The 57,244-nt window shown below is 68.5% G+C and carries 52 protein-coding genes (1 of these 52 running past the window's edge); 30 read left to right on the forward strand and 22 right to left on the reverse strand.

Going from position 1 to position 57,244, the window contains the following annotated elements; translation table 11 throughout:
- The 3 genes from GIY23_RS07865 to GIY23_RS07875 form a co-directional block, all read right to left on the reverse strand.
- Positions 1–353 carry the 5' portion of an amino acid ABC transporter permease gene (locus GIY23_RS07865; RefSeq protein ID WP_222850263.1) on the reverse strand. It extends 298 nt beyond the left edge of the window, so 353 of the gene's 651 nt are visible here — the first part of the coding sequence; its start codon is at positions 351–353; the stop codon falls past the left edge of the window.
- Positions 354–415: 62 nt separating this feature from the next.
- Complete coding sequence (locus GIY23_RS07870; RefSeq protein ID WP_154076045.1) at positions 416–1,309, reverse strand: glutamate ABC transporter substrate-binding protein; 894 nt, start codon at positions 1,307–1,309, stop codon at positions 416–418.
- 27 nt (positions 1,310–1,336) lie between these two features.
- Entirely contained in the window at positions 1,337–2,065 is a 729-nt protein-coding gene (locus tag GIY23_RS07875; RefSeq protein ID WP_187352142.1) for an amino acid ABC transporter ATP-binding protein, read from the reverse strand.
- A gap of 268 nt (positions 2,066–2,333) precedes the next feature.
- Here GIY23_RS07875 and miaB point away from each other — a divergent pair, with 268 nt between their 5' ends.
- Together miaB and GIY23_RS07885 are read left to right on the forward strand one after the other, a co-directional pair.
- Complete coding sequence (gene miaB, locus GIY23_RS07880) at positions 2,334–3,854, forward strand: tRNA (N6-isopentenyl adenosine(37)-C2)-methylthiotransferase MiaB (RefSeq protein WP_154076047.1); 1,521 nt, start codon at positions 2,334–2,336, stop codon at positions 3,852–3,854.
- On the forward strand, positions 3,848–4,360 hold the full coding sequence (locus tag GIY23_RS07885) for an Rv2732c family membrane protein (protein ID WP_187352064.1): 513 nt from the start codon (positions 3,848–3,850) through the stop codon (positions 4,358–4,360). The genes miaB and GIY23_RS07885 overlap by 7 nt, the downstream gene beginning before the upstream one ends.
- 277 nt (positions 4,361–4,637) lie before the next feature.
- On the opposite strand, the gene GIY23_RS07890 is transcribed toward GIY23_RS07885, so the two are convergent.
- Positions 4,638–5,975 carry a DUF349 domain-containing protein gene (locus GIY23_RS07890; protein WP_154076048.1) on the reverse strand — a complete coding sequence of 446 codons (1,338 nt, stop codon included), beginning with the start codon at positions 5,973–5,975 and terminating at the stop codon, positions 4,638–4,640.
- A gap of 332 nt (positions 5,976–6,307) precedes the next feature.
- On the opposite strand from GIY23_RS07890, the gene GIY23_RS07895 reads away from it, so the two are divergent.
- The 5 genes from GIY23_RS07895 to GIY23_RS07915 all read left to right on the forward strand — a co-directional run bounded on the left by GIY23_RS07895 (position 6,308) and on the right by GIY23_RS07915 (position 11,433).
- Entirely contained in the window at positions 6,308–7,018 is a 711-nt protein-coding gene (locus tag GIY23_RS07895; RefSeq protein ID WP_154076049.1) for a class III extradiol ring-cleavage dioxygenase family protein, read from the forward strand.
- Positions 7,019–7,029: 11 nt separating this feature from the next.
- Positions 7,030–7,947 carry a tRNA (adenosine(37)-N6)-dimethylallyltransferase MiaA gene (gene miaA / locus GIY23_RS07900; protein WP_154076050.1) on the forward strand — a complete coding sequence of 306 codons (918 nt, stop codon included), beginning with the start codon at positions 7,030–7,032 and terminating at the stop codon, positions 7,945–7,947.
- A gap of 10 nt (positions 7,948–7,957) precedes the next feature.
- The gene (gene dapF / locus GIY23_RS07905; protein ID WP_228717604.1) at positions 7,958–8,827 is read left to right on the forward strand and encodes a diaminopimelate epimerase; all 870 of its coding nucleotides are present in this window, start codon (positions 7,958–7,960) and stop codon (positions 8,825–8,827) included.
- A gap of 174 nt (positions 8,828–9,001) precedes the next feature.
- Positions 9,002–10,372, forward strand: coding sequence for a GTPase HflX (gene hflX / locus GIY23_RS07910; RefSeq protein WP_228717701.1), 1,371 nt, complete (start codon positions 9,002–9,004; stop codon positions 10,370–10,372).
- The gene (locus GIY23_RS07915; protein ID WP_228717605.1) at positions 10,369–11,433 is read left to right on the forward strand and encodes an NHL repeat-containing protein; all 1,065 of its coding nucleotides are present in this window, start codon (positions 10,369–10,371) and stop codon (positions 11,431–11,433) included. Before hflX ends, GIY23_RS07915 begins: the two co-directional genes overlap by 4 nt.
- 33 nt (positions 11,434–11,466) lie before the next feature.
- Here GIY23_RS07915 and lexA read toward each other — a convergent pair whose 3' ends face one another.
- Positions 11,467–12,171: a transcriptional repressor LexA gene (gene lexA, locus GIY23_RS07920; protein ID WP_228717606.1), complete on the reverse strand. Its 705-nt coding sequence runs from the start codon at positions 12,169–12,171 to the stop codon at positions 11,467–11,469.
- Between the two features lie 1,664 nt (positions 12,172–13,835).
- On the opposite strand from lexA, the gene nrdR reads away from it, so the two are divergent.
- Together nrdR and GIY23_RS07935 are read left to right on the forward strand one after the other, a co-directional pair.
- On the forward strand, positions 13,836–14,321 hold the full coding sequence (nrdR, locus tag GIY23_RS07930) for a transcriptional regulator NrdR (protein WP_154076053.1): 486 nt from the start codon (positions 13,836–13,838) through the stop codon (positions 14,319–14,321).
- A gap of 151 nt (positions 14,322–14,472) precedes the next feature.
- Positions 14,473–17,313, forward strand: coding sequence for a vitamin B12-dependent ribonucleotide reductase (locus tag GIY23_RS07935; protein WP_154076054.1), 2,841 nt, complete (start codon positions 14,473–14,475; stop codon positions 17,311–17,313).
- Between the two features lie 159 nt (positions 17,314–17,472).
- Here the strand turns inward: GIY23_RS07935 and GIY23_RS07940 are convergent, their stop codons facing one another.
- Positions 17,473–17,787, reverse strand: a complete 315-nt coding sequence (locus tag GIY23_RS07940; RefSeq protein ID WP_154076055.1) for a hypothetical protein — start codon at positions 17,785–17,787, stop codon at positions 17,473–17,475.
- 176 nt (positions 17,788–17,963) lie between these two features.
- On the opposite strand from GIY23_RS07940, the gene GIY23_RS07945 reads away from it, so the two are divergent.
- From GIY23_RS07945 to GIY23_RS07955, 3 genes are all read left to right on the forward strand, one after another.
- Positions 17,964–19,748 carry a Xaa-Pro dipeptidyl-peptidase gene (locus tag GIY23_RS07945; protein ID WP_154076056.1) on the forward strand — a complete coding sequence of 595 codons (1,785 nt, stop codon included), beginning with the start codon at positions 17,964–17,966 and terminating at the stop codon, positions 19,746–19,748.
- Between the two features lie 83 nt (positions 19,749–19,831).
- The gene (locus GIY23_RS07950; RefSeq protein WP_228717607.1) at positions 19,832–20,392 is read left to right on the forward strand and encodes a M23 family metallopeptidase; all 561 of its coding nucleotides are present in this window, start codon (positions 19,832–19,834) and stop codon (positions 20,390–20,392) included.
- A 286-nt stretch (positions 20,393–20,678) separates the two neighbouring features.
- Positions 20,679–21,794, forward strand: a complete 1,116-nt coding sequence (locus GIY23_RS07955) for a DUF4192 domain-containing protein (protein ID WP_154076057.1) — start codon at positions 20,679–20,681, stop codon at positions 21,792–21,794.
- A 26-nt stretch (positions 21,795–21,820) separates the two neighbouring features.
- Here the strand turns inward: GIY23_RS07955 and galE are convergent, their stop codons facing one another.
- From galE to GIY23_RS07970, 3 genes are all read right to left on the reverse strand, one after another.
- Positions 21,821–22,783: a UDP-glucose 4-epimerase GalE gene (gene galE, locus GIY23_RS07960; protein WP_154076058.1), complete on the reverse strand. Its 963-nt coding sequence runs from the start codon at positions 22,781–22,783 to the stop codon at positions 21,821–21,823.
- A gap of 370 nt (positions 22,784–23,153) precedes the next feature.
- A complete protein-coding gene (gene galK, locus GIY23_RS07965; RefSeq protein WP_154076059.1) occupies positions 23,154–24,329 on the reverse strand; it encodes a galactokinase in 1,176 nt (391 codons plus the stop codon).
- Positions 24,326–25,021 carry a metal-dependent transcriptional regulator gene (locus GIY23_RS07970; RefSeq protein ID WP_154076060.1) on the reverse strand — a complete coding sequence of 232 codons (696 nt, stop codon included), beginning with the start codon at positions 25,019–25,021 and terminating at the stop codon, positions 24,326–24,328. The genes galK and GIY23_RS07970 overlap by 4 nt, the downstream gene beginning before the upstream one ends.
- A 104-nt stretch (positions 25,022–25,125) precedes the next feature.
- On the opposite strand from GIY23_RS07970, the gene GIY23_RS07975 reads away from it, so the two are divergent.
- From GIY23_RS07975 to GIY23_RS07985, 3 genes are all read left to right on the forward strand, one after another.
- A complete protein-coding gene (locus tag GIY23_RS07975) occupies positions 25,126–25,977 on the forward strand; it encodes a sulfurtransferase (RefSeq protein WP_154076061.1) in 852 nt (283 codons plus the stop codon).
- A 62-nt stretch (positions 25,978–26,039) separates the two neighbouring features.
- Positions 26,040–27,215: an acetoin utilization protein AcuC gene (locus tag GIY23_RS07980; RefSeq protein ID WP_154076062.1), complete on the forward strand. Its 1,176-nt coding sequence runs from the start codon at positions 26,040–26,042 to the stop codon at positions 27,213–27,215.
- A 95-nt stretch (positions 27,216–27,310) separates the two neighbouring features.
- Positions 27,311–30,019, forward strand: coding sequence for a bifunctional acetate--CoA ligase family protein/GNAT family N-acetyltransferase (locus GIY23_RS07985; protein ID WP_154076063.1), 2,709 nt, complete (start codon positions 27,311–27,313; stop codon positions 30,017–30,019).
- A gap of 29 nt (positions 30,020–30,048) precedes the next feature.
- On the opposite strand, the gene GIY23_RS07990 is transcribed toward GIY23_RS07985, so the two are convergent.
- Positions 30,049–31,287, reverse strand: coding sequence for a YeeE/YedE family protein (locus GIY23_RS07990; protein ID WP_154076064.1), 1,239 nt, complete (start codon positions 31,285–31,287; stop codon positions 30,049–30,051).
- 208 nt (positions 31,288–31,495) lie between these two features.
- Between GIY23_RS07990 and GIY23_RS07995 the strand changes: the two genes are divergently transcribed.
- Positions 31,496–31,930 carry a hypothetical protein gene (locus tag GIY23_RS07995; RefSeq protein WP_228717608.1) on the forward strand — a complete coding sequence of 145 codons (435 nt, stop codon included), beginning with the start codon at positions 31,496–31,498 and terminating at the stop codon, positions 31,928–31,930.
- Between the two features lie 194 nt (positions 31,931–32,124).
- On the opposite strand, the gene GIY23_RS08000 is transcribed toward GIY23_RS07995, so the two are convergent.
- On the reverse strand, positions 32,125–33,777 hold the full coding sequence (locus GIY23_RS08000; RefSeq protein WP_154076066.1) for a fumarate hydratase: 1,653 nt from the start codon (positions 33,775–33,777) through the stop codon (positions 32,125–32,127).
- Positions 33,778–33,993: 216 nt separating this feature from the next.
- On the opposite strand from GIY23_RS08000, the gene GIY23_RS08005 reads away from it, so the two are divergent.
- Positions 33,994–34,731 carry a tyrosine-protein phosphatase gene (locus GIY23_RS08005; protein ID WP_228717609.1) on the forward strand — a complete coding sequence of 246 codons (738 nt, stop codon included), beginning with the start codon at positions 33,994–33,996 and terminating at the stop codon, positions 34,729–34,731.
- A 197-nt stretch (positions 34,732–34,928) separates the two neighbouring features.
- Here GIY23_RS08005 and GIY23_RS08010 read toward each other — a convergent pair whose 3' ends face one another.
- The 3 genes from GIY23_RS08010 to GIY23_RS08020 all read right to left on the reverse strand — a co-directional run bounded on the left by GIY23_RS08010 (position 34,929) and on the right by GIY23_RS08020 (position 38,181).
- The gene (locus GIY23_RS08010; protein WP_154076068.1) at positions 34,929–35,897 is read right to left on the reverse strand and encodes a sigma-70 family RNA polymerase sigma factor; all 969 of its coding nucleotides are present in this window, start codon (positions 35,895–35,897) and stop codon (positions 34,929–34,931) included.
- Positions 35,898–36,250: 353 nt separating this feature from the next.
- Positions 36,251–36,676: a D-aminoacyl-tRNA deacylase gene (dtd, locus tag GIY23_RS08015; RefSeq protein ID WP_154076069.1), complete on the reverse strand. Its 426-nt coding sequence runs from the start codon at positions 36,674–36,676 to the stop codon at positions 36,251–36,253.
- The gene (locus tag GIY23_RS08020; RefSeq protein ID WP_154076070.1) at positions 36,673–38,181 is read right to left on the reverse strand and encodes a DUF7782 domain-containing protein; all 1,509 of its coding nucleotides are present in this window, start codon (positions 38,179–38,181) and stop codon (positions 36,673–36,675) included. Before GIY23_RS08020 ends, dtd begins: the two co-directional genes overlap by 4 nt.
- Before the next feature lie 323 nt (positions 38,182–38,504).
- Here GIY23_RS08020 and GIY23_RS08025 point away from each other — a divergent pair, with 323 nt between their 5' ends.
- The 4 genes from GIY23_RS08025 (at position 38,505) to GIY23_RS08040 (ending at position 40,744) form a co-directional block, all read left to right on the forward strand.
- Entirely contained in the window at positions 38,505–39,077 is a 573-nt protein-coding gene (locus GIY23_RS08025; RefSeq protein ID WP_154076071.1) for an HhH-GPD-type base excision DNA repair protein, read from the forward strand.
- Positions 39,078–39,242: 165 nt separating this feature from the next.
- Positions 39,243–39,578, forward strand: a complete 336-nt coding sequence (locus GIY23_RS08030) for a DUF3099 domain-containing protein (RefSeq protein ID WP_228717610.1) — start codon at positions 39,243–39,245, stop codon at positions 39,576–39,578.
- A 118-nt stretch (positions 39,579–39,696) separates the two neighbouring features.
- Positions 39,697–40,347, forward strand: a complete 651-nt coding sequence (locus tag GIY23_RS08035) for a superoxide dismutase family protein (protein ID WP_154076073.1) — start codon at positions 39,697–39,699, stop codon at positions 40,345–40,347.
- Between the two features lie 142 nt (positions 40,348–40,489).
- Entirely contained in the window at positions 40,490–40,744 is a 255-nt protein-coding gene (locus tag GIY23_RS08040; protein ID WP_154076074.1) for a DUF3039 domain-containing protein, read from the forward strand.
- Between the two features lie 162 nt (positions 40,745–40,906).
- Here GIY23_RS08040 and GIY23_RS08045 read toward each other — a convergent pair whose 3' ends face one another.
- Positions 40,907–42,130 (reverse strand): YihY/virulence factor BrkB family protein, encoded by a 1,224-nt coding sequence (locus GIY23_RS08045; RefSeq protein WP_154076075.1) that lies wholly within the window; start codon positions 42,128–42,130, stop codon positions 40,907–40,909.
- A 223-nt stretch (positions 42,131–42,353) separates the two neighbouring features.
- Between GIY23_RS08045 and GIY23_RS08050 the strand changes: the two genes are divergently transcribed.
- From GIY23_RS08050 to GIY23_RS08060, 3 genes are all read left to right on the forward strand, one after another.
- Positions 42,354–43,151 carry an IS5 family transposase gene (locus GIY23_RS08050; protein WP_154075648.1) on the forward strand — a complete coding sequence of 266 codons (798 nt, stop codon included), beginning with the start codon at positions 42,354–42,356 and terminating at the stop codon, positions 43,149–43,151.
- Positions 43,152–43,412: 261 nt separating this feature from the next.
- Positions 43,413–45,134 carry a DEAD/DEAH box helicase gene (locus tag GIY23_RS08055; protein WP_228717704.1) on the forward strand — a complete coding sequence of 574 codons (1,722 nt, stop codon included), beginning with the start codon at positions 43,413–43,415 and terminating at the stop codon, positions 45,132–45,134.
- A 202-nt stretch (positions 45,135–45,336) separates the two neighbouring features.
- Positions 45,337–46,539 (forward strand): cysteine desulfurase-like protein, encoded by a 1,203-nt coding sequence (locus GIY23_RS08060; protein WP_154076077.1) that lies wholly within the window; start codon positions 45,337–45,339, stop codon positions 46,537–46,539.
- An 84-nt stretch (positions 46,540–46,623) separates the two neighbouring features.
- Here the strand turns inward: GIY23_RS08060 and GIY23_RS08065 are convergent, their stop codons facing one another.
- From GIY23_RS08065 to ppgK, 3 genes are all read right to left on the reverse strand, one after another.
- Entirely contained in the window at positions 46,624–46,809 is a 186-nt protein-coding gene (locus GIY23_RS08065) for a DUF7455 domain-containing protein (RefSeq protein WP_154076078.1), read from the reverse strand.
- A gap of 1,103 nt (positions 46,810–47,912) precedes the next feature.
- The gene (locus GIY23_RS08070) at positions 47,913–49,298 is read right to left on the reverse strand and encodes an RNA polymerase sigma factor (protein WP_154076079.1); all 1,386 of its coding nucleotides are present in this window, start codon (positions 49,296–49,298) and stop codon (positions 47,913–47,915) included.
- Between the two features lie 213 nt (positions 49,299–49,511).
- Positions 49,512–50,273, reverse strand: coding sequence for a polyphosphate--glucose phosphotransferase (gene ppgK, locus GIY23_RS08075; RefSeq protein ID WP_154076080.1), 762 nt, complete (start codon positions 50,271–50,273; stop codon positions 49,512–49,514).
- Positions 50,274–50,370: 97 nt separating this feature from the next.
- Here ppgK and GIY23_RS08080 point away from each other — a divergent pair, with 97 nt between their 5' ends.
- On the forward strand, positions 50,371–51,165 hold the full coding sequence (locus GIY23_RS08080) for an inositol monophosphatase family protein (protein ID WP_154076081.1): 795 nt from the start codon (positions 50,371–50,373) through the stop codon (positions 51,163–51,165).
- A 29-nt stretch (positions 51,166–51,194) separates the two neighbouring features.
- Here GIY23_RS08080 and cei read toward each other — a convergent pair whose 3' ends face one another.
- Positions 51,195–51,905: an envelope integrity protein Cei gene (cei, locus tag GIY23_RS08085; protein WP_222850264.1), complete on the reverse strand. Its 711-nt coding sequence runs from the start codon at positions 51,903–51,905 to the stop codon at positions 51,195–51,197.
- A 480-nt stretch (positions 51,906–52,385) separates the two neighbouring features.
- On the opposite strand from cei, the gene GIY23_RS08090 reads away from it, so the two are divergent.
- Positions 52,386–52,688, forward strand: a complete 303-nt coding sequence (locus GIY23_RS08090; RefSeq protein WP_154076083.1) for a DUF4193 domain-containing protein — start codon at positions 52,386–52,388, stop codon at positions 52,686–52,688.
- A 112-nt stretch (positions 52,689–52,800) separates the two neighbouring features.
- On the opposite strand, the gene GIY23_RS08095 is transcribed toward GIY23_RS08090, so the two are convergent.
- Positions 52,801–53,307 carry a DUF3093 domain-containing protein gene (locus GIY23_RS08095; RefSeq protein ID WP_228717611.1) on the reverse strand — a complete coding sequence of 169 codons (507 nt, stop codon included), beginning with the start codon at positions 53,305–53,307 and terminating at the stop codon, positions 52,801–52,803.
- 24 nt (positions 53,308–53,331) lie between these two features.
- Between GIY23_RS08095 and dut the strand changes: the two genes are divergently transcribed.
- From dut to GIY23_RS08115, 4 genes are all read left to right on the forward strand, one after another.
- Positions 53,332–53,826 (forward strand): dUTP diphosphatase, encoded by a 495-nt coding sequence (dut, locus tag GIY23_RS08100; RefSeq protein ID WP_154076084.1) that lies wholly within the window; start codon positions 53,332–53,334, stop codon positions 53,824–53,826.
- A gap of 4 nt (positions 53,827–53,830) precedes the next feature.
- A complete protein-coding gene (locus tag GIY23_RS08105) occupies positions 53,831–54,454 on the forward strand; it encodes a DUF3710 domain-containing protein (RefSeq protein ID WP_154076085.1) in 624 nt (207 codons plus the stop codon).
- 123 nt (positions 54,455–54,577) lie between these two features.
- On the forward strand, positions 54,578–54,952 hold the full coding sequence (locus GIY23_RS08110) for an OB-fold nucleic acid binding domain-containing protein (protein ID WP_154076086.1): 375 nt from the start codon (positions 54,578–54,580) through the stop codon (positions 54,950–54,952).
- Entirely contained in the window at positions 54,949–55,692 is a 744-nt protein-coding gene (locus GIY23_RS08115; RefSeq protein ID WP_154076087.1) for a DUF3159 domain-containing protein, read from the forward strand. Before GIY23_RS08110 ends, GIY23_RS08115 begins: the two co-directional genes overlap by 4 nt.
- 19 nt (positions 55,693–55,711) lie before the next feature.
- On the opposite strand, the gene GIY23_RS08120 is transcribed toward GIY23_RS08115, so the two are convergent.
- Together GIY23_RS08120 and GIY23_RS08125 are read right to left on the reverse strand one after the other, a co-directional pair.
- On the reverse strand, positions 55,712–56,374 hold the full coding sequence (locus tag GIY23_RS08120; protein WP_154076088.1) for a potassium channel family protein: 663 nt from the start codon (positions 56,372–56,374) through the stop codon (positions 55,712–55,714).
- Positions 56,375–56,376: 2 nt separating this feature from the next.
- Positions 56,377–57,039, reverse strand: a complete 663-nt coding sequence (locus GIY23_RS08125; RefSeq protein WP_154076089.1) for a potassium channel family protein — start codon at positions 57,037–57,039, stop codon at positions 56,377–56,379.
- Between the last annotated feature and the right edge of the window lie 205 nt (positions 57,040–57,244).

Here is a 57,244-nt window from a genome sequence, read left to right on the forward strand (position 1 = left end):
GCGGCTTCCGCCTGTCCCGCGGGAACCGCGTTGATTCCACTGCGCAACGCCTCACACACGAATGCCGACGTGTAGAGCGCGAGACCGACGGTGCCGAACCAGAAGTACGAGCCGTTGAGGCCGATCTCCGGCAGCCCGAAGGCCATGAAGAACAGGACCACCGTCAACGGGCAGTTCCGGAAGATCGTGACCCACGACGCTCCGGCGCCCCGCAGCGGCGGCAGCGGGGACACCCGGAACGAGGCCATGAGGGTGCCGAGCACGAGCGCGAGGACCGCCGCGTACAGGCAGATCAGCAGCGTGACCCGGACGCCGTCCAGGTACATCGGCAGGTTTTCGACGATGACGTCCACGTTTCACTCCGGCCGTACGGAAGGGGCGCCGTCGTGCTCGGCGCCCCTTCCTGGTGTGCGGATCAGCGGCAGGGACCGAACTGCGGAAGTTCCGGCGTCTGTTCGGAGACGGTTCCCGCCGTGGCTTCCCATGCCTTGGCGTAGGAGCCCTCCTCGGCAGCCTCGGTCAGGCTCTGGTGGATGAACTCGCAGAACTGCGTGTCGCCCTTCTTGATGCCGACGCCGTACGGCTCTTCGGTGAACGGCTTCTCCAGCAACTTGAACTCGCCGTTGCTCTTCTCGACGAGGCCGAGCAGGATCACGTTGTCGGTGGTCACGGCGTCCACCTGGCCGGTGCGCAGTGCGTCGGCGCACTTCGAGTACACGTCGAAGAGCACCAGGTTGGCCGGGTCGACGTACTTACGGATCTCCTCGGCCGGGGTCGAGCCGCTGACGGTGCAGACCCTCGCGCCCGATGCCCGCAACGAGTCCGGCCCGGTGATGGTTTGGTTGTCGGCCTTGACCATGAGGTCCTGACCCGCTTCGTAGTAGGGGCCTGCGAAGCTGATCCGTTCCGCGCGCTCGTCGTTGATCGTGTACGTCGCCACGACCATGTCGACCTTGCCCTGCTCGATGACCTCTTCACGCGTCGCGCTCGGTGTCTCGACCCATTCGATCTGATCAGGCTGGATGCCCATCTTGCCCGCGATGATCTTGGCGATCTCGACGTCGAAGCCTTGCGGCTTGTCGTCGAGCCCCTTGAGCCCGAACAGCGGCTGGTCGAACTTGGTCCCGATCGTGATCCCGTCGGACTGCACTCGGGCCATCGTGGAGCCCTCGGGGAACTGCGCGTCCTGGTTGACCTGTACCTCGTTGCCGCCGCTGTCGAGCTGGTTCTCGCCGCCTCCGCACGCGGTGAGCACCATCGTCAGCGACGCCGCCAGTGCGATCACCCACTGTGTCCTGCGAATTCGCATCGTCGCCCCTCTCGGTGTGTTTCTCGGTCAGTGCGTGAGGATCTTGCCGAGGAAGTCCTTGGCACGATCGGTTCTCGGGGCGCTGAAGAACTCCTGCGGGGTGGAGTCCTCGGCGACCTCGCCGTCGGACATGAACAGCACGCGGTGCGCGGCCTTGCGCGCGAAACCCATCTCGTGGGTGACCACGAGCATCGTCATTCCCTCGGCGGCGAGGCCGGTCATGACGTCGAGGACCTCGTTGACCATCTCGGGGTCGAGTGCGGAGGTGGGCTCGTCGAAGAGCATCACTTTCGGCTTCATCGCCAGTGCGCGAGCGATCGCCGCCCGCTGCTGCTGCCCACCCGAGAGCTGGGCCGGGTACTTCGCGGACTGGTCGGCGATGCCGACCCGGTCGAGCAGCTGGCGGGCCTGCTCACGAGCCTCGGAGGCGGTGTTCTTCCGGACCTTGAGCGGCCCGAGCGTGACGTTCTCCTCGATGGTCTTGTGCGCGAAGAGATTGAACTGCTGGAACACCATGCCGACGTCCGCGCGCAGCTGGGCGAGTTCGCGGCCTTCCGCGGGCAACGGCTTGCCGTCGATCTCGATCGAGCCCGAGTCGATCGGCTCCAGTCGGTTGATGGCACGGCACAGGGTCGACTTGCCGGAACCGGACGGGCCGAGCACGACGACGACCTGTCCGCGGGGGACCTCGAGTTCGATGTCGCGCAGGACGTGCAGCGAACCGAAGTACTTGTCAACCGCGGACATCCGGATCATCGGCACGTCCGTGGCGGCCTCGCTCATACGTTCTCCAAGTTTTTTGGACACGATGGGCGAAACTTTAACGCCCCGCTGGGCAGAATCCAGGGTGAAGAGGCGCTGTGAGGTTGCAACTCGGTCACATCGAGGTTCCGGAGGCTCAACCGGTGCGCGAACGCCTGTCGGCACCGCAAGGTGGCTGGTGGTTCCGGATCGGCTTCCGAACTGGGGCGTCGTTGCCGCGACCCGCTGAGTTGAGTCATCATCAGCCCGTTAAGCTGGGAGAATGAGCACGGAGCGCGATCCGCAGGACCGTTCGCGGCGTTTTCAGGTCCGGACCTACGGATGCCAGATGAACGTGCACGATTCGGAGCGGCTCTCCGGACTGCTGGAGGACGCGGGCTACGTTCGGGTCGAGGAGGGCGACGAGCCGGACGTGGTCGTGTTCAACACCTGCGCCGTGCGCGAGAACGCGGACAACAGGCTCTACGGCAACCTCGGTCACCTGCGCCCGGCCAAGCAGCGCAACCCCGGCATGCAGATCGCCGTCGGCGGGTGCCTCGCGCAGAAGGACCGCGGCGAGATCGTCCGGCGCGCTCCGTGGGTCGACGTCGTCTTCGGCACGCACAACATCGGTTCGCTGCCGACGCTGCTGGAGCGTGCCCGCCACAACGACGAGGCCGAGGTCGAGATCCTCGAATCGCTGGACATCTTTCCCTCGACGCTGCCCGCGCGCCGGGAATCCACCTACTCCGGCTGGGTGTCGGTGTCGGTGGGCTGCAACAACACGTGCACGTTCTGTATCGTGCCCGCCTTGCGCGGCACCGAGAAGGACCGCCGCCCCGGCGACGTGCTCGCCGAGGTCGAGGCGCTGGTCTCCGAGGGGGTCTCGGAGGTGACGCTGCTGGGTCAGAACGTCAACGCCTACGGCGTCGAGTTCGGCGATCGCTACGCGTTCGGCAAGTTGCTGCGGTCGTGCGGTGAGATCGATGGTCTCGAGCGCGTGCGGTTTACCTCGCCGCACCCCCGCGACTTCACCGACGACGTCATCGAGGCAATGGCCGAGACGCCGAACGTGTGCCACCAGCTGCACATGCCGCTGCAGTCCGGCTCCGATCGGGTGCTCAAGTCGATGCGCCGTTCCTACCGCTCGGAGCGCTACCTGCGGATTCTCGACAACGTGCGGCGAGCGATGCCGGACGCCGCGATCACCACCGACGTCATCGTCGGGTTCCCAGGCGAGACGGAGGAGGATTTCCAGGAGACGTTGCGCGTGGTGCGGGAGTCCCGCTTCAGCAGCGCGTTCACGTTCCAGTACTCCCCGCGACCCGGCACACCCGCCGCGACGATGCAGGACCAGGTGCCGAAAGAGGTCGTGCAAGAACGCTATGAGCGACTCGTCGCCCTGCAAAACGAGATCTCCTGGGAGGTCAACAAGGAGGTGGTGGGCCGCGAGGTGGAGCTGCTGGTCGCCGAGGGCGAAGGGCGCAAGAACGCCGAAACGCACCGGCTCAGCGGTCGCGCGCGCGACGGCAGGCTCGTGCATTTCACCCCGTCCGGGGCGATCGATCGCGAGGTCCGTCCTGGCGACGTCGTCCACACCACGGTCACCCGCGCCGCTCCGCACCATCTCCTCGCCGACACGGACGTGACCGTCCACCGGCGCACACGCGCGGGCGATCGCTGGGAGGAAGGCACCCGCCCGAAGACTTCGGGCGTCAGCCTCGGCCTGCCTTCGTTCGGTGCGCCCGCGCAGCAACCGGTCGCGGAGCGGGAATCGGTCACGAATCAGGGATGTGCATGTTGAGCGGCACCGACTCCGGCAACACCCCGGACGGTACGGATCACGGTTCCGGCAGCGGCGACGAAGGCTTCCGCGCCGAACTCTCGGCCACCGAGCGCGAACTCGGACGCACGTTCGATCCGGGTAGGCGGGGCGTGATCATCCCGGTGGTGATGCTGCTGCTGGCGTCCTGCTTGCTGTTGCCGTGGGTGGGGTCCGCGAGCGGATGGGAGATCCTCGTCGGTCGCAGCGACGAGACGTTGGACGTCGGTCTGCTGCCCCGGCTGTTCGCCCTCAACGCCGCCATCGCCGGTCTGGTGCTCAGCGCTCTCGCGTTGGTGACCCGTCGGTGGGCGATGGCGTTCCTCGCCGCGTTCGGGTGCACCGTCGTCACCTTCGAGGGAATGATCGCGATCTGGTCGCGGCAGACCGTCCCGGAGGCGGGACCGTCGGTCGGACTGCTCATCGCTGTGGTGGCGATGCTGGTGCTCATGGTGCAGTGGCTCAAGATCGCCTGGTCCCGGTCCTGATTCCCTGAAAGGGCATTGTGGAACTCGGGTAGGTGGTCCGGTACCGCCGCCCCAGCTCCCGCCTCGCTGCGTTGGGATCCTTTCGAGTACAAGGAGTACGCGGCGCGAACCCCTGCCTTACGAGGCACGAACTCCGAACGCTGGAGCCCTCACCCTGCCGAGGCTGCTCACGCATGAGGCGTGGCCTCCGGGCACCAACCCAAGTTCCCAGGTTGCCCCCTGAGACCTCCGATCGTCGCCGACGTCCCCGCACGGGACGTCAGCGGCGATTCGGCGATCAGCGACTCGCCAGGGCCTGCTCGGCGGCCGCGAGCCATTCCTGCCACTGTTCGGCCTGCTCATCGGCCTTCTGTGCGCGTCGCTCGTCCCCGGCAGCGCGGGCCTTGTCCGCCTGGTTCCGGAACTGCTCGACCCGCTCGCGGAACTGATCGACGCGAGCCTGCGCTTCGGGATCGGTGCGGCGCCACTGGGCGTCCGAGGCGGACCTGACGCGGTCGGCGACAGAGCGCAGTCGCCCCTCCAGGTCGCGCATCCGCTCGCGCGGCACCTTGCCGATCGCGTCCCAGCGTTCCTGAATGCGATGCAAATGCTCCTGGGCGGACTTGAGGCCGTGCGCGGGATCGATCTGCTCTGCCTCGGAGAGCAGCTGTTCCTTGAGTGTCGCGTTCTCCTCGAACTCGGCGTCCCGTTCGGCGAAGGCCGCGGAACGGCGCGAGAAGAACGTGTCCTGAGCCGTCCGGAACTGCTGCCACAGGGCGTCGTCGGACTCCTTCGGAGCCCGGCCGGCGGCCTTCCAGTCCGCCATCAGCTGCTTGTACCGGGCCGCGGTCGGGGCCCAGTCGGTCGATTCGGTCAGCGACTCGGCTTCCTCGACGAGCTCTTGCTTCCGTGTCTTCGACGCGGCACGTTGCCGATCGAGCTCGGCGAAGTGCGAACCGCGCCTGCGGTTGAACGCTTCGCGCGCCTTGGAGAACCGACGCCAGAGCTGCTCGTCGGTCTTACGGTCGATGCCCTTGATGGTCTTCCACTCGTCGAGGATCGCCCGCAGCCGGTCACCGGCGCTCTTCCACTGGGTGGCCTCCGAGCCGATCCGCTCGGCCTCGGCCGCCAACTCCTCCTTGCGTGCCACCGCATCGGCCCTGGCCTGCTCCTTGTCGGCCTTGCTCTGTTCGATGGCCCGGTGGGCGTGGTCGACGACGTAGTCGATCCGAGCCGTCAACGAGGCGAGATCTCCCACGACGGCCGCCTCCGACACTCCGTCGCGGAGATGCTGCGCGGTGGTGAGCGTGTGCTTCGGGTCCCCGGCGTGGCTGTTGAGGCGCGTCTCCAACAGCTCGACCTCGGTCCGCACGTCGTCGAACTTGCGGGCGAAATGGGCGAGGCCTTCGTCGGCTGCGCCTGCCTGCCAGGAGCCCACTGCCCGTTCGCCGTCCTGAGTCGTGACGAACACCGTGCCCTCGGCATCGACGCGGCCCCATCGCTCGGGAGCGTCGGACGCGATCGGAACGACGGGGGGAGCTGCCCGCGTCTCGCTCGAAGCCCCGTCGGCGGCGGTCGAGGCCGGGTTGGGCGCCGATTTGGCGACGGCCCCGGCGGGCGTGTCCTGTTCCGTCATGGCCGGTCTCCTCCTTGCGTGCCCGCTGTGATGGTCGGGCGCCCCGTCGTGTCGGGGCCCAGCGAGCGGTGAACACGGGCGGGGCTTCGCCCGATCACCGTCGGCGCATTCAAGCAGTTCGGGCGCGGTACGGGAACCGTGGCCACCGTGGTCGCCACCCAGCCGTCACCGTCAGTGCACGACGCGGCCGCGGTCGGCACGCCGTGTGCCCGTGTACCGCACAGTGTGATCGGTGAGTCCACGCTGTGCACGCACCCGGGTGTGACTGCCGTGAACGCCCCTCTCGAACGCCTGCTCCGCGTCTCGATGTGAGGACCTCTACCGTGCAAGGTGTGATCGCCCGCCTCGCCGTGTTGCCGTACCCGCCGTTGCTCGTGCCGGACCTGACGGTGCGTTCGGATTCACGGCTCGAGCATCTGCGCGGCGCTTGTTTGCGCGCCGTGACCAGTGTGACGGAATCCGCTACCGAATGGGTGGCAGTCGGGGTGGATGGTTTTCGCGCAGGTGTGTACGGCCCCCGTTCCGGCGGGACCTTCGCCGGCTACGGGGTGCCGGTCCCTGTGTCGTTGGAGCACGGTGTGCCGACCGAACCGGGCCTGCCGTTGCCCGGGCTTATCGCAGGATGGTTTCGCGAGCAGGCGGGGGCCGCCCGCGTCACGGTGCACGTCCTGGACGCCGACGCGGGGGAGGACGAGATCGCCAGGCTCGCCCATCGCGTCGTCGCAGGGCCCGCCGTCGGAGTGCTCGTCCTGTCCGAAGGCAGTCGTCGTCGCAACGAGCGCTCGCCACGACCACCACATCCGGACGCCGCCGCGGTGGACGCGCGTCTCGCCGCGGCCCTGGCCACGGCGGACACGAACGCACTGCACGGGCTCGAGCCGTCGATCCTCTCGGATGTCGGAGTCGACACGGTGCCTGCGCTGCGGTTCCTGGCGACGGCCGCCGACGCGTCGGGGCACGACTGGCGTCCGGAACTGCTCTACGACGACACTCCGTTCGGGATCAGTTACCACGTCGCGCTGTGGTCACCGTCCGACGACTAGGCTCGGAGCCCGTGTCCACGGCGTCCGAACCCCACCTCGTCGCGGTCGTCGGCCCGACCGCCACCGGCAAGTCCGACCTCGCCATCGATCTGGCGGAACAGCTCGGCGGGGAGGTAGTCAACGCCGACGCGATGCAGCTCTACCGGGGCATGGACATCGGGACCGCGAAGGTGCCGGTCGACCAGCGTCGAGATGTCCCGCACCACCTCATCGACGTGCTCGAAGTGACGGACACGGCCTCGGTCGCCGTCTACCAACAGCAGGCACGCGCGATCGTCGAGGACTTGCTCGGCAACGGCGTCACCCCGGTCCTCGTCGGCGGCTCCGGGCTGTACGTCCAGGCCGTCGTCGACGATCTCCGGTTCCCGGGGACCGATCCCACGGTCCGCGAACGCTGGGAGCTCGAACTTCAGGAACACGGAGCCGAGGCGTTGCACCGACGCCTCGGCGAACTCGACCCGGCGGCCGCGGTGGCGATCCTGCCCAGCAACGGTCGACGGTTGGTCCGGGCTCTGGAGGTCATCGAGATCACCGGTGAACCGTTCTCCGCGAACCTGCCCACTCCCGGGCCGGCCCGGTACGGCGGGGTGCTCATCGGTCTCGACCGGCCGGCCGATGTGCTCGACGAGCGCGTGGACGCACGCGTGACGCGGATGTTCGACTCCGGTCTTGTCGAGGAGGTGCGTCGCCTCGAGAAGTGCGGTCTGCGCCACGGCCGGACCGCGTCCCGTGCGCTGGGGTATCAGCAGGTGCTGGACGAGTTCGACGGCTCACAGGACATGGCCGACGCCGCAGCGGCGACCGCACGCGCGACCCGCCGGTTCGTGCGCAAACAGCGCTCCTGGTTCCGCCGGGACCAGCGCATCCACTGGTTCGACGCGGGAAGCGCCGACCTCCTGGCCGACGTGTCCGCGGTGCTGGAACCGTAGACTCGGAACCGTGCACGAGCCGATCAGCGACCCGCCCGCCGGTCCCCGCTATGCGAAAGGACACGGCACGGAGAACGATTTCGTCCTTCTGCCCGATCCGGACGGCGAACTCAAGCTCACCGGTGCCCGAGTTCGTGCCCTCTGCGACCGCAGGCGCGGCCTGGGCGCAGACGGTGTCCTCCGGGTGGTCCGGGCCGGTGGTCTCGACGAGGAACTTCCTGGCGGGACCAACCCGGACACCTGGTTCATGGACTATCGCAACGCGGACGGGTCCGTGGCCGAGATGTGCGGGAACGGTGTCCGTGTCTTCGCGCGCTACCTCGTCGAGACCGGCCTCGCCGCACGCGGAGACCTGCCCGTCGGAACTCGGGCGGGCGTGCGCGCCACCCACGTGCACGACGACGGCCGCGTCACCGTCGATATGGGGCCGGTGACCGCGCACGGTCTCTCCACCACACGCGCCGACGGCCATGAATTCTCCGGTCTCGTCATCGACGTCGGCAACCCTCACCTCGCCTGTGTCACCGAGCTCGACGTACGGACGCTGGAGATCACCGCCGCACCGACGCACGACCCGGCCGTCTTTCCCCACGGCGTGAATGTGGAGTTCGTGCAGCCAGTGGGTCCGGACCGGGTGCGGATGCGAGTGCACGAACGCGGGGTCGGCGAGACCCGCTCGTGTGGTACCGGCACCGTCGCGGCGACCCTCGCCGGTCTCCGTGCAGCGGGGGCCGACACCGGGCTGCGAACCGTCGAGGTTCCCGGCGGCACGGTGGAGGTCGAGGTCACTCCCACCACGAGCACCCTGACGGGCCCCGCCGTACTCGTCGCGCACGGCAGGCTCGATGCGGACTGGTGGGAGCGTTACGAAAGCGACTGAGCGGCGTGTCCGCTCTTGTCGAGGATGAAAACGACTCGCTCGGCGTGGATACTGGTACCCGATATGAGAAATCCTGTGACACGTACCGCCGAACTCGATCCGGTCGAGGCCGCGGAATTCGACGCCCTGCTTGCCGAGGACACCCCTTCCACCGAAGAACCGTCGACGGGGGAGATGCAGCTCGCCGACCGGGCTTCGTTGCGGCGGGTGTCCGGGCTCTCCACCGAACTCACGGACGTCACCGAGGTGGAGGTCCGCCGCCTGCGCCTCGAACGGGTGGTTCTGGTCGGTGTGTGGACCGAGGGAAGCGCGGCTCGTTCGGAAGAGTCGCTGACCGAACTCGCACGGCTCGCCGAAACGGCCGGATCGGAGGTCCTGGAAGGGCTCGTCCAGCGCCGCGACCGTCCCGACCCGGCCACGTACGTCGGCGCGGGCAAGGTGCGCGAACTCCGTGACGTCGTCGCCTCCACCGGAGCGGACACCGTCATCTGCGACGGTGAGCTCTCACCCGGCCAGCTGCGACAGCTGGAGGACAAGCTCAAGGTCAAGGTGGTCGACCGGACCGCGTTGATTCTCGACATCTTCGCCCAGCACGCCAGCTCCAAGGAAGGCAAGGCGCAGGTCGAACTCGCCCAGCTCCAGTACTACCTCCCACGGTTGCGCGGGTGGGGCGACAAGATGTCTCGGCAGGCGGGCGGCCGCGCCGGCGGCGCCGGCGGCGGTGTCGGCACCCGCGGTCCCGGTGAAACCAAGCTGGAGACCGACCGCAGGCGCATCCACAAACGGATCACCAAGCTCCGCAAGGAGCTGGCGGCAATGCGCACCGTGCGCGAGACCAAGCGCGGGCGTCGTGCGGCCAACGCGGTCCCCGCGGTCGCCATCGCGGGCTACACCAACGCCGGGAAGTCGAGCCTGCTCAATGCCCTTACCCGGGCGGGTGTGCTCGTCGAGAACTCCCTGTTCGCGACCCTCGACCCGACCACGCGGCGAGCGCGGACGCCGGACAATCGCGACTACACGCTGACCGACACCGTCGGGTTCGTCCGCCATCTGCCACACCAGATCGTCGAGGCCTTTCGCTCGACGCTGGAGGAGGTCACCGGCGCCGACCTGCTGGTGCACGTGGTCGACGGCGCCGAGCTGGCCCCTCACGACCAGGTGTCGGCGGTGCGCGACGTACTCAAGGACATCGCGTCCGAACACGACGAGGCCATGCCGCCCGAGCTGCTCGTGGTGAACAAGATCGACGCCGTCGACGCCACCCGGGTCGCCGAACTCCGTCGGCTGCTGCCGGAAGCGGTGTTCGTCTCGGCCCACAGTGGTAAGGGAATCGAGGGGCTCCGCGAGATCATCGCCGACCGGATACCGCGGCCGGATGTGTTCGTCGACGCCCTCGTCCCGTACACGCGAGGCGAACTCGTCGCCCGAGCACACGCGGAGGGTGAGGTCATCGACGAGGACCACACCGCGGAGGGCACGCGACTCCGGGCGAAGGTACGTGCGGAACTGGCGGGGGCGCTGAAGCCGTTCACGGGCACCGGGTGAGACTGGCGCGACGGTTCGGCGCGGTGGTGACCGCGCTGACGCTCGGCGTGGCGTGGCAGTGGATTGCCGCGCCGAGTGGAGCCGCGCAGCCACCGCCGCCGGAGTTTCCCCCGCCGAGCGCGATGTGTACGGTCACCGACCCAAGCTTGGACGAACTCTCGGGACTGGACTCGGACGGGGAGTCGTGGTTCGTCACCGGCGACGGAGGAACGTCGCTGTCGGTCGCAATGCTGGATCCGAGAGACTGTTCGGTGCGCGACGAGCGGACGGCACCGGCGGACCCGTACGACGTGGAAGACCTGGCGCTCGGCGCCGACGGCGAGGTGTGGCTCGCGGATACCGGTGACAACCAGCGCAAACGGGAGACCGCTGCGGTGCATGTGCTGTATCCGGACGGGCGGAGCGCCCTACACCGACTCACGTATCCCGATGGTCCGCACGATGCGGAAGCGATGCTGCTCGACGGTCGCGGCGTGCCCCACGTCGTCACGAAGGAACCGCTCGGCGAAGCTGGCGTGTATCGGCCCGCAGAACCGCTGGTCGACGGGGAGACCGTGCCCTTGGAGCGGGTCGGGTCCGTGCGGCTCGGCCCGACCACCACCCCCGGTGGGCCGGTAGAGGGCAGCATCGCCAGCGCTGTCGTGACTGGTGGAGCGGTCAGCGCGGATGGACGGACCGTTGCTTTGCGGACTTACACGGATGCGTACGTCTTTCCTGCCCCCGAGGGCGACGTCGTCGCTGCGCTGGCTCGCCGGCCACTCCGGGTTCCGTTGCCTGACGAGCCCCAAGGAGAGGCTGTGGCGTTCGAACCCGACGGCGCACTGTTGTCGGCCTCGGAAGGATCGCAACCAGTGCGCATGGTGCCGGGAGTCGAGCAGGCAGCCTCCGGCGAGGCGGGGCCACCGTCGGATGCGACAGGGGACGAGGAACCGCCTCCCGCAGAGCACGCCGGTGAACCGGAATCAAACGCGAACACGACGGGACAAAATCTCGCCATCGCTGCGGTGTTCGCCGCTCTGATCATGTATTTCGGCGGCAAGCTCGCCCGATTGAGGTCGTGATTCGCCGGTCGATCCGCCGCGCGTCGACGGGCGTCAGAGTCGGCGCAGGACCGCGACGACTTTGCCCAGTACGGTCGCCTCGTCGCCCAGGATCGGCTCGAACGCCTCGTTGTGCGGCATGAGCCAGACGTGGTCGGAAGTGCGCTTGAACGTTTTGACCGTCGCCTCTCCGTCGATCATCGCCGCGACCACATCGCCGTTGTCGGCTTCCGGCTGCTGGCGGACGGTGACCCAGTCGCCGTCGTTGATCCCGAGGTCGATCATGGAGTCGCCGACCACCTGCAACAGGAACAACGTCCCCTCGCCGACGAGTTCCTTGGGAAGCGGGAAGACGTCTTCGATCGCCTCCTCGGCGAGGATCGGTCCGCCCGCGGCGATACGGCCCACGACCGGAACGTAGGCCGCCTCCGGCCGCGCTTTCGCGTCCGCTTCGTCCGCCTCCTCGACGAGCACGCCGACCGTGCGGGGCCGGTGCGGGTCGCGACGCAGGAAACCTTTCCGTTCCAGCACCCGGAGCTGGTACGCGACTGAGGAGGTCGAGGTGAGGCCGACCGCGTCGCCGATCTCCCGGACGCTGGGCGGATATCCGCGTTGCCTCATCCACGCGCGGATCGCTTCGAGTACGCGGCTCTGGCGTTCGCTCAGTCCGTCTGCGAAGGCGGCCTGGCCGGTCGTGTCGGCCCTTGCTTCCTCGGTCGGCGCGTTCGCCGACTCCGTCGAAGCCACCGTCTCAGCCACCTCAGCCTCCTGCCGGCGCGTCGCGCCTCGTTGTGCGTGCGGTTCCACAGTAGACGGCGATCGACCGCGGATCAAACACCTGTTCGAGCTAATTTCCGCCGACACCTGGTGCTGTCGGTGCCGTCTGGTACACAATCGCACAGAGGTTCGATCGAACTGGTATTCGATCAAGATCGACACGCGTGACACCCGTTCGCGTGGTCCTGGGTATGGAGGAGGCGACATGACGGCCAACGTGGAGACTCGGGCGCGGGCCGAACTCGGGCAGTCGGCGGCGGATAAGCCGCGTGCCGCGGCGGCCGAGCGGGGGCGCCTCCAACTCCGAACGTCGGCCGCTCGCGGGTCGGATGCGGGCGCTGCCGCGGGCCTGTCGGGACCGGCCGGTCCGCGAATGTCGGAAAGGCGACGGGCGTCGTCTCGGACGACCAGCGTGTCGAGGGGCAGGAGGGCGGTTCGCGCGAGAGCGCCCTTGACGCCTGCGACGCTTCGTCATTCGGTGTGGTTTACGGGTGCTGCGGCGTCAGGGGGCGGCGTCGGGGACGCGTCGGTGGTGCGCGGCGGGCGCGAGTCTCAGTGGGACGAGGGTGAACGTGCGCCTCGGCGACGGGCAGTGACACGCTGCCGGCGCTACAGCCACGGGCTTCGGGGAGAATGCTCCCGCGGAGAAGGGCTCGTGTGGCTAGTCGCGGTTGCGGCGTGCACGTTCCTCGTCGTCGTGGTCGCGGGGTTCGTCGGAATCTCGGGCGGGGCTGTCGCTCTGCCAAGTCCCACCACCGTCGTCCAGGTGGAACCGGGCGACACGCTGTGGGGATTGGCGAATAGGCACGCCCCGCACGCGGACACTGCCGCGGTGGTGCGACGAATGGTCGAGATGAATGGACTGGAAGGGTCGGTCGCCCGACCCGGCGAGTCGCTCATCGTTCCTTCGGCCTGAGAAGCCTGTCTGTGTTCTTGTTGTGATGCCCGTCAGGGCATGGTCTTGCGTGTTCAGCCCGAGCACGGTGAGAAGCTCCGGTGTTCCAGGTTGTCGCTCGCAAGGCCGGGGCCGCCGCTGCGTACGTGCTGGTACTCGAGGCGACCCCAACGCCGCGAGCGGCAAGCTGGGACGCGGGTAGGTGACCACCACCGCAGACCACAGACACCTTCTAACACTGAGAACGCATGTGGAACTGGGGTGGGTGGTGCGGTACCGACACCCGCAGTGCACGCCTGACTGCGTTGTGGTCCTCTTGGGTGCCACCGTATACGCGGCGGGATCCCCTGCCTTGCGAGGCACGAACTCCAATGCCGGAGCCCCTCACGCTGCCGCGGCTGCTCACGTATGAGGCGTGCCTTACGGGCGCACATGTCAGTTCCCACATGCACTCTGAGTCGCAGCCGAGGATGGGATCCGACGGTTGACGCAGATCAGCGACCTTCGGTCGGTGCGATCACGCGACATCGCCGTGTCGGTTTGCCAAGCAGTACTCGCAGGCTTAGAGTTGACCACAACATCTAGTAGTTACGTCGTTGTGTTTCCTCCACAGCTTGGGCCTGCATCGTGTTCGGTGTGTGATCGTCGTGGTGCGTTGCGGATCTGTCGGTGGTCTGAGTGACTATGTCCTGACGGCGGGAATTCAGGGGGACGTCACCCGCGTTGGCGAGGGCGTCAGAAGGGGGCGATCGTGCGGTGTCCGTTCTGCCGCGGCGAGGACTCGCGGGTGGTCGACTCGCGAGAGATCGACGAGGGGCAGGCGATCCGTCGGCGCCGATCCTGTTCCGCCTGCGGGCGACGGTTCACCACCGTGGAGGAGGTCGTGCTCTCGGTGGTCAAACGATCCGGGGTCACGGAGTCGTTCAGCAGGGACAAGGTGGTCCGCGGTGTCCGTCGAGCCTGCCAAGGGCGCCCTGTCGAAGAGGATGCGCTGCAGCAGTTGGCGCACAAGGTCGAGGATTCGGTGCGCTCGCAAGGGGTAGCCGAACTCCAGAGCCACGAAGTCGGCTTGGCCATCCTCGGTCCGCTCCGCGAGCTCGACGAGGTCGCCTACCTGCGGTTCGCCAGCGTCTACCGCGCCTTCTCCTCGGTCGAGGACTTCGAGCGGGAGATTCGGGATCTGCGTGCGGCAGACGTGTTAGTCGAGCCGGACGAAACGGTGGGCAGCGGTGAGTAGGAAACGACGACGGTCGTCTCGGGGCGGAGCGGGCACACGGCGACGCGCGGTCCGCCGGGCGTGGAGAGCGAACGACGACCAGATGGGACCGAACCGGACGGGGAGCCCGGACGGGGGAAAGGCACGAGCGAGCGAGGAAGAGGGTCAGGTCATGACAGAGACCGTCGGCAGTCCGGTCGGGGCCGCAGGGGAGTCGGGCTCGGGTGCCCGCGAAGGACTCCGGGTCGAGCGGGTGTTCACCACGGCAGGAGTGCACCCGTACGACGAGGTGGGCTGGGAGCGCCGGGACGTCGTGATGACGAACTGGCGAGACGGCACCGTCAATTTCGAGCAGCGCGGCGTGGAGTTCCCCGATTCCTGGTCGCTGAACGCTGTCAATATCGTGACCAGCAAGTACTTCCGTGGCGCAGTGGGCACCGAGGAGCGTGAGAGCAGCTTGCGCCAGTTGATCGACCGCGTCGTCAAGACGTATGTCGGTGCCGGCGTCGAGCAGGGCTACTTCGCCACCGACGCGGACGCGGAGGTCTTCGAGCACGAGCTGACCTGGATGCTGCTGCACCAGGTGTTCAGCTTCAACTCGCCGGTGTGGTTCAACGTCGGCACGACGTCGAAGCAGCAGGTCTCGGCATGCTTCATCCTGTCGGTCGACGACACGATGGAGTCCATCCTGGACTGGTACAAGGAAGAAGGCCTGATCTTCAAGGGAGGCTCGGGGTCGGGTCTGAACCTGTCCCGTATCCGGTCGTCGAAGGAGCTGCTCTCCTCGGGCGGGACGGCCTCCGGTCCCGTGTCGTTCATGCGCGGTGCCGACGCCTCTGCGGGCACCATCAAGTCCGGTGGGGCGACGCGGCGTGCGGCGAAGATGGTCGTGCTGGACATCGACCACCCGGACGTCGACGAGTTCATCGAGACCAAGTCCCAGGAAGAGCACAAGATTCGCGCTCTGCGGGACGCCGGATTCGACGTCGACCTCGGTGGTGCCGACATCGCCTCGGTGCAGTACCAGAACGCGAACAACTCGATCCGGGTCTCCGACGAGTTCATGCGCGCGGTCGAGAGCGACGGCGAGTTCGGTATGCGTGCGCGGACCGACGGCTCTGTCGTCGAGACCGTGCGTGCTCGCGACCTGTTTCGCAAGATGGCGCGAGCGGCGTGGGAGTGCGCCGATCCCGGAATTCAGTACGACGGAACCATCAACGACTGGCACACCAGTCCCGAGACCGGGCGTATCACCGCGTCGAACCCGTGCAGTGAGTACATGCACCTGGACAACTCCAGCTGCAACTTGGCTTCGCTGAACTTGATGAAGTTCCTGCGCGACGATCAGACCTTCGACGCTGAGGTCTTCCAGAAGGCCGTTGAGTTCGTGATCACCGCGATGGACATCTCGATCTGTTTCGCGGACTTCCCGACCGAGTCGATCGGGGACACCACTCGCCGGTTCCGGCAGCTCGGGATCGGGTACGCGAACCTGGGTGCACTGCTCATGGCGACCGGGCACGCGTACGACTCGGATGGCGGCCGTGCGCTCGCGGCGGCCGTCACCTCGCTGATGACCGGCACCGCGTACAAGCGCTCCGCCGAGATGGCCGGTGCGGTCGGAGCCTACGATGGCTACGCGCGCAACGCCGACGGCCACCGTCGGGTGATGCGCAAGCACGCGGCGGCCAACGACCTGGTGCGGACCTACCACCACAACGATGTCGCGGTACACCGGCAAGCCACGCAGGTGTGGCAGGACTGCCTTGAGATCGGTGACCGCAACGGCTGGCGTAACGCGCAGGCCTCGGTGCTGGCCCCGACGGGGACCATCGGCCTGATGATGGATTGCGACACCACGGGTATCGAACCGGACCTGGCGTTGGTCAAGTTCAAGAAGCTCGTCGGTGGCGGGTCGATGCAGATCGTCAACCAGACCGTCCCGCGCGCGCTGCACTCGCTGGGGTACCAGGAGGAGCAGGTGGAGGCGGTGGTCGAGTACATCGCCGAACACGGGCACGTCATCGACGCACCGGGTCTGCGTCCGGAGCACTACGACGTCTTCGACTGTGCGATGGGCGAACGCTCCATCGCGCCGATGGGGCACGTACGGATGATGGCGGCCGCGCAGCCGTTCCTGTCCGGTGCGATCTCCAAGACGGTGAACATGCCGGAGTCAGCCAGCATCGCCGACGTCGAGGAGATCTACTTCGAGGGCTGGCGACTGGGCCTGAAGGCGCTCGCGATCTACCGGGACAACTGCAAGGTCGGCCAGCCCTTGTCGGCGGGTAAGGGCGAGACGAAGTCCGCGGAGTCGACCTCCGACAAGCAGGTCGACAAGCCGGTCGAGTACAAGCCGATCCGCAAACGGCTGCCGAAGAAGCGCCCGAGCGAGACGATCTCGTTCACCGTCGGCGGAGCCGAGGGCTACCTGCACGCCGGGTCGTACCCAGATGACGGGCTCGGTGAGATCTTCGTCAAGCTCGGCAAGCAGGGCTCGACGCTCGCCGGTGTGATGGACGCTTTCTCGATGTCGATCTCGGTGGGTCTGCAGTACGGGATTCCGCTGGAGTTCTACATCTCGAAGTTCCAGAACCTGAGGTTCGAGCCCGCGGGTATGACCGACGACCCGGACGTGCGGATGGCCAGTAGCGTCCTCGACTATCTCTTCCGCAGGCTGGCGTTGGACTACCTGCCCTACGAGAAGCGTGCCCAGCTGGGCATCTTCACGATCGAGGAGCGCAACGCGCAGGTCAACGGGGACTATCCCTCGGACGACGTGGATCTCGACACCATGCGGTCGACGGTCGAGTCGCGTTCTGCGAGTGCCCCCGCCGAACGCGAGGAAGAACAGGACGTCGACACGCACGTCGGCAGCTCGACCGAGCTGCTGGAGCTGCGTCTGGGCAAGGCGGCCGACGCGCCGTTGTGCATGACCTGCGGGACGAAGATGCGGCCTTCGGGGTCCTGCTACCTGTGCGAGGGTTGCGGCGCTACCTCGGGGTGCAGCTGATTCGACGGCGCGGTTCTGCGCCGCTGACCGGCGGGGAGGGTGGCTTCAGGCCGCCCTCCCCGCGTTTTGTCCGGCCAGGTCGACGGTGAGGCCGATGGCGTATCGGCCGTACGTGGGCCGTTCGTTCAGCCTGTGGTCGCGCGCCAGGCCGCGCGGCCGCTATGTTGCCGTTCGCGCCGTGCGGTCGGCGACCGTGTAGGCGGTCACCGCGGCCGCCGCCGCAACGGTGCACACCGAAGGCCACGCGCCGAGTTTCCTCGCCAGCGGGTGCGACACGAACAACGCAAGCCCGTAGCTGCCGCCGACCACGACGGCCGCAGCGTTGCCTGCACGCCTGCGTGCGGATTCCGTCGCCGCGAGTCCCACGCTGCCGGCGACGAGACCGCTGAGGTGTTGATGGCGGAACACCCTCGTGACGGCGAATCCGCCGATGAGGCCCGCACCGGTGATCAAGCTGATCGGGATGCGCTGCATGAGACTCCTCGTGTCGCGTCGTTCGCGGCGACTGTACGGGTGTGTCGGCGACTGCGTCTTTCTCGTCGCGGCCCTCCGTTCCCACGAGCGGGAGGCGAGAGTTCGCCGACGGATTGACTGCCCAGCTCCCGATCGCGAGGCTGAGCGAGTCCACCCTTGTGCACTGCGAGTACGCCATGAGGCGCGTTCGTCCTGTCCTGCTGGCCGCTGTACTCGTGTTGCCGTTGGCCGCGCAGCCTGGTTCGGCGGTACCGACGTCGGCGACCGAGCCGGTGCACCCGGTCTTCGAGAACGGTGAGGCCCAGCCGGTGTTCGACGCGAGCCGGGCGGTGCACGAGGAGGTGTGGGTCGGCGCCGACGTCGACAGTGACGGTGACGGCCATGACGACAAGGTTCACGTCGAGGTGGTGCGGCCGAAGGAGTCCACCGAGGGCCTCGAGGTTCCGGTGGTCTTCCAGGCCAGTCCGTACTTCTCCGGAGGCAACGACGTCCCGAATCACGGCGTCGATCACGAGTTGTACGTCCCGGAAGGACAGACCGCACGGCAAGCCTCGGGCGACGAGCGCCTCGCAGTGGCCGGTCAGCGCGCCGCCCGATCGCGATGGCAGTACGAAAGGTACTTCCTCGAGCGCGGCTATGCGGTCGTGTATGGAGAGTCGCTCGGCACCGGCCTGTCCACCGGATGTCCGACGACGGGCGCGGAGAACGAGACTCTCGGTGCGAAGTCGGTCGTGGACTGGCTGAACGGTCGCGCCTTCGCCGCTGACCAGCAGGGTCGACCGGTCGAGGCGAAATGGTCGACCGGCAAGGTCGGGATGATGGGTGTGTCCTACAACGGGACCTTGCTGAACGCTGTCGCCGGCACCGGAGTGGAAGGTTTGGAGGCGATCGTGCCGATCGCGGCGATCTCCAATTGGTACGACTACTACCGGACCGATGGTGCCGTCGTCGCCCCTGGCGATTTCCAGGGCGAGGACGCGGACGTGCTCGCGAAGTACGTGTACACCCGTCAGGACCGCGAGGTCTGCAAGCCCGTGATCGACGGCATCAGCCGCCATCAGGACCGTGTGACCGGCGACTATTCTCCGTTCTGGGACGAGCGCAACTATCTCGACGACGCACGCGACGTGCGGGCGGCAACCCTGGTGGTCCACGGACTGAACGACTGGAACGTGAAGACCAGGCAGGCCGCGCAGTGGTACGAGGCGCTCAAGGCGCACCACGTACCGCACAAGATCTGGTGGCATCAGCAAGGGCACCAGGACCCGCTCGGGATCGGCGGCCAGCAGTGGCAGCGCACCCTGAACCGTTGGTTCACCCGGTACCTCTACGACCACGAGAACGGCGTGGAGCACGAGCCCAGGTCGACGATCCAGCGTGAGGACGGGAGATTCGTGGAGGAGGCGGACTGGCCTGCTCCGCACGCCGAGGACGTGACGTTGCACCCTTCGCCTGGTGGCGCGGAGCGAGGGGGACTGGGCGACAAGCCAGGATCCGGGGTCGAGACCTTCAGCGATGACGCGACGAAACCGGTGCGGGAGCTCGCGGCGGCCGGAGCTTCTCCGCATCGGCTCACGTACCTCACCGCGCCCGTGGCCGAACCGAGCCGGATGAGCGGCACTGTCGTCGCCGATCTCGCGCTCAGTGTCGATAGTCCGGCTGCGAACGTGACCGCCGCGCTCGTCGACGTCGCGCCGGACGGCTCCACTTCGGTCGTCACGCGGGGCTGGACCGATCCGCAGAACCGTGACTCGCTCGGCGAGACGACGCCGATCGAACCGGGAACGACGTATCCGGTTCAGGTCGAGATGCAGCCCGACGACTACGTGCTCCAGGCAGAACACCGGTGGGGTGTGGTCGTGCTGTCGAGCGACCACGAGCACACGATCCGCCCGAAGTCGGGTACCGGTCTGGCACTGGACCTGGCAGCGTCCCGGTTTCATCTGCCGCTCGTGGGGTGACCGGCTGCGCCGGCCTTTACCGGACCTTGGCCTTCGGCGGCGAACGTGATGTCCGTCGTTGTTCGAGAAGAAGGTGAGTGCGCATGGCACACCAATTCGGTCCCGTGCCGCGGAAGTGGTTCGCCGCCACCCTGATGGTGTCGGTTCTCGGTGTGGTGGGCGCACCCGGCGTTGCCGCTGAGCCGTGGGATGGCGATTCCCACACCCGAGCGGCACCACCGTTTCAGCTGCCGTTCCCGTGCGGGCAAGACTGGGTGGGCGCGACCTACACCGACCACAACCCGCCGAACTCGGTGGACTTCAACCGGGCGGACGACCTGGGGGATCCGGTTCTGGCTGCTGCGGCGGGCACGGTGAGCCGGGTCGAGAACGAGGGCGACACCAGCTACGGCCGGTGGATCGAGATCGATCACGGCCAAGGTTGGACCACCCGGTACGCGCACCTGTCCAGACAGACGGTGTCCGAGGGAGACGAAGTCGCCGGTGGCGGGCGTATCGGCGATCTCGGAAACACCGGTGGCTCGACTGGTCCGCACCTGCACTTCGAGCAGCGTGCGAACGGCGCAGCCGTGAAGGCGCGGTTCGACGGGAAGCAGGCGCACTACTGGGGCAAGAAGACGTACACAAGTCGGAGCGCGTGCTGATCGGAGCTCACCGAGCCGGGCGTCCAATGCGTTGACGGCCAGCGTGCGAGCGAGCCTTCGGGACGGCAGGACGACCGTCGTACGCTTCGGTCGCTCAAGTCGAACTCGCGGGTAGTCGAGGCCCGATGGCGTGACCCTCGACCGAGGATGAAATCCACTCGACTCGGTGTCCTCCTTTCGCGCGCCCCTGGGGATTAGCGCCGAAGTTGTCCACAGGGGACGCAGTTGTCCCCAGATCTCCATACGACCCTGGTCGGCCCTGGCCACGGGCGCAGAACGTGGAGTCATGACCACGTCACTGCGCACCACCACCGTCTCCCTGTCGGAGCCGTCCGAAACCCTCGCTGCGGTTCCCTATCTCTTGGGGTTCTGCCCGAGCGAGTCCCTGGTCCTCTTGTCGGTCGGCTCCGCCGATGCGAGGCCGAAGCTCGAACTGACGGTCCGACTGGACCTTCCCGAGCACGGCGCGTATCGAGCCTTGCTCGACTACATCGTGCGTGGACCTGTGCTTCAGCGGCGGACAGAGGGACTGGTCGTGGTCGTCGTCGGCGGGACTGGGGCGAGTCCGCCGGCTGGCCGCGGGACAGTTGAGGTCGAACTCGACGATGCCCCGGACGTTTGGGCCGAAAGTGCACCCGAGACACCGGATCTGCCGCACCAGGACTTCGTCGAAGAGCTGCAACGGAGTCTGACGATGCGGGGCATCGAGGTGCTGCACGGATTGTGGACCGAGGAAATTCGCGCCGGAGAACCGTGGGAGTGCTACCGCGACGCCGACTGCCACGGGACGATTCCGGACCCGAAAGCCTCGGCGCTCGCCGCCACGCTCGCGGCCGCGGGAACCGTGACCTACTCCAGCCGGGAGGAACTCCAGGCGCTGTTGACACCGGAGAACGGGGACCTGCTTTCGGAGCGGGCGGCGCGGTTGGACCTGTTGCACGAAGAACGGGAATTGAACGCGGTCGACGTGCATTCCGACCTCGCCACGGTATTCGGGGCGATCCGGCGCACCGCGGAAGCGTCGGCGCTGACCGAAGACGATCACGTGCGAGTCCTGTGCGCACTCGCGGACACGCGCGTACGTGACGTCGTCCTCGGTACCACGTTGGAGACGACGGCACGTGCCGCGGAGGAGCTGTGGATCACGCTGCTCCGAAAGGCGCCCGAGCCGGAACTCGCCGACGTGGCCGCACTACTCGCGTTCTCGGCTTACGTGCGCGGGGACGGGGCACTGGCCGGTGTCGCGCTCGAACGCATCGAGGCCACCCGCCCGGAGCATGCGCTCGGACAACTCTTGCGGCAGGCGCTGGATGCGGCGCTGCCTCCCGTCGAACTCGCCGCCGTGGCGCGGGAGGCCTCCGCCGATGCGCGGGTACTCATCGACGAGGAGGGATCTTGGTGACCGCGCGCGTCATGCCCTGCGCGAGCTCATTGGCCGTGCTGCCTGCGAGCGAACTCCCACGCGTCGGAGACGATCTCGTCGAGGCCGGTGCGCCGAGGCTGCCAGCCGAGATCGGTGCGTGCCGCAGCACTGGACGCGACCAGTTCGGCGGGATCCCCCGGACGCCGTTGCGCCACGGACGCGGGAATGGCGTGGCCCGTGATGCGACGGCACGCGTCGATCACTTCCCGTACCGAGAAGCCCGTACCGTTGCCGAGGTTGTACACCCGATGCGCTCCGGGAACGGCGTTCTCGAGCGCCAGCAGGTGCGCGTCGGCGAGGTCGGTGACGTGGATGTAGTCGCGCACGCACGTTCCGTCCCTGGTCGGCCAGTCCTCGCCGAAGATCCGGATGTGTTCGCGTTGGCCGAACGCCACCTGCAGGACGAGCGGAATCAAGTGGGTCTCCGTCGTGTGCCGTTCCCCGAACGGCCCGTGCGCCCCGGCGACGTTGAAGTAGCGGAGACTGACGCCGCCGAGGCCGTAGGCAGTGGCGTACGAAGCGATCGCGTGGTCGATCGCGAGCTTGGTGGCGCCGTAGGTGTTACTCGGACGGGTCGGTGCGTTCTCGGTGATCGAACCCGAGTCCGGCTCCCCGTAGGTCGCGGCCGTGGAGGAGAACACGAGTCGCGCAACGCGGTGCTCACGCATCGCCTCCAGCAGCCGCAGCGAGGTCACGACGTTGCCTTGCCAGTACTTGTGCGGGTCCTCCATCGACTCGCCGACCAGCGACTTCGCCGCGAAATGCAGAACGCCGTCGACGCCGTCGGCGAGCAGTGGCCCGACCACCTCCGTGAGTTCGCCTTCGACGAACGTGCACCCGTCCGGAACCGCGTCGGCATGGCCGGTCGAGAGGTCGTCGACGACGACGACGTCGTGTCCGGACTCCACCAGACGTGCCGCGCATACACTGCCGACGTAGCCGGCGCCGCCGGTCACCACGAGCTTCACCGGAACACTGCCTTTCGGTCGAGGTCGACGCACGCGACCGGGACGTCCGGACACGCACCGGTCACTGTAGAGGGTGTACGGCGTGAGCTGCGTCTGCGGTTCCGTGGCGGCCTACACCTGATCGGCGCCGTCCTCCGCGCGACCACTGAGAGGGCAGTGTGGAACGGGAGTGAGTGGGTCCGGTACCGCCGTCCCCAGTTCGCGCCTCGCGGCGTTGGGCTCCTCTTGAGCACCAGGAGTACGAGGCGGGAATCCCTGCCTTGCGAGGCACGAGCTCCGAACCGCGGAGCACCTCACCGTGCCGCGGTGGTCCCGTAGGACCGTGCCCTACGGGAACAAACGCCAGTTCCCAAATGCACTCTGAGCGACGTCATCGATCGCGGCCGGCGCCGGCGGCGGGAACTCCGACGAACATGCGTGGAGACGGAAAATGATGCTTGGCGAACGCGGAGTCCACCGCGGACTCCACCGTGGAACGGTCCTGTGTCCGCACGAGCGCGATGGCGGACCCACCGAAGCCTCCGCCGGTCATGCGTGCTCCGAGCGCGCCTGCCGCGAGGGCGGCGTCGACGGTCACGTCGAGCTCCGGAGACGAGACCCTGTAGTCATCGCGCAAACTCGCGTGCGAGGCGCTCAGCAGCGGCCCGATCTCGGCGATCTTCTCCGACCGCAGAACCTGAACGGTGCGCAGCACGCGGTCGTTCTCGGTGACGACGTGCCGGACCAGCGGCAGGAGGTCCGGCGGGAGCCGATCGTCGAGCCGGTCCAGCTCGCCGACACCCACGTCGCGGAGCGCGTTCACGCCGAGCAACTCGGCGGCGCGTTCGCACCCCTCGCGACGTGCGCGATACCCGGACTCGCTGTGCGAGTGGCTTGCGCGCGTGTCGACGACGAGCAGTTCCAGGTCTTCGGACGCGGTATCGAACGGGATCTGTTCGGTGGCACCGGTGCGGACGTCGAAGAACAGTCCGTGCGCCGCGGTGCACGCCAGCGAGGCCGTCTGGTCGAGCACACCTGTCGGCGCACCGGCGAAGTCGTTCTCGGCGCGCTGGGCCCATCGCGCGATCTCCGGCAGCGAAGGGCCGTCCGGTCCGTCCTGCGGACGTCCGGCCACGTCGAGCAGGGCGAGCGCGACCGCGCACTCCACAGCGGCCGAGGACGACAGTCCGGCGCCGGTCGGCACCTCACTGCTGATGAGCACCTCGGCGCCGGGAACCGAGACTCCGGCTTCGCGCAGCGACCACGCCACGCCTGCAGGATAGGTCAGCCACCCTTCGACGAGACCGGGTGCGAGATCGTCGATCGCCAATGGGTCGCCGTGGTCGACGGTGCCGTTGCGCAGCGTCGCGATGCGGAGTGCACCGTCCGTTCTCGACCGCACCGCGACGGCGATGCGCATCGGCAGCGCGAACGGCAGCACGAACCCGTCGTTGTAGTCGGTGTGCTCGCCGATGAGGTTCACTCGCCCCGGCGCCGACCACACGGCGTCGGGCGGGCGACCGAACGTCTCGGTGAACGTGGCCTCCGCGGCGTCCGCGACGGTCACAGGGCGCGCACCAGGACGGCGTGCGCGATCGACGGGGACAGCCGAGTCGTGCCCTTGGCGCCGCGGACTTCGATCGGTGTCCCACTGCCCGAGACCGGTGCGATGTCGATCTCGTTTCCGGGGACCACGCCGACGTCCTTGAGGTCGGTCATGAGGTCCGGATCGAGCTGCACGTGTTCCGCGATTCGACACACCAGGGCACGGCCACCCCCACGACGGCCGATCTCGTCGACACGTTGTAGGTCCGCCTCGGCGGGCGGAGCCGGTTCCCCGACGCCGATCTCGTCCAGACCGGGGATCGGGTTACCGTACGGCGATGTCCGGGGGCTCCCGAGCAGGGTGACGAGCTTGCGTTCCACCGCCTCGCTCATCACGTGCTCCCAGCGGCACGCCTCGCTGTGCACGTGTTCCCACTCGAGGCCGATGATGTCGACGAGCAGGCGTTCGGCGAGCCGATGCTTGCGCATCACCCCGATCGCCCGGGCACGCCCGGCACCTGTCAGTTCCAGGTGCCGGTCCTCGGCCACAGCAAGCAGACCGTCGCGCTCCATCCGGGCGACGGTCTGACTGACCGTGGGTCCGCTCTGCTCGAGACGTTCGGCAATGCGGGCACGCAGCGGCACCACGCCTTCCTCTTCGAGCTCGTAGATGGTGCGCAGGTACATCTCGGTGGTATCGATGAGATCGTTCACGCCGTCTCCCCGTTGCAGTTCCCGACCCGATTTTAGTCCCCGGCGCCGACACGTGGTGAGCACGTGGTCCGCCGGACAGCACACGACGCCACGAGAGGTGAGCGATGGGCCCTGTGATCAGTACCGACGAGGCGCTGCGGCTGTTGTCGGGCGGGTCGCCCCCGGTGATGCTCGACGTCCGGTGGCGGCTGACGGGGCCGTCGGGGCGCGCGGACCATGAGGCCGGGCACCTGCCGGGTGCGGTGTTCGTGGACCTCGACAACGAGCTCGCCGATCCGGCCGGGTCCGGGGGTCGGCACCCGCTGCCCAATCCCACAGCGTTACAGGAGTCCCTGCGCGCTGCCGGGGTCTGCGCCGGACGCCCGGTGCTGGTCTACGACGCGGACAACGGCTCGGTCGCAGCCCGCGCCTGGTGGTTGTTGCGCTGGGCGGGGCACGAGCACGTGCGGGTCCTCGACGGTGGGTACGCGGCATGGGTGTCCGAGCAGCGTCCTGTCAGCACCGACCAGCCGTCGCCGGAGCGCGGCGACTTCGAGGTCGTGGGCGGGCACATGCCGGTCGTCGAACTCGACCGTGTCGGGAGTCTCGCTCGCGAGGGGACGCTCCTCGACGCGCGGGCGCCGGAGCGGTACCGGGGTGAGACGGAGCCGATCGACCCGCGTGCCGGGCATGTGCCCGGAGCGGTGAATGCGCCTTTCACCGGCCACATCGATGAGTACGGGCGTTGGCGCTCCCCCGAAGAGCTGGCGGATCGCTTCCGGGCGCTCGGTGTGGACGAGTCGAGGCCGGTCGCGGCGTACTGCGGTTCGGGTGTCACAGCGTGTTCGGTGCTGTTGGCATGGGAACAGGCCGGACTGTCGCGTGAGGGCGACCGGCCTGCGTTGTTCCCTGGCTCATGGTCGCAGTGGTCGTCCGATCCGGGACGTCCGGCGGCGACCGGCGCCGAACCGGGGTGACAGTGACGACGCGCGCCCTCGCAGCCATACGGCACGCCCCGGCGACCGGGTAGCGTCCGGGTATGGGTAACCAGTGCGCGGTGGTGTGGAGCGATGCCCTGCTCGGCTACAAGCTCGGTGACGACCATCCACTGCATCCGATTCGCCTCGACCTGACGATGCGGCTCGCACGGTCGCTCGGCGTCCTCGACGACGTCGACCTGATCCCGCCGCAGATCGCCTCCGACGAGGACCTGGAACGGGTGCACAGCCAGGAGTACCTCACGGCCGTGCGTGCGGCGCCCATGTCGGCGTGGGACGTCGGACATGGACTCGGTACACCGGACAACCCGATCTTCGACGAGATGCACGATGCGGCCGCGTTGATCGCCGGCGGATCACTGGCCGCGGCACGAGCGATCGTCGAGGGGCGCACCGCACGGGCGATCAACATCGCAGGCGGGCTGCACCACGCGATGCGGGACAACGCCGCCGGATTCTGCGTCTACAACGACTGTTCGGTCGCGATCGCGTGGATGCTGGAGCAGGGTGTCGAACGCGTCGCCTATGTGGACGTGGACGTGCATCACGGGGATGGGGTGCAAGCGGCGTTCTACGACGATCCGAGAGTGCTGACCGTGTCGATGCACCAGCATCCGATCACGCTGTGGCCGGGCACGGGCCATCCGACGGAGCTCGGTGCCCGCGGGGCCGAAGGCACCGCCGTCAACGTGCCGGTGCCGCCCGGTACCTCCGACGCGGGGTGGTTGCGGGCCTTCCACGCGGTCGTTCCTTCGGTGCTGGCGGAGTTCCGGCCGCAGGTGCTCGTCACCCAGTGCGGTGCTGACGCGCACCGGGAGGATCCGCTCGCGGATCTCGGCCTGTCGGTGGACGGCCAACGCGAGACCTACCGGGCATTGCGCGAGTTCGCCGATACCTACTCCGGTGGGAAGTGGCTGGCTCTCGGTGGTGGTGGTTATCAGTTGTTCCGTGTCGTCCCCCGCGCGTGGACACACCTGTTGGCGACCGTGCTGGATCGCGACCTCGATCCGGCCACAAGGATTCCGACGGACTGGATGGCTCACGCCCTCGGCGTGGCGGGTAACACCCCGCTGCCCACGACCATGACCGACGACGTCGACCCCTCGTTCACCGAGTGGGCGGGTGTCGCCGACTCGCCCGTGGACACGGCCATCCGCGACTGCAGGCATGCGGTGTTCCCGCTGCACGGTCTGGACCCGGCGGACCGTCGGGACTGAGCACGGACAGCGCCGCGGCCGGAGCCGATGACGCTCGCGATCGGCGACGGAGGCGGGGATCGGCGGCCAGGGGAGCCGGGACCGGAGGAGACGGGATGGATGTGACGGACACGTCGGGTACGGGTACACCGGGCTCGACCGACGCCGCCGGTGACGGTGCCGTCCAGTACCCCCGCCAATGGGAAGCCGACGTCGTGCTCGCCGACGGCGGCACCGTGCATCTGCGCCCGATCACCCCGGACGACGCCGACCAGCTGATCGCGTTTCACAGCAGGCTCAGCGACCGCACCCGGTACTTCCGGTACTTCGGCCCGTACCCGAGGATGCCGAAACGCGACGTGGACCGCTTCAGCCAGGTCGACTATCGGAACCGGGTCGCGTTGGTCGCCATGCTCGGTGACGACATCGTCGCGGTCGGACGGTTCGACCGCCTCGGCGAACAGGATTCCGCCGAAGCCGCGTTCGTCGTCGAGGACGGTCACCAGGGCCGTGGGCTCGGGTCCATCCTCTTGGAACACCTCGCGGCTGCGGCACGCGAGTGCGGATTGCGACGCTTCGTCGCCGAGGTTCTCGCGGAGAACTCCGCGATGGTGCGGGTGTTCCGAGACGCCGGATACGAAATCAAACGCGCCATGGAAGAGGGCGTCGTCCATCTCGAGTTCGCGATCGACCCGACCGAGCAGTCCGTGGCCGTCGCCCGGGCGAGGGAAGAGGCCGCCGAGGCGCGCAGTGTCCACAACGTCCTGCATCCCCGGGCGGTGGCCGTGATCGGCGCCTCGACCGATCACGCGAAGATCGGACACGCGGTACTCGCGAACCTGCTCACCGCGGACTTCGCCGGACCGGTCTATCCGGTGCATCCCGAACACCGCGCGGTGCGGGGGGTCCGGGCCTATCCGTCCGTCTTGGAGATTCCCGACGACGTGGATCTCGCGGTCGTCGCCGTTCCCGCCGCCGGCGTCGACGAGGTGTTGGACGCGTGCCTCGCCAAGGGCGTGAAGGTGCTGGTGATCCTGAGCTCGGGATTCAGCGAGACCGGTCCGTCGGGTCGGGACGTCGAACGTCGGATGGTCCGCTCCGCCCGCGCACACGGAATGCGCGTGGTCGGGCCGAACGCGCTCGGGGTGGTCAACACCGACCCGGGGTGGCGGCTCAACGCGACCCTCGCGCCCCGGTTGCCCGGGCGCGGACGGACAGGATTCTTCTGCCAGTCCGGCGCGTTGGGTGTGGCGATCCTCGGGGTCGCTACCGAACGAGGATTGGGGCTGTCGACGTTCGTCTCGGCGGGCAACCGTGCGGACGTGTCCGGCAACGACCTGTTGCAGTACTGGCAGACCGACTCGACGACCGACGTGGTGCTGCTGTACCTCGAGTCCTTCGGCAATCCCCGCAAGTTCGCCCGCCTGGCACGACGGCTGGCGCGGATGAAGCCGATCGTGGCGGTCAAGTCCGGTCGCAACGCGGTCCGGGCGGGACTGGCCGCCACGTCGGTACAGGTGGACGAGACGAGTGTGCAGGCGCTGTTCGAGCAGGCCGGTGTCATCCGTGTGGAGTCGGTGGCCCAGATGTTCGACACTGCGCTGCTGCTCGCTCATCAGCCGCTGCCGTCCGGCGATCGGGTGGGGATCGTCGGCAATTCGTCCGCGCTCGGGATGCTCGCCGCGGACGTCGCGCTGGCGCAGGGTTTGCGGCTGGCAGGCGACCCGGTGGACGTCGGCGCGGCCGCTGGGCCCGAGGAGTTCGCCGCCGCTGTGCGGGACGCGGTGGTGCGTGACGACGTGGACGCGCTGGTGACGGTGTTTGCGCCGCCGGTCGCCGTCCCGGGTGCCGAGTACGCGCGGGCGCTCCGTGAGGTGTTGCAGGAAGCCGACGCCGCCCGTTCCACACCGGTGGTGACGACGTTCCTCGCGGCTGAGGGTGTGCCCGACGAGCTGGCAGTGCCGGGCCCGGACGGGACGCCCGCGGCCGGGTCGGTGCCCTCGTACCCGAGCCCGGAACGGGCGGTGCTCTCGCTGGCCAGGGTCGTTCGATACGCGCAGTGGAGAGCCGCGCCGCAGGGTGAGTTCATCCGCCCGGACGGCATTGATCACGACCGCGCACGGTCCCTGGTGGACGGGTGGCTCGAAGACGGAGAGCGGCAGTTGACCGACGACGAGGCCGTCGAGCTGCTGGCGTGCTACGGCATCGAGCTCACCGCGTTTCGGAAGGTCGCGGGCGCCGAAGCAGCAGCGGACGCGGCCGAGGAACTCGGGCTTCCTGTGGCGGTGAAGTCACCGAGTCCGCAGCTCCGCCACCGGGCGGATCTGGCCGGGGTGCGGCTGGATCTGCGTAGTACCACCGCGGTCCGCGACGCCTACGACGATATGCGGAAGCTGTCGGACACGGACGAGGTGTATGTGCAGCGGATGGCACCCAGGGGCAACTCGTGCGTGATCGACCTCCGGGACGACCCGTCCTTCGGCACCCTGGTCGCGTTCGGTCTGTCCGGGGTGGCCAGTGAGCTGCTCGGGGACAAGGCGTATCGGGCGGTGCCGCTCACCGACACCGATGTCTCCGGACTGGTACGGGCTCCGCGAGCGGCACCGCTGCTCACTGGCTACCGGGGGGACGAACCGGCGGACATGGTGGCGTTGGAGGACCTGGTGCACCGAGTCGCGATCCTCGCCGAGGACCTCTCCGAGGTTCGGGAGTGTGCCCTGGAGCCGGTGCTGGCCTCGTCGGAAGGTGTCTTCGTCGCGGGTGCGCGGATCGTCATAGCGGGGTCGCCCTCGTGGCCTGACACCGGGCCCCGGCGGTTGCGCTGACGGGCGACGGCCGAGTTGAAAAGGCGTGGTCAGCAGGCGCCGTCGGTCGGCTTGGGGACCGTCAGCCCGAAGCGGGGACGCAGCTTCAAGCCGATCCAGGTTCCGATCAGCGCGAGTGCGCCCCACAGCCAGCCGTGCAGCGAGAACGAGGCGATCCCGCTGAAGTACGCGCCGATGTTGCACCCGTAGGCCAGCCGCGCGCCGTAGCCCATAAGCAAGCCGCCGATCACCGCGGCGGCCAGCACACGGGGCGGCAGCTTCTTGGCGAGGACGAAGCCACCGGACGCCGCGGCCGCCACGAGCGCTCCGATGATGATGCCGAAGTTGAGTACCGAGGTTCCGTCGGCGAGCACGGGTTCGCTCAACGACGCGGCCTTCTCACCCTGCCAATAGCCCCAGGACGCCACGTCTACGCCCAGGCCTTGCAGAACCTTCGAACCCCACAACGCGAACGCGGAGGTGATACCCCACGGGCTTCCGCGAGTGAGCAGGACGACGGCGTTGAGGGCGGCGAGTGCGATGGCCCCCACCCACAGCGGCCAGCTGCCGCGCAGGACTCGCCAAAACCCGCGTGCCGACGGTGGCCTGCCGGCGGGAGGTGCGGCGTGCCGTCGTGCCCAGCGGGTCGCCGCGTAGCCGAGCAGGCCGAGGACGAGCAGTTGCAGAATCGCCGCGCCCGCGTAGCCGAGCCCGGTGTCCGTCGCCAGGGACACCGACCCCAGGTTCAGCTGGTCCGAGGACCAGAACGGCATGTGCAGGGCGCCGATCGTCGCGCCGGTGATGAAGAACAGCAACGTGACCGCCACGAGCGTGTTGCCGCCACCTACCGCGAACAACGTGCCGGACGCGCAGGCGCCGCCGAGTTGCATTCCGATTCCGAAGAGCACGGCGCCGACAACCAGTCCCAGCCCGATCGGTTCGACGTTGCCCTCCGGTTGTTGGCCGAACAGGGCGGCTCCGCCCGCGAGGATCGGGGCGAACAGGATCGAGGCGGTACCCAGCATGATCAGGTGAGCGCGGATGCCGGAGGTTTGACCCACCGAGACGAGCTGGCGCCACGCGGAGGTGAAGCCGAACCGAGAATGGAAGAGGACGAGTCCCAGCGCGAGGCCGAGCACCGCGAGCACCGCGAGCTGTGTTCCCGCCACCATGCCCGCCAACACTATGAGCGCGAGGGCGGCCACCGCCGCGGCGGTGAGGGTTCGCCACTGGGGTGGGGCGGCGGACGGTGCGGGGGCCTGCCCCTTCTCGGCTGTTGCCGTCGACATCGTGTACTCCTCGAATGGGGACACTCCCAACACAACCAGCAGGACAGCCTTTCGACCAGCCGTTCCAAGATGCGGTACAGGGTTGCGTTCTGCCCGGCGTCAGGGCATGGGAAATTCTCTGGTCGCGTCGCGCAACCGGGTGGCCGACTCGTCCCGTCTTGGGGGTATGAGACGCCTACACACCGCTCTCGGCGCCGGTGTTCTGCTCTTGGCAGTCACCGCCTGCGCCGACCAGTCACCAGACGTGGGATTCGGCGGCGAACCGCCTGCACCCCCTGCTCAGCAGGGCCCGGTCGAACCGAAGCCGGAGCAGGAGCGCCAAGCCGTTCCCCCCGATGCCGTCGACGCATCGAAGCTGCCGGAGAGCTACCCGACGGACGTCTGGACCCAGGACAACGGCAAGGCCGTCGTCGCGACCGGGCAGGAAGGCGGCTGCAGCAAGGTCCACGCCGAGGTCGCCGAGCAGAACGACCAGCAGGTACGGATCGTCCTGGTCGACGAGACACCGGAGCCTGCCGGGGCCTGCACGATGGACCTGCGTTATCCGCCGGTGGCGGTCGCGCTGGACGAGGAGCTCGGCGACCGCACCGTCGTACTGGAACAGCGCGACGTGAAGGTTCCGCGTGAGGAGCCGCCGAACTAAATCCGGCTGTTGGCAGCTACCGGAGACTGACGCGGTTCCCAGGCAACGGTGCCCACGGACACGTCTCCCGCAGGAGGTGGGGCTCCTGCGGGAGACGTCCCACGCACTCCCTGCCGGCCGGGTGGCCAGTTCGCGCGAAGTTGCGACCCGGGCCATCCACCGCAGGTGGCGTTGTCCACAGGGGGGGCGGGTGGTCAGCGGGCGAAAGAGATCTGCAGCGTCGGCTGGGTCGCCTCGGCGAAAAAGTCGTTGCCCTTGTCGTCGACGACGACGAACGCGGGAAAGTCCTCGACGTCGATCTTCCACACTGCTTCCATGCCCAGCTCCGGGTACTCCAGGACTTCGACGTTGCGGATGCAGTCCTGGGCGAGGCGAGCGGCAGGGCCACCGATCGAGCCCAGGTAGAAGCCGCCATGCTGGTGGCACGAGGCGCTGACCTTGGACGACCGGTTCCCCTTGGCGAGCATCACGAGTGAACCGCCGGCGGCCTGGAACTGTTCGACGTAGGCGTCCATCCGGCCTGCGGTCGTCGGCCCGAACGACCCCGAGGCGTAGCCCTCCGGTGTCTTCGCTGGTCCCGCGTAGTAGACGGGGTGATCCCGCAGGTACTGGGGGAGCGGTTCGCCGGCGTCGAGCCGTTCGGCGATCTTGGCGTGCGCGATGTCCCTGGCCACCACGAGCGGACCGGTCAGCGACACCCGTGTCTTCACCGGCAGCTTGGAGAGCTCCTCACGGATCTCGCTCATCGGGCGGGTGAGGTCGATCCGGACGACGTCGCCGGAGAGTTGCTCGTCGGCAACGTCGGGCAGGTGACGCGCAGGGTCCTGGTCGAGTTGCTCCAGGAACACTCCGTCCGGGGTGATGCTTGCCTTGGCCTGGCGGTCGGCCGAGCAGGACACCGCCACCCCCACCGGAAGCGACGCGCCGTGCCGGGGCAACCGGATGACGCGGACGTCGTGGCAGAAGTACTTGCCACCGAACTGCGCTCCGATGCCGAAATGGCGCGTCATTTCCAGGACCTGCCCTTCGAGTTCCACGTCACGCAGTGCGTGACCGGAGGGCGAGCCGGTCCGGGGGAGCTCGTCGAGGTAGCGAGCCGAAGCGAGCTTGGCGACCTTGAGGTTGTGCTCGGCCGAGGTACCGCCGACGACGATCGCCAGGTGATAGGGCGGGCAGGCGGCCGTGCCCAGCGACCGAAGCTTTTCCTCCAAGAAGCGGGCCAGGCGCGTGGTGTTCAACAGCGCCTTCGTCTCCTGATAGAGGAACGTCTTGTTCGCGCTGCCGCCGCCCTTGGCCATGAAAAGGAAGTCGTAGTGCGGGTCGGTGCCGGGGGCAGAGAAGAGCTCGATCTGTGCGGGCAGGTTGGACCCGGTGTTGCGTTCGTCCCAAAAGCTCATCGGGGCCATCTGCGAGTAGCGCAGGTTCAGGTCCTGGTAGGCGTCGAAGATGCCGCGGGAGAGCCGTTCCTCGTCGCGACCGCCGGTCAGCACTGTCTCCGTGCGCTTGCCGACGACGATGGCCGTACCGGTGTCCTGGCACATCGGCAGTACCCCGCCCGCCGAGATGCAGGCGTTGCGGAGCAGGTCGGTGGCGACGAATCGGTCGTTGGCCGAGGCCTCTGGGTCGTCGACGATCGACCGCAGTTGCGCGAGGTGGGACGGACGCAGCAGGTGCTGGATGTCCTTGATCGCCTCGGCGGCGAGCAACCGCAACGTGTCCGGCTCGACCTCGAGGAACCGGCGTCCGGCGGCCTCCACGGTGCGGAGGCCTTCCGTGGTCAGCAGACGGTACTCGGTCTGATCCGGTCCCAGTGGCAGCAGCTCGGTGAAATCGAACGTGGTGGTCACGTCGCAGCTCCTTTGCGTGCATTCGGGTACCGCATGACGTTAAGCCGTGCGCCCGGTCTCGCCGCCCGCAGGGTTGCCGGAGGCGGTCGGAACAGCAACCACATGCCTCGCCGCGAATCCCACCGAGCCTGGCCGGATCCGCTTGCGTCCTGGAAAGGTGGGACCCGGAACGTGGACGAGGTCGAGGTGGTGGGACCACCGCTGAGGAGGGAATCTGTGGTGAGCACCGACCGCAGCGAGCACGAGCTGGACAGCCTGGTGAACGTCCGGGACTTGGGCGGCCTGCCCACCGAGGACGGTGGCTGGACCCGTCCGGGTGTGCTGTATCGCAGCGATGCTCCGCGCGTCGGCGATCGCGACCCTGTCGGTCTGGCGGGCTGGCCACCACGGGTCGTGGTGGACCTGCGCGACGCGCCCGAACAGGGTGACCGTGACCACCCGATGCTGACGGTGGCGGCGGTGCGCAGGGTGTCGCTGCTGGAGGACATCCACCGCAGCGGTGCGTTCGCCGACAAGCCGTTCCCTGGCTTGGCGGAGCTCTACACCCGGATGACCGATCTCGCGGCGGTCAAGCTGGTCGAGGCGTTCCGGGCGGCGTCGACCGCAGACGGACCTGCATTGGTGCATTGCGCGGCGGGCAAGGACCGAACCGGTGTCCTCACGGCCTTGTTGCTGCGCGCCGCCGGGGTGCGTCGCGAGGCGGTGGTCGAGGACTACCTGGTCACCAACGACAACCTGATGCGCGTGCTGCAGCGTCTCGAACTGGCACCGATCCTGCCGGTCGGGGTGGACGCCGACATCAGCGAGTTGCGGGAGCTGCATCAAGCTCCGAGGGAGGCCATCGACGCCGTGCTCACACGGTTCGAGGAGAGCGGTGGAGTAGTCCCATGGTTGGCCCGGCACGGTCTCGGCGCGGACGAAGTGGCGCGCTGGCGCGCTCGTCTGACCGGCTGAGTCGGAGCCTGATCGGCCGGTACCGGTGCTGTGAACAATGGTCGAGAGGTCGGACCCGTCCCAATGACGAGTCCGACCTCCCGTGGGAAGCGACCGGTGTGCTGTGCGCCGGTCGCGCAGTCGATGACCGCCTTGTGAGGCGGTCGAAGGTGCGGTGGGCGTGGGCGCGGCCCGGCTGAGCCGGCCCGCGCCCCGGCTCAGCTCGCGTAGGCGCGGAGCTTCTCGGCCCGGTCGCCCTTGCGGAGCTTGCCCATGACCTCGCGCTCGATCTGGCGCACCCGCTCGCGGGAGAGACCGAACGCCTTGCCGATCTGGTCCAGTGTGCGCGGCTGACCGTCATCGAGGCCGTAGCGCATCCGGATGACGTTCTGCTCGCGGTCCTCGAGGGTGCCCAACACCCGGCGGAGATCGTCCTGCAGGAAGCCGGAGATGACCGCGTTCTCGGCATCGGCGGACTCGGCGTCCTCGATGAAGTCGCCGAGCGGCGCGTCCTCCTCGGAACCCACCGGCATGTCCAGGCTCACCGGGTCGCGGGAGTGGTCGAGCAGGTCGCTGACCTTCTCCGGCGCGAGGCCGGACTGTTCCGCGATCTCGTCGTCGGTCGCGTCGCGGCCGAGCTTCTGGTGCAGGTCGCGCTTGATCCGGGCGATCTTGTTGACCTGCTCGACGAGGTGAACCGGGAGCCGGATGGTGCGGCTCTGGTCGGCCATGCCACGCGTGATCGCCTGGCGGATCCACCAGGTCGCGTAGGTGGAGAACTTGAAGCCCTTGGTGTAGTCGAACTTCTCCACGGCTCGGATCAGGCCGAGGTTTCCCTCCTGGATGAGGTCCAGAAGCGGCATGCCCCGGCCGGTGTAGCGTTTGGCGAGGCTGACCACGAGCCGGAGGTTGGCCTCCATGAGGTGGTTCTTGGCCACCCTGCCGTCCCGGACCACCATGCGGAGGTCGGTGCGGCGCTCGGCAGACACGTCCTCGGTGTCCAGGAGGTGCCGGGCGAAGACGCCTGCCTCGATGCGCTTGGCGAGGTCGACCTCCTCCTGCGCGGTGAGCAGCGCTGTGCGCCCGATGCCGTTCAGGTAGACCCGGACGAGGTCGGCGGAGGGGCCTTGGCCGTCGAGGTCTGCCTCGCTCGGAGTCGGGCGGTTGATGGTCTGCGGGACGGTCATTGAGCTCCCTCCCAGGCGGGCGCTGTCCGTGCACCGTGTCCGGTGCCGGGGGCCGCGTACACTCGGGGTCAGCCGAGACGTCGCGTCCCCTCCTGTGTCGATCGTGCTGGTGCGGATCGTGATGGTGCTGTGATCGGGTTCGTGACGGTGCAGGTCATTCGGTGACGGGCGGTGCCGTCTCGAAGTCGGTTGCGAGTGGTCCCTCGCGTTCATCGTCGTTCGTGGCGATGCTTGTTACTGTGAAAACGCACGGGGCGCCGAATTCGTTCCCGATGTTCTGGCCTCGTTGGCGTCATCGTCGTCACATTCGCCGGCCTCAGTCTGAGAATGAGCTGAGAGTCCGCGTCACGGATTTACACTTCCACCAAAAGAGTGAATGGTCCGTCGTTGACGCTCTCGACCTTCATCGCCGCACCGAACGCTCCGGTCGCCACCCGTGCGCCACGCTCCCGCAGGGCGGTGACGACCTCCTCGACCAGCGGCTCGGCCTGCTCCGGACGGGCGGCGTCCGACCACGAGGGGCGACGCCCCTTGGCGGTTCGGCCGTAGAGGGTGAACTGGCTGACCACGAGCACCGGTGCGCCGGTCGTCGCGCACGACTCCTCGTCCCGCAACGCGCGAAGTTCGAACAGCTTTCGCGCGATTGCGGTGGCCTGATCACGGCCGTCGGAATGCGTGACACCGAGTAGGACGAGTAACCCCGGCTCGGTGATGGCGCCGACGGTCTCACCGTCGACCACAACGGCGGCCCGCTCGACACGGGAGACCACGGCCCTCACCGTTCGGACCATTCCGCGGGCAGCAGCATTCCGTGACGCACGAGTTCCCGAATCACCGGCTCGGCTTCGGTGGCCATCGGGTCCGGTGCGACCCCGTGCGCGGTGGCCAACAGTTCCACGAGGTCGCCGAGCGGCAGCGCGCCCTGGCAGCCTGCGATCAATCGGGCTCCCAGGTCGTCGACCTCGTGCCGCCAGCCCGGACCGTCGGTGCGGTGCAGCCGGTGCACCGTCGGCGACCAGCCGTCCGGCGTCGGTTCCGAGACCTGTTCCAACACGGTCGTCGCCGCGGTCGTCAGGCGTGCGCCGAGCAGGTCCTCCGGGGTGGCGTGATCGCGTAGCCACTCCGCACGCTGCAACCAACCGTCCGATTCCGCACCCAGCGGGTCGTCGAAGGCGTGCCTGAGGTCCTCGCACACGACTTGCGGGCTGCCCGCGTCGATTCTCCGCAGCGTGACGAAACCGAATCCGACGCCCTCGACGCGGTTGTCCCGGAACCAGTCGAGCCACTCCGCGGCCTTGCGTGCTCCGGCGTCGCTGTGCAGGTCGTAACCAGCGTCCCGCAGCCAGGTGCCGACGTAGAGCTCCGGATCGGCGACGTCGCGCTGTACGAACCACGCGTCCACGTTGCCCGGCAGCCACCCGGCGACACGGTCCCGCCAGTCCTCGCCCTCCCGGTGCAGCCAGGAGGCGAGCAGCTGGGCGCGCCCACCCTCGACCAGGTACGACGGCGCCTCTCGCACGACCAGCGCGCTCGCGTCGTCGCCCGCCAGGCCGGAATCGCGGTAGGTGAAGTCGGTACGTGGCGGGCCCACGACGAACGGGGGATTGCACACCACCAGGTCGAACCGCCGGCCGGTGACCGGGGTGAACCAGTCTCCCTCGACGGTCTCGGCCGCGATCTCGTTGAGCCGGAACGTGGCATCGGCCAGCGCGAGCGCGCGGTCGGAGACGTCGGTCGCGGTGATCCGGTCGGCGTGCGTGCTGGCGTGCAGTGCCTGCACGCCGCAGCCCGTGCCCAGGTCGAGCACCGACCCGACACTGCGGCGCGAGGTCGCCCGGACGAGGCTCAGGGAGGCGTGCCCGACCCCGAGTACGTGCTCGGGCGTGAGCGACTCGCCGGACGGCCGTTGCAGCGAATCCAGGTCCGAGATCACCCACCACGAGTGTTCGTCCGCGCCGTGCGGCCGGATGTCCAGACCCGCTCGGAGCGCCTCACCGTCATGCACGAGCAGTCCGGCTGCGAGCGCGTCGTCGACGTCGAGGACGCGCATGGCCTCCTGTACCGCCGCGCGAGGTTCGGCCGAGCCGATCAGGAACAGCCGCACCAGCGTACCCAGCGCGCCGCCCGCTACCGACGCGCGGCGCGCGGGTTCGGGTTCGCCGCGCCCCAGAGCCGCGTGTGCGGACGGCCCGAGGAGGTCGAGGACACCGTCGGTGTCGTAGCGCGCCGTACGGAACGCGTCGCGGAGGCGGTCGAGGAGGGCATCGCCGAGATCAGGAATCACGCGCCGATCGTCACACGCGCCACCGACACCTGCGGCCGCGTGGGTCGGAACGCGACCGTCACCGAACGGTCAGAGGCATGTGGGAACTGGCATGTGTTCCCGTAGGGCACGGTCACTTAACCAGCCGCGGAACGCTGAGACACTCCGGCGTTCGGAGTTCGTGCCTCGCAAGGCAGGGGTTCTCGCCGCGTACACGCGCGTCCTCGAGAGGGCCCCAACACCGGCGCGAACAGGGGCGGGGCTGGTACTGGACCACATACCCAAGTTCCCGGATGCCCACTCAGACCTCGTGTGCGGTCGCGGGTCGTGGGATCCTGCACGGCATGACGCGCACTCTGCAGCTCGCCCAGGATCCCGATGCCGACAAGCTGCTCTCCGATGATCCGTTCGCCCTGCTCACCGGTATGCTGCTCGACCAGCAGATCGGGATGGAGGTCGCCTTCGCCGGGCCGAAGAAGATCGCCGAGCGCATGGGCGGCTTCAGCGTCACCAGGATCGCCGAGTGTGACCTCGACGAGTTCGTTGAGCTGTGTGTGCACAAGCCCGCCATCCACCGCTACGGCGGCTCGATGGGCAAGCGGGTGCATGCGCTCGCCGAGTACGTCGTCGAACATTACGACGGCCACACCGAGCGGATCTGGACCGAAGGAGATCCGGACGGCACGGAGGTCCTCAAGAGGCTCAAGGCCCTGCCCGGGTACGGGGACCAGAAGGCCAAGATCTTCCTGGCGCTGCTCGGTAAGCAACTCGGAGTGCGGCCGGCGGACTGGCGCGAGGCTGCCGGTGCGTACGGCGACGAGGACGCCCGGCGTTCGATCGCCGACGTCGTCGACGACACCACGTTGCAGGAAGTGCGCTCGTTCAAGAAGGCCGCGAAGGCGGCCGCCAAGAAGTAGCCGCACGGCTCCACACGAAGCTGCCGTGGCGAGGTGGTGGCGCCGCCGCTGTCAACGGCTCTGCTGCCCCCCCCCCCCCGGGGGCGGAGCATTCGGGGGCTGGGATCCGCCCGGGCTGTCGGCCGAATGAGACCGGTGGGACGATGGAAGGGTGGAGGTGGTGTCGTGAACGAGTCCCGACGTGACGACGACACCCCGGTGCTGATCACCGAGGCGCAGCCGTCCTACGACGATCAGCAGGCTGTCCGGCGGCGCAAGTACGCGATCATGATGTCGCTGCGGATCCCGTGTTTGGTGCTGGGGGCCCTCGTTTTCCAGTTCTGGCAGCTGTGGTGGCTCTCGTTGATCATCGTCGCGATCTCCATTCCGCTGCCGTGGGCGGCGGTGCTGGTCGCCAACGACCGTCCGCCGCGCAAGCGGGAAGACTCCCACCGCTTCCACGGAACGGAAAAGTCCGCAGGCGAACTCGAAGCGCGCGAACATCGGATCATCGACACCTGAGCACCGTTGTGAACCGCGCGAGCTCGGTGGGCTCGGGTTAGCGTCGGCGGAACCGACAAACCCGACAGAGTTCTACGGAGGCCTCGTGCGCCGCGCTTTCGCAATCACGGCCCTGAGCATGTCCACGGCACTGGCGTTGACCGCGTGTGGAAACGGTGAGCAGCCCGCCGACGACGGTGGCGGCCAGCCCCCTGCCGCGGGGGACTCGCCGGAAGGCGGAGGCCAAGCTCCTCCGCCCGAGGGGCAGCCGGCCCAGGGCGAACAGGCCCAGGGGCAGGGTGCGGTCGCGGCCAGGGCGATGCTGGTCGACGCCGAGGGAGCGGAGCGGGGCACGGTGGAACTCTCCGAAACCGACGTGGGCACGCAAGTATCGTTCCAGGTCAGCGGTATGCCGCCTGGATACCATGGTCTGCACGCGCACTCGATCGGTCGGTGTGAGCCGGACAGTCCCGACCCTGACGACCCGTCCAGTACTGGAGACTTCCTCTCCGCCGGGGGGCACGTCGGCGAAGCCGATCACGGCGATCACGCGGGGGATCTTCCGTCGATGCTCGTCACCGAGTCCGGCGAGGGAATGCTGACGTCGGTCACGGACCGATTCACCCCTGCGGACCTGCTCGACGAGGACGGCAGCGCCTTCATGGTGCATTCGGATCGGGACAACTTCGCGAACATCCCGGAACGGTACGCCCCCGAGGGACCGGACGAGGACACGCGCGACACCGGGGACGCAGGCGACCGTCTCGCCTGTGGCGTCCTCACCGAGTAAAAGGGCACGCGGAGTGATCTGCATGGGCGGTTTCGCCACGGGACCGCCTACGCAGAGAGTCCGAGCGCTGTCCCGCTTGCGGATCGAGGGTCCGGGGGCGCCTGTCCGACAGCAGGCCGCCGAGGTGCGGCATCATGGGGGGATGAGCACGATGACGCTGCCGGACACCGACACCCGGCCCGAAACCTCCGACCAGTCCAGCGACGACCGGCCGGAGGTGTTCCACTACGTGCAGAAGGACAAGATCGCCGAGAGCGCGGTCACGGGCTCGTACGTGGTGGCACTGTGCGGTGAGGTCTTCCCGGTCACCAAGTCGGCCAAGCCCGGCTCACCGGTGTGCCCCGACTGCAAGAAGGTCTTCGAGGGGCTTCCGCCCGGTGGTGGCGACGACGAGTGAGTTCGGCACCGGACGGGCCGTAGCGGTCGTCGGACGAGGTCGCGCGGCGCGGTCTCCGGTAGCGTCCGCTTTTCCTGTGCGGCCGCACCGACGACGGGCCAGCTTCTCGGGCGCAGCTCTGTGGCCCGAATTCGCCTGACCCCCGGCTGAACGGTCCCCCGGTCAGCCTTCCCGGTGGTCGGCGGGGGAGCCTGCCGTGCCGGGACGCACGACCCGTGTTCGGCTGCCGTTGCGGTGGTCGCCCTCGGTTGGGGACGGGACCTGCGGGGCCGGCCGAGGAAGCTCGGAGGTGGCACCCTCGTCCGGCCTGGAGTCCGCCGCCTGCATCGGTAGGTCCGAGGTTTCCTCGGCGACCTCGTCCTGCTCGGGTACTTCGCGGTCCTTGCGCCAGGCCGCGTAGCCCTCCTCGGTGCGCAGCCGCTGGGTCGCCCGCGTCATCTCGAGGCGCCGCCACCTCCGTCGTTCCCGGCGTGTCATCCGTGCCGGCCACATCTCCTGGATCGCGTTGTTGAACTGCGCACCGCTGATGACGGCCATCCCGAGGAAGAACGCGAACAGCAGGAACGCGATCGGGGTACCGAGCGCGCCGTAGGTGTAGCCGGTACTGGTCACCCACGTGATGTAGAGGCGCATCCCGATGCTGGCGCAGAGGAACACCGCCATGGCCAGGACGGCGCCCGGTAGTCCCCGGTGCCACGGCAGCTTCCGAGGCAGCGACACCTTGTAGAGCGTCGTCAGGGCCAGCACCAGCAGCAGCCCGGTGACCGGGTAATACACCGTCTGGATCACCGTCGCCACATCGTCCTGGTAGGCCTCAGGGAACAACGTGGGCAGCCAGTCCGGGCCCAATGCCAGTACCGGCAGACCCACGACGGCGAGGATCAGACAAATCAAGTACAGCAGGAGCGCGAACAGACGCTGCCAGACGCTGTGCCGAACCGTGTACTGGTCGTAGGCCAGCGTGATCGAATCCACCAACGAGGCCAGCGCCGACGAGCCTGCCCACAACGAGAGCAGGAAACCGACCGAGACGATCCCGGACCGCCCCCTGGTCAGGACGTCCGCCACGGTGGGGCCAATGATCTGGTCGACCACGTTTTCGGTGAACACGGTGCTGGAGAAACTGAGGATCTTGCTGTGCACCGAGTCGACCACGACGGGCCCGAACCAGTCTCCGAGGAAGCCGAGGCTGCCCAGGAAGCCCAGCAGCAGCGGTGGCAGGGACAGGGTCTGCCAGAACGCGGCGGCGGCAGACTCGGAGAAGATGTTGTCGTACCAGGCTTTGACCAGAGTGCGTTTGACCAGCCGCACCGGACCCCTGCGCGGTGGTCCCTCGCGCGTGGACGCCCCGGGGCGGCCGTTCTGGTTCGGACTCTGTGCACCCATCGTGCCGTCAAGCATGCGGTATACGGATCTTCCGTGACGGCCGACCCGCGGAAATCGGACCGTCTGAGAGGCTGTCTTGGATCCCGGTGGTGGGCATGTGAAGGGCCTCTGCTAGTGATCGTGATGCCAGTCATGATCACTAATAGCAGAGGCCCGACTCAGTTTGTACCCCACGACGCCTTCGTCCAGCGCATCGGCCCGCATTCGCCGCTACCCGTCGGACATGACGGACGCCGAGTGGGCAGTGATCGAACCACTGCTGCCCACGGCGGCGTGTGCCAGCCCGGCCGGGGGGCGTCCGGAGAAGCACCACCGTCGCGACATCGTCGACGCGATCCGCTACGTCACCGACAACGGAGTGAAATGGCGCGCGCTTCCCGTGGACTTTCCGCCCTGCAAGACCGTGTACGGCTTTTTCGCTCGCTGGCGCGAGAACGGCACGGTGGAAATAATGCGTGATGCGCTGCGTGAACAGGTCCGCCAGCAGGCCGGCCGGCGCCCGCGGCCCACCGCAGCCGCCATCGACGCGCAATCGGTGCGCGCCGCCGAAACAGTCGGTGACTCCACCCGCGGCTACGACGCCGGCAAGAAGGTCAACGGCCGCAAACGCCACATCGCCGTGGACACCATGGGACTGCTGCTGGTCGTCATGGTCACCGCCGCCAACTTGCAGGACCGGCCCGCCGGGCGCCCTCTGCTGTCGCTGCTGCACCGCGCCCACCACAGGGTGCGCCACATCTGGGCCGACGGCGGCTACACCGGAACCCTGCTGACCTGGGCGAAAACAACCCTGGGCATCACCGTCGAGATCGTGAAAAAACTCGCCGAACAAACCGGGTTCGTGCCCCTGCACCGCCGATGGGTCGTCGAACGAACCTTCGCCTGGATCAGCCAAGCCCGCCGCAACACCCGCGACTACGAACGCCTCCCCGAACACTCCGAGGCCTTCATCAACTGGGCCATGATCACTATGATGAGCCGACGACTGACCCGCCCACAAACGCGGGCCCCCACCCCCTAACCAAGATCAAAGACAGGCTCTCAGTGTCCCGCGCAACGTCGTGGGCCGGGCCACCGCCCCGCCGCCCCGGCTCACACGCCTCGAGGCGGTAAGCTGCCCGACGCCCTCACTCGCGCGGTTGTGACGCCTGACTGGGGGCGTTCGCATGGGCCGTCGCCGTGGCGCGGCGGCCCCGGTGGGGAGCCGAACAGGGAGGAGTCGCGAGCCAGCGTGACCGAAACGCCACTCGAGAATTCCGTTCGATCCGTCCTGAGCGATCCGGTGCGTCCCGCCGTGCGTCCGTTGCGTGACTGGCAACGACGTGCCCTCACCCGATACCTGACCCGCAAGCCACAGGACTTCATGGCCGTTGCCACGCCAGGGGCGGGAAAGACGACGTTCGGTCTCCGGGTTGCCGCCGAACTGCTGGCCGACCGCACCGTCGACCAGGTCACCGTGGTGGCTCCCACCGAGCACCTCAAGCACCAGTGGGCGCTGGCGGCCAACGGGGCCGGGATCCCGCTCGATCCGAACTTCCGCAACGCCGACGGCGCGACCTCCGGAGACTACAAGGGCGTGGTCGTCACCTACGCGCAGGTCGCGGCACATCCCACGTTGCACCGGGTGCGGACCGAGAACCGTAAGACGCTGGTCATCCTCGACGAGGTCCATCACGCGGGTGACGCGAAGTCGTGGGGCGACGCGATCCGCGAGGCGTGCACTCCTGCCGTGCGGCGGTTGATGCTGACCGGAACGCCGTTCCGCAGCGACGACAACCCGATCCCGTTCGTCAACTATGAGCCCGACGCCGACGGCTCGATGCGCAGTGCCGCCGACCACACCTACGACTACACCGACGCGCTCCAGGACGGCGTCGTGCGGCCGGTGATCTTCCTTGCGTACTCCGGGGAGGCACGCTGGCGCACCAGCGCCGGAGACGAGTTCACGGCGCGCCTCGGCGAACCGCTGACGGCCGAACAGACCGCGCGGGCGTGGCGCACGGCGCTCGACCCGGCGGGGGAGTGGATCCCGTCGGTCATCCAGGCCGCCGACACCCGGCTCACGCAGCTGCGCAACGGCGGCATTCCGGACGCGGGCGGTCTCGTGATCGCCTCCGACCACGTCTCGGCGAAGGCGTATGCGAAGACCGTTCAGCGCCTGACCGGGACCGAACCGGTGGTCGTGCTCTCCGACGATCCGAAGGCCTCCCAGCGGATCGCGGAGTTCGCCGAGTCCGACGATCGGTGGATGGTCGCGGTCCGGATGGTCAGTGAGGGCGTCGACGTTCCGCGGCTGGCGGTCGGCGTGTACGCCACGAGCGCCTCGACCCCGCTGTACTTTGCCCAGGCCATCGGCCGCTTCGTGCGTGCGAGGCGCCCGGGCGAGACCGCGAGCATCTTCCTGCCCAGCGTTCCCGTCCTGCTGCAGCTCGCCAGCGAGCTGGAGGAGTCACGGGACCACGTGCTCGGCAAACCGCACCGGGAGAAGGACGGCTGGGACGAGGAAGCGCTCGTCGAGGCCAACCGGAAGCGCGACGAGCCGGGCGAGGAGGAGAAGGCGTTCACCTCCCTCGGTGCCGACGCCGAACTCGATCAGGTGATCTACGACGGGTCGTCGTTCGGTACCGCCGCGTTCGGCACCAGCGAGGACGAACAGGACTACCTCGGCCTGCCCGGTCTGCTCGAACCCGATCAGGTGCGGGCGCTGCTGAAACAGCGGCAGGACGAGCAGCTGCACGAGGTCGGCAAGCGGGAGGCCGCGGACAAGGCGGCCAAGGCCGCCGAAACGCAGGCCCAGCCCGCCGCCCCGCCGCAGAGCGTCCAGGAACGCCTGCAGGGACTGCGTAAAGAGCTGAACACGTTGGTGTCCTTGCATCACCACCGCACGCGGAAGCCGCACGGAGCGATCCATAACGAGCTGCGTCGCGTGTGCGGCGGCCCGCCCACCGCGATGGCCACCATCGAGCAGTTGGAGGAGCGCATCGCGACCGTCCGGTCGTGGTGAGCACCGACCGGGCCCGAGCAGGCATTCGGGGATTCGGGTAGCTGGTCCAGTGCCGTCCCCAGTTCCGCCTCGCGGCGTTGGGGCCTGTTTGAGTACGAGGTGTACGCGGCGAGAACCCGTGCCGTGCGAGGCACGACTGGACGTCCCGAACTGCCCGCCGTGCCGAAGCAGGCACCGGCCACGAATCAGTAGCCTCCCGGGTATGTACGACGTGGGCGAGATCCGAGGTCAGTATCCGGCGTTGGCGGACGGCAGAGCCTGGCTCGACGGTGCCGCGGGCACGCAGGTGCCGCAGACGGTGATCGACGCCGTGGCGGACACCTACCGCGCGGGGGTGTCGAACCAGGGCGGACCGTACGAGTCCAGCCGCCGGGCGGGCAGCATAGTCGGCGCGGCCCGGCAGGCAGTGGCGGACCTGGTGGGCGCAGCCGATCCGGCAGGGGTCGTGTTCGGGCCGAACATGACGACCGTGACGTACCGGTTCGCCGCGACCCTGGCGGCCGGATGGCAGGTCGGGGACGAGATCGTGGTGACCCAGCTCGACCACGACGCCAACGTGCGCCCGTGGGTGCAGGCGGCCAAGAAGGCGGGAGCAGTGGTCCGTACGGCCGGCGTCGACCCCGAGACCGGTGCTCTGCCCGCGGGGAACGTCACCGGCCTCATCGGCGAGCGCACCCGATTGGTGGCGGTGACGGCGGCGTCGAACCTGCTCGGCGTGCGTCCCGACGTGCGTGCGATCAGCGCGCGGGCTCGAGAGGTCGGCGCCCTCACCTACGTCGACGGGGTGCACCACTGTCCGCACGAGCCGGTCGCCGTAAACGAGCTCGGGGCCGACTTCTACGCCACCAGTGTCTACAAGTGGTCCGGGCCGCACATCGGCTGTGTCGTGGCCGATCCGGGGGTGCTCGACGGGCTCGCGCCGGACAAGCTGGTCCCGTCGCCGGACACGGTTCCCGAGCGCTTCGAAACCGGCACCGCCCCCTTCGCGTCACTCGCCGGGGTGACCGCCGCTGTCGAGCACTTGGCAGGCCTCGACAACGAGGCCACCGGAAGCCGGCGCGAACGATTGGCGCTGTCTCGCAGGTCGGCTGCCGAGCACGAACAGACTCTGGCGGCGGGGATGATCGACGGACTCGCCGCGGTGGCGGGGGTGCACCGGTACGGGCCGTCCGCAGGCGAGCGCACGCCGACCGTGCTGTTCGGCCTCCGCGACCGGACACCGGCCGAGATCGCAGCGAAGCTCGCGGAGAGCGGAGTCAACGTCTCGCACGGTCACAGCTACGCATGGGAAGCCGTGCACGCGCTCGGGCTTGGGGCGAGCGGAGCGGTGCGCGCGAGCCTGTCGCACTACTCGGACGAGTCGGACGTGCAGCGACTGCTCGACGCGGTCGCCGACCTCGTCTGACTCCGGACACGGCCGAAGCCCCGGAAGAGTCGGAACTCTTCCGGGGCTTCGTGGTCTCGTAGGCCGGTTCGGCCGGTCGGACCCTTACCGCTCGTCCTGCTGGATTTCGGCCTCACTGTCGCGCAAGCCCTGCTCGAACTCGCGGCCGTGGTGCCCACAGAACAGCAGCTCCCCGCCGGACTTCAATACGGCGCGAAGCTTCGCAGCGGCCCCGCAGCGGTCGCAGCGGTCGGCGGCGGTCAGCTCGGGGCGGGTGAGCGTACCTGTCATCGTGATCTCCCTCCGTCCCGGCGCCGGCTCCACAGTTCCGGCGCCCTCGACTTGCTACGACCGACGGTGGCCCGCTGGCTGTCGGGTCCGTCCTCGTGCTTCCACTCTTGCAGACGTCTGGGCCCGCGTCAGTGTTCCCGCACGGTGTCGCGACCCGTGTCACGGCGAAGTACCTGTTTGCAGCAGCCGCGGTCGCAGCGGGTGATCAAAAACCAGAAAACCCGTTGCGACATGGGAAAACGGTCTCGACGGTGACGAGATGCCGACGTGCCGGAGGTGGCCCTGCCGGACGCATCAGTGCTGCAGATCACATCATCCGGGCGGCTCGCCTAGCTGATATTCCGCTGCGAGTGAACGCGGTGATTCTCAAACGGTGAGACGGGTGTGTCACACGCGTGTGCCCTGAAGCGGGGGAGCCCGTCGTGCGGGCGAACGAAAGCCTTCAGGCGCCCGATGCAGGGCTACGGATGGGGCCGCGTCGAACAGCGGTGCGCCCGACGCGGCCCAGACAACCGAGCTGACGGGACTCCCCTCCCGTGTTCGGTCGATCCGATCGTCGCACGTGTGTTCGACAGATCTTCCAGGGGAGGTGCGGGTCCCGGTCACGGGCTACACGCCGTCCACGGGTGGATGTGAGTAGCCGCCGAACAGAATCCTCGCCTGGTCGTCCGCTACGGCCGTGACTGTGATTACGAAGCGGCAGCTCGGTCAGTGGCGAACCGGGGTCGTCGGTGGAGCCTGTGTCGACGTGCCTACGCGCGCTCAGGGCAACCAGGACAGGTCGATGCTCGCCGGGCCGGCAACCGCCACGAGAAAGACGATGGCGAACGCGAACAAGAACGCGAAGGTGTGTCCAGTCAGGCGCATGGTCGCCCACCCTACAGGCCGACTGAACGGCAACAATGCCTGTTTCTCCTGGTCACCGCTCTGATACGGAGTGTGCGGGATAAACTGGACGGGGTGTCGCCGCGCCGCCACGCGACGTGTTGTCGATCGCCCTTCGGGCCCCGAGTCCGAAGCATGTCCCCGGGCTCGCACGCACGAAGGCCGTCGACCCGGCGAACGGGCGACGGCCTTCGTGACATCAATCTCAGATCAGCGGCTCAGTCCAAGTAGTCCCGCAGAACCTGCGAACGCGACGGGTGCCGCAACTTCGACATCGTCTTCGACTCGATCTGGCGGATCCGCTCCCGCGTCACGCCGTAGACCTGACCGATCTCGTCCAACGTGCGGGGCTGGCCGTCGGTAAGGCCGAAGCGCAGCCGCACGACGCCCGCTTCGCGCTCCGAGAGCGTCGCGAGGACCGACTGCAACTGGTCCTGCAGCAGCGTGAACGACACCGCGTCCACTGCCACGACCGCCTCGGAGTCCTCGATGAAGTCGCCGAGCTGGCTGTCGCCCTCGTCGCCGATCGTCTGGTCCAGTGAGATGGGCTCCCGGGCGTACTGCTGGATCTCCAGCACCTTCTCCGGGGTGATGTCCATTTCCTTGGCGAGCTCTTCGGGCGTCGGCTCCCGGCCGAGGTCCTGGAGCAGTTCACGCTGGATGCGGCCGAGCTTGTTGATGACCTCGACCATGTGCACCGGGATGCGAATGGTGCGCGCCTGATCGGCCATCGCCCGGGTGATCGCCTGGCGGATCCACCAGGTCGCGTAGGTGGAGAACTTGTAGCCCTTGGTGTAGTCGAACTTCTCGACCGCACGGATCAAGCCGAGGTTGCCCTCCTGGATGAGGTCCAGGAACGCCATGCCGCGGCCCGTGTAGCGCTTGGCGAGACTGACCACGAGCCGGAGGTTCGCCTCCAGCAGGTGGTTCTTCGCGCGTTCCCCGTCTCGCACGATCCAGCGCAGGTCACGCCGCATCTGGGTCGTCGGCTTCTCCTCGGCCTCCTCGACCTGGCGCAGCCGCTCCGCACCGTAGAGGCCCGCCTCGATCCGCTTGGCGAGTTCGACCTCCTCCTCGGCGTTGAGTAGCGCCACCTTGCCGATCTGCTTGAGGTAGGCGCGGACCGAGTCGGCGGAGGCGGTGAGTTCGGCGTCCTTGCGGGCCTGCCGCAGCGCCTCCGACTCCTCCTCGTCCCAGACGAAGTCGCCCGAGGCCTTGCCCTCCTCGGTCTCGGCCTCGGCGGGCTCCTCGGGGATCTCGACCTCGACCTCGGCCAGATCCGCCACGTCCGGGGACGTCAGGTCGGTCTCGATCGGCTCGTCGATCTCCATGCCCTCGCCGCCCTTGGCCGGGTCCTCCTGGGAATCGGAGTTCTCGGCAGCGGACTTCGAGCCCTTCTTCGACGTCGACTTCGCGGCGGTCTTGCGCGTGGTCGACGACTTCGAGGACGAGGACTTGGAGGTCGACGAGGACTTCGAGCTGGTCTTCTTGCGTGCCGGAGCCTGCTGGGGCTCCTCGACGGACTCGGACTCGCTCGCCGTGCTGGACTGGCCCCCGCCGGCAGCGGAGCCGGAGCGTCGGGTTGCGGTTTCTGCGGCTGCCACGTACGCCCTTTCGCGACGGTCGTTCAGGGCTGGCCGGAGGGCGCGAAACCTCGGCCGCCGAAGGTCGGAACAGACTCGTTAATCGTACCGTCCGAACAGGGTCGGACGTCCCGAATCAACAGGGTCGTGTTTCATTGTAACCGCGCCCGCCGGGAGTGGTTCGGCTGCGAGGTGCATCCGGATCCACTTCAGTCCCCCGACCTGCGCGAACTCTCAGTGTCCGTAGCCGCGCGCGGCCGCGGACGCCGCACCGACGATACCCGCGTCGTTCTTGAGCTCGGCGGCGACCACCGGAGAGCGTGACTCCAGCAGGGGCAGCCATTTCTGCGCCTTCTTACTGACTCCGCCCCCTGCGATGATCAAGTCCGGCCAGAGGAACCTCTCCAACGCCTGCAGGTAGCGGCTCACCCGGGGAGCCCAGTCCGGGTAGCTGAGGTCGAGGTCGTCCTTGACCGAGGCCGCGGCCTGTGTCTCCGCGTCGTGCCCGTCGACCTCGATGTGGCCGAACTCCGTGTTCGGCACGAGCTTGCCGTCGACGAACGTCGCACTGCCGATCCCGGTGCCGAACGTCAGCAGCACGACGAGGCCGCTGTGGTCGACCCCGGCGCCGACCCGCATCTCGGCGAGCCCCGCGGCGTCGGCGTCGTTGAGCACGGCGACCTCGGAGCGTTCCCGGCCGAGTCGCTCGGCGAACAGGGTCTGCGCGTCGGTGCCGATCCACGACGGGTCCACGTTCGCGGCAGTGTGGGCCACGCCGTCCTTGATCACACACGGCAGGGTGATGCCGATCGGCCCTTGCCATTCGAACTTGTCCACGATCTCGGCGACCGCGTCGGCCACCGCGTCCGGTGTCGACGGTTGCGGGGTCGGGAGCCGGAATCGTTCCTCCGTCAGGACTCCGGCGTCGAGGTCCACCGGGCATCCCTTGATGCCGGACCCGCCGACGTCCACACCGAAACCGAGGGCAGTGCCCATGTGGCCGATCCTTCCTACTCGATTCAGGACGAGGTGGGGGAAACCATAGACGGCGGTGTGGTGCGATGGTCGCGTGGGATTGGGTAACCAGCATGACGTGACGTCCCTGCGCGCGGTAGCGGTGCAGGTGGCAAGGGATGCGGCCGCTCTCGCCGCGGGTGTGCGCGCGGACGCCGTATCCCGGGAAGTGGACACCAAGTCCAGCGAGACGGACGTGGTCACGGCGGGGGACCGGGCCGTCGAACGGCTCGTGCGCGACAGGCTCGCCGAGTTGCGTCCCGGCGAACCGGTGCTCGGAGAGGAAGAGGGCGGCGAGGGCGTGCTCGACGGCCTGCGGTGGGTCGTCGACCCCATCGACGGCACGGTCAACTACCTCTACGGCCACCCGTTCTACGCGGTGTCGCTCGCCGCGCAGGTGGACGGGCACTCGGTGGCGGGTGCGGTCGTCGAACCCGTCTCCGGCCGGGTGTGGAGCGCGGCGGAGGGGCACGGCGCGACCCTCGACGGCACACCGTTGCAGGTGAACACGACGACCCGGCTGGAGGTGTCGCTGATCGGCACCGGGTTCGCGTACCGGGTCGAGCGGCGGCGCGAGCAAGCCGCCGTTCTCGCCCGTTTACTCGGGGACGTCCGTGACGTCCGGCGGGCGGGTGCCGGGTCGTTGGACCTCTGTGCGGTCGCCGCAGGCTGGCTGGACGCGTACTACGAGAGCGGGCTCTCGCGCTGGGACTGGGCCGCGGGGGCGCTCGTCGCGGCAGAGGCGGGGGCCGTGGTGCGGCTGCCCGGATCGGACGGCGACGGACTCGGTACGGACACGACGTTGTGCGCGAGTCCCGGCATCGCCGAGTCGTTGCGCGCCGCGCTCGTCGAGTACGGCGCAGCCACCATGTGACCCGCCCGCTGTGACTCGCCCGCGGCGGGTCAGCAGTGCACGTCGCGGGCGCTGGTCAGCAGCTCCTCTTTGATCGGTGGCTTGCTGACCTCGTTCTTCGCGCCGTCCTGCTGGTCGCGCTGCGGCACCCAGTTCTTCAGTTCCTGCAGCACGCGCATCGCCTCGCTGCTGGCTCGGATGTCGTCGAACCGGGTACCGAGGGCGAGGTCGACGGTGGCGTCCTCCCGCTCGTCCCGGACGAGCTGGGCGCACGGCACCAGCAAACTCAAGGTCCGAGCCGCACTCACGCCTGCGCCGCCGTAGCGGATCTGCCCGTGGCAGTTGAGGTCGTACTCGGTGTAGACCGGGTCATTGCCCGCCTCGCCGCCGCTGGCGAACCCGAGTGTGTTGAGTTCCTGGCTGATCAGCGCGGCCTGCATGCGCTCGCCGTTGCCGTTGTAGACCCGGACGGGGACGTCCTGCGGTGGGATGGGCGACGTGCCGTCGAGCGCCGTACGAGGCTGCATCGTGCCCAGCGGTGCCTGTCTCGGCTGCGGTTCACCGCCGTCCTGGGACGCCTGGTCGACGGCGGGTTGCGGCGCCGGCTGGTTGCAGCGCGTGGCCGCTTCGATGTCGTCGGAGGTCTCGAAGACGCGCGTCCAGAGAAAACCGGACAGGACGATCAGTACCGCCAGGACGATGATCGCAGGAATGGGTCGCCGACGCCGGTATCCGGGCCGTCTCGTACGTGCGGCAGCCACGTGTCCCGCCACCTCCCCTGACTCACATGGGTGAAAGCACGCTGGTGCCTGAGATCAGCCTAGGCGTTCGAGTCGCCGTCTGCGGCGTGGGCACCGGGTCGTGTCGGAGTTGTTGTTCGCCGGCGTCATTCGTGCAACCCGTGGCGGCGAGTGCGTCGTCCGCCCGCTGCGGAGCGGCACGACCTGCGACGCCACGCGGGGGCGGCATCCGGCTCCTGGACGGTCGCCGACGCTGGCGCCCGGTGTCCCGGCAATGACGTGAACACCACACCTATGGGTGACCCCGTGCCTACTGATGGTCGGTATGGGCTACCATCTCGGCGCCTGCGGCTGTGACGGATGAGGCGAGTCGCTCGACTCCGGGGAACTCGGGCGGAGCAATACGAGATCACCGTCACTCCGAACGCGGGCACAAATTCGGGTCCTCGGACGTTGTCCGGCGACCAATGCAATCTCCACACATCGCAGGGGTGAAACACAATGGCGACCGACTACGACGCTCCGCGGCGCAGCGAGTCCGACGAAATGGCGGAGGACTCGCTGGAGGAGCTCAAGGCGCGGCGTAACGAAGCGCAGTCCGGCGCTGTCGAGGCGGACGAGTCCGAGATCGCGGAGAACTTCGAACTTCCGGGCGCGGATCTCTCCGGTGAAGAAATGACCGTGAAGGTTCTGCCCAAACAGGCGGACGAGTTCACCTGCTCGAGTTGCTTTCTCGTGCACCACCGGAGCCGTCTGGCCGCGGAACGCAACGGACAACTGGTCTGCCGCGACTGCGCGGCCTGACCACGGGGGCTGCTCGCCCCTGACGATCACGCACGGTGGGCCGGACATCCGGAGGGGAAGGGTGTCCGGTTCGTCGTCGCGTCCACCCGGTTCGGCGTGTGCCGTCCGCGTTTCACGCCCCGCGCAAGCGTGCAGCGAGTGCGTGCGGGTGTCGGGTACTGATCACCCAGTAGGGCGTGGGGTCGTTCGCGTCGTCGAGCCACACTCGCACGCAGGTCCGTACCCACGGCCGGTGCATCACGAACGCCGCGGGATCGAGGTTCGGGCCGAGAGCCTTCCGTTTCTGGGACGCGTCGACGACGTCGACCTCGTCGACGAGCCGCACCGGCAGGTGCGCGTCGCCGACCCAGAGTTCCCCACCGGTGATCTCGACCCTCGTGCGCCCGAGCCACACCAGTACCAGGATCGTGATCGGCACCAGCACGAGGTAGGGCAACCAAGCACGGAGTCCCGGGTAGCCCATGTGCACCATGGCGGCGAGCAGCAGGGTCATGATCATCGGCAGCGGCCACGTCCACCAGGACGTGTAAAGGCGCTCCTTGTAAGAGGACGTCGCTGCCCGCGACGCGCCGCCGCCCCGCGGATCGGTCGGAGTCGCTGCGTCTGCACTGTCGGCCACGGGTTCAGGGTAGTCTCGCCGCCCGTGCCGAGCGTGCAGGTCCCACTGACCCGACTTGATCCCGATGTCCCCGTGCCGTCGTACGCCCGACCGGGTGATGCGGGCGCCGATCTGGTGACCACCACGGACGTGGTGCTGCAGCCGGGTGAACGTGCCCTGGTGGGCACCGGCGTGGCGATCGCGTTGCCCGACGGCTACGCGGCGTTCGTGCATCCCCGGTCCGGTCTCGCCGTCCGGTCCGGTCTGGGCATGGTCAACGCACCGGGAACGATCGACTCGGGATACCGGGGTGAACTCAAGGTGTGTCTGATCAATCATGATCGTGTTCAGCCGTTGTCGTTGCGTCGCGGCGACCGGATCGCCCAGCTGGTCGTCCAGCGGGTCGAGCGTGCGGCGTTCGTGGAGGTCGACGCGCTGCCGGAGTCGGAGCGCGGCGTCGGAGGTCATGGATCGACCGGCGGTCACGAGGCACTGTCGGTGCCGGCGGAGTCCGGTGCCGAGCACAGGACGGAGGTCTGAGGGGATGTTCGGATGGGGTCGCAAGGGCAAGCACGGGCGCGGTGACGAACCCGACGCGCCGGAATCGGAGGGGGAGGAGCTCCCGACCGTCGGTCCGTTCGACGCGTCGGAGGCTCCCGAGGACGACGTCGAACGACTCGATCTCGGCTCCGTGCGGTTCCCGGTCCCCGACAACAGCCAGCTGCAGGTCGAGGTCGACCCGGCGGGGCCGGTGCGGGCGGTGCACCTGGTGACGTCCGTGGGTCGGCTGACGGTGAGCGCGTTCGCGGCGCCGCGCAGTGGGGGCCTGTGGCGGGAGGTCAGCAAAGAACTCGCCGAGCAGCTCCGTCAGGACGGTGCGAAGGTCCGCCCCTACCAGGGGGAGTGGGGGACCGAACTGGTGGCCGATTCGCCGAAGGCGGCGCTGCGCTTCGTCGGTATCGACGGGCCCCGCTGGCTGTTGCGCGGAGTGGCCGCCGGGCCGGGTGAACAGGCCGAGGCGTGCACGAAGCTGCTGTACGGCCTGTTGGAGGACACCGTGGTGGTGCGCGGCGAGGACCCGATGCCGGTGCGCACACCGTTGCCGATCGAGTTGCCGCCCGAGATCGCGCGGCACATCGAACAGACTCAGCGCGAACAGCAGTCGTGACGTGACGGTTCGTTCCCCGCGCAGGGACGCTCGGTGTGGGGCACCGATCGTGGTCGTGGGGGCGGGCTAGGCTGGACCGTGGACGGCCCGCACCAGCGGGTCCGGAGCGCACAGGAGTGCGGCATGAGCAAGGCCGAGGGCGGCTACCTCCGCCGCCTTGTCCGTCGACTGACCAGCGACGTCGACGAACTCGACGCCGACGACCTCTCGGAGCGCGCACAGAGCGAGGGCGCTCAGCGCGCCTGCGACTGCGCGTGCGGCCAGGAGGTCGTGGTCGTGGGGCGATTGCGCACTGTCGGTCAGTCACCGAAGGATTCGGCGCCGAGTCTGGAGGCCGAGCTGTTCGACGGTACCGACGGTGTGAGGCTGGTGTGGCTCGGTCGGCGCAGGATCGCCGGGATCGAGCCGGGTCGGTCGGTGAAGGTGCGCGGCCGGATCTCGGTCCGGGACGGGCACAAGGTCCTGTACAACCCCTACTACGAGTTGCAGAACGCATGAGCGAATCCAGCTCGACCCCCGAACCGTCCCTCGCGGGTTCCTCGCCGACCGAGGACGCGCCCGACACGCAGCGGCCGCGGATGCAAGAACAAACCCTGCTCGAGCAGCTGGGCGGAGTGAGCGGCCTGGCGTACTCGGCCGTGCCGATCGTCGTGTTCGTGCTGGTGAACTCGCTGTCGAGCCTGGTGCCGGCGATCTGGGCGGCGATGGGCGTCGCACTGCTCATCGCCGTGATCAGGGTGGTCCGGAAGGAACCGCTGCAACCGGCGATCTCCGGCGTGATCGGAGTCGCGGTGTGCTCGTACATCGCTTACCGGTCCGGTGAGGCCAAGGGCTTCTTTCTGCTCGGCATCTGGACGAACCTGATCTACGGGGGCGCGTTCCTGGCCTCGGTCGTGGTGCGCTGGCCGCTGGTGGGTGTCGCCTGGTCGGCGTTGAACAGCCTCGGCATGGGGTGGCGCAAGCAGCGCAAGGCGCTCGTCGCCTACGACATCGCGACGGTGTCGTGGACGGCGGTGTTCGCCGCGAAGTACGTCGTGCAGCAGTGGCTCTACGCGGCCGACGAGACGGGCTGGCTCGCGGTGGCGCGCATCGCCATGGGCTACCCGCTGACCGGCCTGGCGCTGATCGTGACCGTGTGGGCGGTGCGCCGCGCCCGGCAAGTCGCGGAAGAGGCCGCCGTGCAGACCGCCGTTTCTCCGGGCGCCTCGCCACCCCGCCCGGACCCGTCGCCCGGCTGATCGATACCCGTAGCGCGGTTCAGCCGCTGTGCCGGATGATCTCGACGATCTCCTGCTCGACGTCGGCGGGCGCGACGAACAGCAGCTCGTCGCCCGGTTCCAGGGGATCGTCGGGTTGCGGGACGATGACGCGCCCACCTCGCAGGATCGTGACCAGGGCCGCCTCGGCGGGAACCCGGAGGTCCCGGACCGGGCGGCCGGCCAGCGGGGTGTCGTCCGGCAAGGTCACCTCGACGAGGTTCGCCTGCCCCTGGCGCAGCGTCATGAGCCGCACGAGGTCGCCGACGTTGACGGCTTCCTCCACCATCGCGGCCAGCATCCGGGGGGTGGACACGGCGACGTCGACGCCCCAGGCGTCGGTGAACAGCCATTCGTTGCCGGGGTCGTTGACTCGCGCTACGACCCTGCGTACCGCGAACTCGGTCTTCGACAGCAGCGACACCACGAGGTTGACCTTGTCGTCGCCGGTCGCGGCGATGACCACGTCGCAGGTTTCGATCCTGGCCTCTTCGAGTGAGGCGAGTTCGCAGGCGTCGGTGTGCAGCCAATCCGCACCCGGAACGTGTTGGGGTTGCACTGCGTCCGCGGATCGTTCGATGAGGAACACCGAGTGCCCGCCCTCCAGGAGTTCCTGTGCGATGGATTGACCGACGGCGCCTGCTCCGGCGATGGCGATGCGCATCGTCAGCTCTCCTCGGGGGCTCGGCGTGCTGCGGCGGTGACGTCGGTGACTGTCCCGGACAGTGCGGCGACGTAGACGGTGTCTTCGGCTTGGACGACGGTCTTGCGATCGGGGAGCACGCCGTTGCCGAAGCGCATGATGAATGCGACGCGCGCCCCGATCGAGGCTTCGACATCGCTGACTCGGCGCCCGACCCAGCCTTCGTGCAGGGGCAGTTGCAGCACCGCGACCGCCCCGGACGGGTCGCGCCATTCGGTGGCCACCCCTTCGGGCAGCAGCATCCGCAGGAACCGGTCGGTGGTCCACGGCACGGTCGCGACGGTGGGGATGCCGAGCCGCTGGTAGACCTCCGCGCGTTTCGGGTCGTAGATGCGGGCGACGACGTGGTCCACGCCGAAGGTCTCGCGGGCGACGCGCGCGGAGACGATGTTGGAGTTGTCACCGTTGGACACCGCGGCGAACGCGGCGGCCTGTTCGACGGCGGCCTCACCGAGGACCTCACGGTCGATGCCGTTGCCGACGACCTGCTTGCCCTGAAAATGTTTGCCGAGGCGATGGAACGAACGCGGATCCTTGTCGACGACGGCGACGGTGTGGTCCAGCCGCTGCAGTGCGGCGGCCAGAGAGGCTCCGACCCGGCCGCAGCCCATGATCACCACGTGCACAGGTTCTCCTCGGTGCGAGTGCCGTGACGGCCGCTTCCGGCCGCGTGGGGTGGACGCTACCCGGACGACACACCGAAGGCTCGATCGTGTGGTGACTGTCGCGGACGGCGCCGCTGGATGGGCGTTTCCTGCCGATGTGCCTGCATACAGCCGTGATGGGCGGTTGGCGGCGCTGGATGGCCGACGGGGTGCCGCGCTGAGGTCT

Source organism: Allosaccharopolyspora coralli (genome assembly GCF_009664835.1).
In the GTDB taxonomy this organism is placed as follows: domain Bacteria; phylum Actinomycetota; class Actinomycetes; order Mycobacteriales; family Pseudonocardiaceae; genus Allosaccharopolyspora; species Allosaccharopolyspora coralli.

Excerpts from the sequence above, each read along its gene's own strand:
- GIY23_RS07990 (WP_154076064.1), bottom strand. The coding sequence starts at position 31,287 with ATGTCGACGGCAACAGCCGAGAAGGGGCAGGCCCCCGCACCGTCCGCC.
- GIY23_RS08065 (WP_154076078.1), bottom strand. The coding sequence starts at position 46,809 with ATGACAGGTACGCTCACCCGCCCCGAGCTGACCGCCGCCGACCGCTGC.
- GIY23_RS07885 (WP_187352064.1), top strand. The coding sequence starts at position 3,848 with ATGTTGAGCGGCACCGACTCCGGCAACACCCCGGACGGTACGGATCAC.
- GIY23_RS07875 (WP_187352142.1), bottom strand. The coding sequence starts at position 2,065 with ATGATCCGGATGTCCGCGGTTGACAAGTACTTCGGTTCGCTGCACGTC.
- GIY23_RS08040 (WP_154076074.1), top strand. The coding sequence starts at position 40,490 with ATGAGCACGATGACGCTGCCGGACACCGACACCCGGCCCGAAACCTCC.
- GIY23_RS07945 (WP_154076056.1), top strand. The coding sequence starts at position 17,964 with ATGAGGCGCGTTCGTCCTGTCCTGCTGGCCGCTGTACTCGTGTTGCCG.
- GIY23_RS07935 (WP_154076054.1), top strand. The coding sequence starts at position 14,473 with ATGACAGAGACCGTCGGCAGTCCGGTCGGGGCCGCAGGGGAGTCGGGC.
- GIY23_RS08050 (WP_154075648.1), top strand. The coding sequence starts at position 42,354 with ATGACGGACGCCGAGTGGGCAGTGATCGAACCACTGCTGCCCACGGCG.
- GIY23_RS08035 (WP_154076073.1), top strand. The coding sequence starts at position 39,697 with ATGTCCACGGCACTGGCGTTGACCGCGTGTGGAAACGGTGAGCAGCCC.
- GIY23_RS07890 (WP_154076048.1), bottom strand. The coding sequence starts at position 5,975 with ATGACGGAACAGGACACGCCCGCCGGGGCCGTCGCCAAATCGGCGCCC.
- GIY23_RS07975 (WP_154076061.1), top strand. The coding sequence starts at position 25,126 with ATGGGCCCTGTGATCAGTACCGACGAGGCGCTGCGGCTGTTGTCGGGC.
- hflX (WP_228717701.1), top strand. The coding sequence starts at position 9,002 with ATGCAGCTCGCCGACCGGGCTTCGTTGCGGCGGGTGTCCGGGCTCTCC.
- GIY23_RS08025 (WP_154076071.1), top strand. The coding sequence starts at position 38,505 with ATGACGCGCACTCTGCAGCTCGCCCAGGATCCCGATGCCGACAAGCTG.
- GIY23_RS08090 (WP_154076083.1), top strand. The coding sequence starts at position 52,386 with ATGGCGACCGACTACGACGCTCCGCGGCGCAGCGAGTCCGACGAAATG.
- GIY23_RS07985 (WP_154076063.1), top strand. The coding sequence starts at position 27,311 with ATGGATGTGACGGACACGTCGGGTACGGGTACACCGGGCTCGACCGAC.
- ppgK (WP_154076080.1), bottom strand. The coding sequence starts at position 50,273 with ATGGGCACTGCCCTCGGTTTCGGTGTGGACGTCGGCGGGTCCGGCATC.
- GIY23_RS08045 (WP_154076075.1), bottom strand. The coding sequence starts at position 42,130 with ATGGGTGCACAGAGTCCGAACCAGAACGGCCGCCCCGGGGCGTCCACG.
- GIY23_RS07950 (WP_228717607.1), top strand. The coding sequence starts at position 19,832 with ATGGCACACCAATTCGGTCCCGTGCCGCGGAAGTGGTTCGCCGCCACC.
- GIY23_RS08115 (WP_154076087.1), top strand. The coding sequence starts at position 54,949 with ATGAGCGAATCCAGCTCGACCCCCGAACCGTCCCTCGCGGGTTCCTCG.
- GIY23_RS07870 (WP_154076045.1), bottom strand. The coding sequence starts at position 1,309 with ATGCGAATTCGCAGGACACAGTGGGTGATCGCACTGGCGGCGTCGCTG.
- GIY23_RS08060 (WP_154076077.1), top strand. The coding sequence starts at position 45,337 with ATGTACGACGTGGGCGAGATCCGAGGTCAGTATCCGGCGTTGGCGGAC.
- GIY23_RS07980 (WP_154076062.1), top strand. The coding sequence starts at position 26,040 with ATGGGTAACCAGTGCGCGGTGGTGTGGAGCGATGCCCTGCTCGGCTAC.
- GIY23_RS07940 (WP_154076055.1), bottom strand. The coding sequence starts at position 17,787 with ATGCAGCGCATCCCGATCAGCTTGATCACCGGTGCGGGCCTCATCGGC.
- GIY23_RS08105 (WP_154076085.1), top strand. The coding sequence starts at position 53,831 with ATGTTCGGATGGGGTCGCAAGGGCAAGCACGGGCGCGGTGACGAACCC.
- GIY23_RS08120 (WP_154076088.1), bottom strand. The coding sequence starts at position 56,374 with ATGCGCATCGCCATCGCCGGAGCAGGCGCCGTCGGTCAATCCATCGCA.
- miaB (WP_154076047.1), top strand. The coding sequence starts at position 2,334 with ATGAGCACGGAGCGCGATCCGCAGGACCGTTCGCGGCGTTTTCAGGTC.
- GIY23_RS08110 (WP_154076086.1), top strand. The coding sequence starts at position 54,578 with ATGAGCAAGGCCGAGGGCGGCTACCTCCGCCGCCTTGTCCGTCGACTG.
- GIY23_RS07955 (WP_154076057.1), top strand. The coding sequence starts at position 20,679 with ATGACCACGTCACTGCGCACCACCACCGTCTCCCTGTCGGAGCCGTCC.
- GIY23_RS08010 (WP_154076068.1), bottom strand. The coding sequence starts at position 35,897 with ATGACCGTCCCGCAGACCATCAACCGCCCGACTCCGAGCGAGGCAGAC.